This is a genomic window from Salmonella sp. SAL04213 (assembly GCF_046550535.1).
GTDB classification, from domain to species: Bacteria; Pseudomonadota; Gammaproteobacteria; order Enterobacterales; family Enterobacteriaceae; genus Salmonella; species Salmonella enterica.
This window is the reverse complement of the sequence record NZ_JBGDXS010000016.1, coordinates 1-48,763: the sequence shown is the minus strand read 5'-3', so window position 1 is coordinate 48,763 and position 48,763 is coordinate 1. Positions and strand designations below refer to the sequence as shown.

Annotated in this window: 47 protein-coding genes; 30 read left to right on the top strand and 17 right to left on the bottom strand. The window is 51.1% G+C overall.

Translation table 11 applies throughout. From position 1 onward, the window contains the following. Nucleotides 1-363: 363 nt before the first annotated feature. Entirely contained in the window at nucleotides 364-1,200 is an 837-nt protein-coding gene (gene fdhD / locus ACLJPQ_RS21965) for a formate dehydrogenase accessory sulfurtransferase FdhD (RefSeq protein WP_001059743.1), read from the bottom strand. A 194-nt stretch (nucleotides 1,201-1,394) separates the two neighbouring features. On the opposite strand from fdhD, the gene fdnG reads away from it, so the two are divergent. From fdnG to fdhE, 4 genes are read left to right on the top strand one after another with little or no spacing between them, the layout of a single operon-like run. After that, on the top strand, nucleotides 1,395-4,445 hold the full coding sequence (gene fdnG / locus ACLJPQ_RS21960; RefSeq protein WP_077248424.1) for a formate dehydrogenase-N subunit alpha: 3,051 nt from the start codon (nucleotides 1,395-1,397) through the stop codon (nucleotides 4,443-4,445). Nucleotides 4,446-4,457: 12 nt separating this feature from the next. Then, nucleotides 4,458-5,360, top strand: coding sequence for a formate dehydrogenase subunit beta (gene fdxH, locus ACLJPQ_RS21955; RefSeq protein ID WP_000331364.1), 903 nt, complete (start codon nucleotides 4,458-4,460; stop codon nucleotides 5,358-5,360). After that, entirely contained in the window at nucleotides 5,357-5,992 is a 636-nt protein-coding gene (gene fdoI, locus ACLJPQ_RS21950) for a formate dehydrogenase cytochrome b556 subunit (RefSeq protein ID WP_000829025.1), read from the top strand. The genes fdxH and fdoI overlap by 4 nt, the downstream gene beginning before the upstream one ends. Continuing rightward, on the top strand, nucleotides 5,989-6,918 hold the full coding sequence (gene fdhE, locus ACLJPQ_RS21945; protein ID WP_000027730.1) for a formate dehydrogenase accessory protein FdhE: 930 nt from the start codon (nucleotides 5,989-5,991) through the stop codon (nucleotides 6,916-6,918). The genes fdoI and fdhE overlap by 4 nt, the downstream gene beginning before the upstream one ends. Before the next feature lie 46 nt (nucleotides 6,919-6,964). On the opposite strand, the gene ACLJPQ_RS21940 is transcribed toward fdhE, so the two are convergent. Next, complete coding sequence (locus ACLJPQ_RS21940; protein ID WP_000362050.1) at nucleotides 6,965-7,255, bottom strand: helix-turn-helix domain-containing protein; 291 nt, start codon at nucleotides 7,253-7,255, stop codon at nucleotides 6,965-6,967. Continuing rightward, nucleotides 7,256-7,567 carry a hypothetical protein gene (locus tag ACLJPQ_RS21935; RefSeq protein ID WP_058821286.1) on the bottom strand — a complete coding sequence of 104 codons (312 nt, stop codon included), beginning with the start codon at nucleotides 7,565-7,567 and terminating at the stop codon, nucleotides 7,256-7,258. It lies immediately after the preceding gene. Nucleotides 7,568-7,784: 217 nt separating this feature from the next. Between ACLJPQ_RS21935 and ACLJPQ_RS21930 the strand changes: the two genes are divergently transcribed. From ACLJPQ_RS21930 to ACLJPQ_RS21920, 3 genes are all read left to right on the top strand, one after another. Beyond that, entirely contained in the window at nucleotides 7,785-8,714 is a 930-nt protein-coding gene (locus ACLJPQ_RS21930) for an alpha/beta hydrolase (RefSeq protein ID WP_080185075.1), read from the top strand. Between the two features lie 85 nt (nucleotides 8,715-8,799). Further along, on the top strand, nucleotides 8,800-9,111 hold the full coding sequence (locus ACLJPQ_RS21925; protein WP_000558166.1) for a type II toxin-antitoxin system HigB family toxin: 312 nt from the start codon (nucleotides 8,800-8,802) through the stop codon (nucleotides 9,109-9,111). Continuing rightward, nucleotides 9,108-9,554 carry a type II toxin-antitoxin system HigA family antitoxin gene (locus ACLJPQ_RS21920; protein ID WP_001259011.1) on the top strand — a complete coding sequence of 149 codons (447 nt, stop codon included), beginning with the start codon at nucleotides 9,108-9,110 and terminating at the stop codon, nucleotides 9,552-9,554. The genes ACLJPQ_RS21925 and ACLJPQ_RS21920 overlap by 4 nt, the downstream gene beginning before the upstream one ends. Nucleotides 9,555-9,568: 14 nt before the next feature. On the opposite strand, the gene fabY is transcribed toward ACLJPQ_RS21920, so the two are convergent. The 6 genes from fabY to ACLJPQ_RS21890 all read right to left on the bottom strand — a co-directional run bounded on the left by fabY (nucleotide 9,569) and on the right by ACLJPQ_RS21890 (nucleotide 14,375). Continuing rightward, complete coding sequence (fabY, locus tag ACLJPQ_RS21915) at nucleotides 9,569-10,510, bottom strand: fatty acid biosynthesis protein FabY (RefSeq protein ID WP_001518251.1); 942 nt, start codon at nucleotides 10,508-10,510, stop codon at nucleotides 9,569-9,571. A gap of 44 nt (nucleotides 10,511-10,554) precedes the next feature. Continuing rightward, the gene (gene dtd / locus ACLJPQ_RS21910; RefSeq protein WP_000560969.1) at nucleotides 10,555-10,992 is read right to left on the bottom strand and encodes a D-aminoacyl-tRNA deacylase; all 438 of its coding nucleotides are present in this window, start codon (nucleotides 10,990-10,992) and stop codon (nucleotides 10,555-10,557) included. Further along, the gene (locus ACLJPQ_RS21905) at nucleotides 10,989-11,858 is read right to left on the bottom strand and encodes a virulence factor BrkB family protein (RefSeq protein WP_023203606.1); all 870 of its coding nucleotides are present in this window, start codon (nucleotides 11,856-11,858) and stop codon (nucleotides 10,989-10,991) included. Before ACLJPQ_RS21905 ends, dtd begins: the two co-directional genes overlap by 4 nt. Further along, nucleotides 11,852-12,451, bottom strand: a complete 600-nt coding sequence (yihX, locus tag ACLJPQ_RS21900) for a glucose-1-phosphatase (protein WP_000965695.1) — start codon at nucleotides 12,449-12,451, stop codon at nucleotides 11,852-11,854. The genes ACLJPQ_RS21905 and yihX overlap by 7 nt, the downstream gene beginning before the upstream one ends. Nucleotides 12,452-12,641: 190 nt before the next feature. Continuing rightward, nucleotides 12,642-13,445: a DeoR/GlpR family DNA-binding transcription regulator gene (locus ACLJPQ_RS21895; protein WP_000059693.1), complete on the bottom strand. Its 804-nt coding sequence runs from the start codon at nucleotides 13,443-13,445 to the stop codon at nucleotides 12,642-12,644. Nucleotides 13,446-13,478: 33 nt separating this feature from the next. After that, the gene (locus tag ACLJPQ_RS21890; RefSeq protein ID WP_001805206.1) at nucleotides 13,479-14,375 is read right to left on the bottom strand and encodes a sugar kinase; all 897 of its coding nucleotides are present in this window, start codon (nucleotides 14,373-14,375) and stop codon (nucleotides 13,479-13,481) included. Between the two features lie 164 nt (nucleotides 14,376-14,539). On the opposite strand from ACLJPQ_RS21890, the gene yihU reads away from it, so the two are divergent. From yihU to ACLJPQ_RS21815, 15 genes are all read left to right on the top strand, one after another. Next, nucleotides 14,540-15,436: a sulfolactaldehyde 3-reductase gene (yihU, locus tag ACLJPQ_RS21885; protein WP_000268248.1), complete on the top strand. Its 897-nt coding sequence runs from the start codon at nucleotides 14,540-14,542 to the stop codon at nucleotides 15,434-15,436. A gap of 22 nt (nucleotides 15,437-15,458) precedes the next feature. Then, nucleotides 15,459-16,337, top strand: coding sequence for a sulfofructosephosphate aldolase (gene yihT / locus ACLJPQ_RS21880; RefSeq protein WP_001067412.1), 879 nt, complete (start codon nucleotides 15,459-15,461; stop codon nucleotides 16,335-16,337). Between the two features lie 15 nt (nucleotides 16,338-16,352). Beyond that, complete coding sequence (gene yihS / locus ACLJPQ_RS21875; protein WP_000870940.1) at nucleotides 16,353-17,594, top strand: sulfoquinovose isomerase; 1,242 nt, start codon at nucleotides 16,353-16,355, stop codon at nucleotides 17,592-17,594. A gap of 71 nt (nucleotides 17,595-17,665) precedes the next feature. After that, nucleotides 17,666-18,568, top strand: a complete 903-nt coding sequence (locus ACLJPQ_RS21870) for an aldose-1-epimerase (protein WP_024131638.1) — start codon at nucleotides 17,666-17,668, stop codon at nucleotides 18,566-18,568. A gap of 88 nt (nucleotides 18,569-18,656) precedes the next feature. Continuing rightward, a complete protein-coding gene (locus tag ACLJPQ_RS21865) occupies nucleotides 18,657-19,532 on the top strand; it encodes a sulfite exporter TauE/SafE family protein (RefSeq protein ID WP_000345334.1) in 876 nt (291 codons plus the stop codon). A 123-nt stretch (nucleotides 19,533-19,655) separates the two neighbouring features. Further along, a complete protein-coding gene (locus ACLJPQ_RS21860) occupies nucleotides 19,656-21,692 on the top strand; it encodes an alpha-glucosidase (RefSeq protein WP_076933418.1) in 2,037 nt (678 codons plus the stop codon). Between the two features lie 45 nt (nucleotides 21,693-21,737). After that, nucleotides 21,738-23,120 (top strand): MFS transporter, encoded by a 1,383-nt coding sequence (locus ACLJPQ_RS21855; protein WP_000084233.1) that lies wholly within the window; start codon nucleotides 21,738-21,740, stop codon nucleotides 23,118-23,120. A 45-nt stretch (nucleotides 23,121-23,165) separates the two neighbouring features. Continuing rightward, the gene (locus ACLJPQ_RS21850) at nucleotides 23,166-24,584 is read left to right on the top strand and encodes an MFS transporter (RefSeq protein WP_001112785.1); all 1,419 of its coding nucleotides are present in this window, start codon (nucleotides 23,166-23,168) and stop codon (nucleotides 24,582-24,584) included. Between the two features lie 67 nt (nucleotides 24,585-24,651). Next, a complete protein-coding gene (gene ompL, locus ACLJPQ_RS21845) occupies nucleotides 24,652-25,344 on the top strand; it encodes a porin OmpL (RefSeq protein WP_000838828.1) in 693 nt (230 codons plus the stop codon). A gap of 156 nt (nucleotides 25,345-25,500) precedes the next feature. Next, a complete protein-coding gene (locus ACLJPQ_RS21840) occupies nucleotides 25,501-26,349 on the top strand; it encodes an STM4015 family protein (RefSeq protein WP_001042093.1) in 849 nt (282 codons plus the stop codon). Between the two features lie 12 nt (nucleotides 26,350-26,361). Next, nucleotides 26,362-27,387, top strand: coding sequence for an STM4014 family protein (locus tag ACLJPQ_RS21835; RefSeq protein WP_078058961.1), 1,026 nt, complete (start codon nucleotides 26,362-26,364; stop codon nucleotides 27,385-27,387). Continuing rightward, a complete protein-coding gene (locus ACLJPQ_RS21830; protein WP_080178608.1) occupies nucleotides 27,380-28,255 on the top strand; it encodes an STM4013/SEN3800 family hydrolase in 876 nt (291 codons plus the stop codon). Before ACLJPQ_RS21835 ends, ACLJPQ_RS21830 begins: the two co-directional genes overlap by 8 nt. Nucleotide 28,256: 1 nt before the next feature. Beyond that, nucleotides 28,257-29,498 carry an STM4012 family radical SAM protein gene (locus ACLJPQ_RS21825; protein WP_076933415.1) on the top strand — a complete coding sequence of 414 codons (1,242 nt, stop codon included), beginning with the start codon at nucleotides 28,257-28,259 and terminating at the stop codon, nucleotides 29,496-29,498. Next, nucleotides 29,495-30,373 (top strand): STM4011 family radical SAM protein, encoded by an 879-nt coding sequence (locus ACLJPQ_RS21820; protein WP_058331557.1) that lies wholly within the window; start codon nucleotides 29,495-29,497, stop codon nucleotides 30,371-30,373. Before ACLJPQ_RS21825 ends, ACLJPQ_RS21820 begins: the two co-directional genes overlap by 4 nt. Continuing rightward, nucleotides 30,358-31,092, top strand: a complete 735-nt coding sequence (locus tag ACLJPQ_RS21815) for a Cof-type HAD-IIB family hydrolase (RefSeq protein WP_023203613.1) — start codon at nucleotides 30,358-30,360, stop codon at nucleotides 31,090-31,092. Before ACLJPQ_RS21820 ends, ACLJPQ_RS21815 begins: the two co-directional genes overlap by 16 nt. 54 nt (nucleotides 31,093-31,146) lie before the next feature. On the opposite strand, the gene typA is transcribed toward ACLJPQ_RS21815, so the two are convergent. After that, a complete protein-coding gene (typA, locus tag ACLJPQ_RS21810) occupies nucleotides 31,147-32,970 on the bottom strand; it encodes a ribosome-dependent GTPase TypA (protein WP_000572060.1) in 1,824 nt (607 codons plus the stop codon). Between the two features lie 375 nt (nucleotides 32,971-33,345). On the opposite strand from typA, the gene glnA reads away from it, so the two are divergent. The 4 genes from glnA (at nucleotide 33,346) to ACLJPQ_RS21790 (ending at nucleotide 37,720) form a co-directional block, all read left to right on the top strand. Beyond that, entirely contained in the window at nucleotides 33,346-34,755 is a 1,410-nt protein-coding gene (glnA, locus tag ACLJPQ_RS21805; protein ID WP_001271699.1) for a glutamate--ammonia ligase, read from the top strand. Nucleotides 34,756-35,029: 274 nt separating this feature from the next. Beyond that, nucleotides 35,030-36,079, top strand: coding sequence for a nitrogen regulation protein NR(II) (gene glnL / locus ACLJPQ_RS21800; RefSeq protein ID WP_000146194.1), 1,050 nt, complete (start codon nucleotides 35,030-35,032; stop codon nucleotides 36,077-36,079). Nucleotides 36,080-36,087: 8 nt separating this feature from the next. Then, nucleotides 36,088-37,497 carry a nitrogen regulation protein NR(I) gene (glnG, locus tag ACLJPQ_RS21795; RefSeq protein WP_001188783.1) on the top strand — a complete coding sequence of 470 codons (1,410 nt, stop codon included), beginning with the start codon at nucleotides 36,088-36,090 and terminating at the stop codon, nucleotides 37,495-37,497. Nucleotides 37,498-37,609: 112 nt separating this feature from the next. Then, on the top strand, nucleotides 37,610-37,720 hold the full coding sequence (locus ACLJPQ_RS21790; RefSeq protein WP_001578131.1) for a YshB family small membrane protein: 111 nt from the start codon (nucleotides 37,610-37,612) through the stop codon (nucleotides 37,718-37,720). An 89-nt stretch (nucleotides 37,721-37,809) separates the two neighbouring features. On the opposite strand, the gene hemN is transcribed toward ACLJPQ_RS21790, so the two are convergent. From hemN to ACLJPQ_RS21775, 3 genes are all read right to left on the bottom strand, one after another. Continuing rightward, nucleotides 37,810-39,183 carry an oxygen-independent coproporphyrinogen III oxidase gene (gene hemN, locus ACLJPQ_RS21785; RefSeq protein ID WP_000003528.1) on the bottom strand — a complete coding sequence of 458 codons (1,374 nt, stop codon included), beginning with the start codon at nucleotides 39,181-39,183 and terminating at the stop codon, nucleotides 37,810-37,812. Between the two features lie 188 nt (nucleotides 39,184-39,371). Then, nucleotides 39,372-39,887 carry a Der GTPase-activating protein YihI gene (gene yihI, locus ACLJPQ_RS21780; RefSeq protein WP_000743292.1) on the bottom strand — a complete coding sequence of 172 codons (516 nt, stop codon included), beginning with the start codon at nucleotides 39,885-39,887 and terminating at the stop codon, nucleotides 39,372-39,374. A gap of 118 nt (nucleotides 39,888-40,005) precedes the next feature. Beyond that, the gene (locus tag ACLJPQ_RS21775; protein ID WP_001541209.1) at nucleotides 40,006-40,230 is read right to left on the bottom strand and encodes a hypothetical protein; all 225 of its coding nucleotides are present in this window, start codon (nucleotides 40,228-40,230) and stop codon (nucleotides 40,006-40,008) included. A 239-nt stretch (nucleotides 40,231-40,469) separates the two neighbouring features. Here ACLJPQ_RS21775 and yihA point away from each other — a divergent pair, with 239 nt between their 5' ends. After that, on the top strand, nucleotides 40,470-41,102 hold the full coding sequence (gene yihA / locus ACLJPQ_RS21770; protein ID WP_000183331.1) for a ribosome biogenesis GTP-binding protein YihA/YsxC: 633 nt from the start codon (nucleotides 40,470-40,472) through the stop codon (nucleotides 41,100-41,102). 334 nt (nucleotides 41,103-41,436) lie between these two features. On the opposite strand, the gene polA is transcribed toward yihA, so the two are convergent. After that, nucleotides 41,437-44,223, bottom strand: coding sequence for a DNA polymerase I (gene polA, locus ACLJPQ_RS21765; protein WP_080185074.1), 2,787 nt, complete (start codon nucleotides 44,221-44,223; stop codon nucleotides 41,437-41,439). A gap of 387 nt (nucleotides 44,224-44,610) precedes the next feature. Between polA and ACLJPQ_RS21760 the strand changes: the two genes are divergently transcribed. Beyond that, complete coding sequence (locus tag ACLJPQ_RS21760) at nucleotides 44,611-45,519, top strand: acyltransferase (protein WP_000196902.1); 909 nt, start codon at nucleotides 44,611-44,613, stop codon at nucleotides 45,517-45,519. Nucleotides 45,520-45,531: 12 nt separating this feature from the next. Here ACLJPQ_RS21760 and dsbA read toward each other — a convergent pair whose 3' ends face one another. The 3 genes from dsbA to ACLJPQ_RS21745 all read right to left on the bottom strand — a co-directional run bounded on the left by dsbA (nucleotide 45,532) and on the right by ACLJPQ_RS21745 (nucleotide 47,504). Further along, a complete protein-coding gene (dsbA, locus tag ACLJPQ_RS21755) occupies nucleotides 45,532-46,155 on the bottom strand; it encodes a thiol:disulfide interchange protein DsbA (protein WP_000725364.1) in 624 nt (207 codons plus the stop codon). Nucleotides 46,156-46,171: 16 nt separating this feature from the next. Continuing rightward, nucleotides 46,172-47,158, bottom strand: a complete 987-nt coding sequence (locus ACLJPQ_RS21750) for a serine/threonine protein kinase (RefSeq protein WP_058821295.1) — start codon at nucleotides 47,156-47,158, stop codon at nucleotides 46,172-46,174. Nucleotides 47,159-47,234: 76 nt separating this feature from the next. Then, on the bottom strand, nucleotides 47,235-47,504 hold the full coding sequence (locus ACLJPQ_RS21745) for a YihD family protein (RefSeq protein ID WP_000649858.1): 270 nt from the start codon (nucleotides 47,502-47,504) through the stop codon (nucleotides 47,235-47,237). A 69-nt stretch (nucleotides 47,505-47,573) separates the two neighbouring features. On the opposite strand from ACLJPQ_RS21745, the gene mobA reads away from it, so the two are divergent. Together mobA and mobB are read left to right on the top strand one after the other, a co-directional pair. Further along, nucleotides 47,574-48,158 (top strand): molybdenum cofactor guanylyltransferase MobA, encoded by a 585-nt coding sequence (gene mobA / locus ACLJPQ_RS21740; RefSeq protein ID WP_001046883.1) that lies wholly within the window; start codon nucleotides 47,574-47,576, stop codon nucleotides 48,156-48,158. After that, complete coding sequence (gene mobB / locus ACLJPQ_RS21735; protein WP_010989085.1) at nucleotides 48,155-48,670, top strand: molybdopterin-guanine dinucleotide biosynthesis protein MobB; 516 nt, start codon at nucleotides 48,155-48,157, stop codon at nucleotides 48,668-48,670. The genes mobA and mobB overlap by 4 nt, the downstream gene beginning before the upstream one ends. Nucleotides 48,671-48,763 lie beyond the last annotated feature (93 nt).

Sequence of the window (48,763 nt, the reverse complement as noted above, 5' to 3'; positions counted from 1 at the left end):
GCTGATAGAAACAGAAGCCACTGGAGCACCTCAAAAACACCATCATACACTAAATCAGTAAGTTGGCAGCATCACCCGTGAGTTCTAAGCTTTTCACGCTGCAAATCGCGTGCATATGACCGCTGAACTGAGCAAATAAGTCGTTAGCGACTGCCGAAAGAGCGCCCCAGGGGCGCTTTTTTCGTTCGAAGTATTACCGGGTAGCAAGCGCCTCGTGAATGGCTGGAATAAGCTGCGGTCCAGCATAAAAACGATTAAAACCTGTATGGCCTCGCCACTATACGTGTATACGTGATTCCGTTATCAAGAGAGGCTGTAAAATTGAGAAAATATATATTTTACGCAAATGTAGAGGGTACTATTTTAGTCTGCGATTAACCGCTGCGGATGGGTATAAATCGTCGCCCGACCCGGCTTACAGAACCCCACCAGCGTAAGATTACACCGTTCAGCGACGTCAACCGCGAGCGTGGTAGCAGCAGAAACCGCAAACAAAATTTCCACACCGCACATCGCCGACTTCTGCACCATTTCGTAACTCGCACGACTGGAAACCAGCGCCGCGCCTTGCCGCCATTCCTCACCTTCCGTAGCGCGGCGGCCGAGCAGTTTATCCAGCGCAACGTGGCGTCCGACATCTTCATGGCCCCCCGCCAGTTCACCCGACGGCATGACCCACGCCGCAGCGTGCGTACAACCCGTCAGCTTACCCGTCGGTTGAAAATCATTCAGATGTTTTAACGCGCGATCAAGGTTACCGAGATTAAACGTTTGGCTAAACGGCAGCGGTTGCACCGGCTTACCAATGTCATTGAGCTGTTCCACGCCACACACGCCGCAACCGGTGCGTCCGGCCAGCGCGCGACGACGCGCTTTCAGCCCCATAAATCGACGGCTGGAAAGATCAATCTGCACTTCAAGTCCGTTACAGGACGGCACAACGTCCATGCCATAGATTTCACGCGGGCTGTCAATGATCCCTTCCGACAGAGAAAACCCCATTGCGAAATGCGTCAGATCTTTCGGAGAGGCCATCATAACGACATGCGAAATACCGTTATACACCAGTGCCACTGGCACTTCCTCGGCAACATCATCAAGTTGGGGGGACTGCAAATCCTCGCGTTTCCAGAGAGTCAACTGGCGTGAGGTTGTGAAATCAGTCACATTTAGGACTTCTTCAGACAGTATATTGTTCACTTTCTTTTAACCATATAAGAACACGCACACCAACATTATGGTATTCTGTTACAACTCCTCCCGGATGGAGGAAAATTTATCCAATTCTGAACCTTTGCGGGCCCGTCCGCAAAGAAAAATAACAACCACTCCCTGAGCGTTTCGGATAGAGAAATGTGAAAGAGAAGTGACAATGTCGAAACAAGGAGCAAACCATGCAGGTCAGCAGAAGGCAGTTCTTTAAGATCTGCGCTGGCGGTATGGCAGGCACCACGGCGGCGGCACTGGGCTTCGCGCCCGGCGTAGCGCTAGCGGAAACACGGCAATATAAACTGCTGCGCACCCGCGAAACCCGTAACACCTGCACCTACTGTTCCGTTGGCTGCGGGCTGTTGATGTACAGCCTCGGCGACGGTGCGAAAAACGCCAAAGCATCTATTTTCCATATCGAAGGGGACCCGGATCATCCGGTAAGCCGTGGCGCGCTGTGCCCGAAAGGGGCCGGTCTGGTGGACTTTATCCACTCTGAAAGCCGCCTGAAATTCCCGCAATACCGCGCGCCGGGCTCAGATAAGTGGCAACAGATCAGTTGGGAAGAAGCGTTTGACCGCATCGCTAAACTGATGAAGGAAGATCGCGACGCCAACTATCAGGCGCAGAACGCCGAAGGCGTTACCGTTAACCGCTGGCTCACCACTGGGATGCTGTGCGCTTCCGCATCCAGTAACGAGACGGGTTATTTAACGCAAAAATTCTCCCGCGCGCTGGGTATGCTCGCGGTCGACAACCAGGCGCGTGTCTGACACGGACCAACGGTAGCAAGTCTTGCTCCAACATTTGGTCGCGGTGCGATGACCAACCACTGGGTCGACATCAAGAACGCCAACCTCGTCGTGGTGATGGGCGGTAACGCCGCAGAAGCTCACCCGGTCGGGTTCCGCTGGGCGATGGAAGCCAAAATTCACAACGGCGCGAAGCTGATTGTGATCGATCCGCGCTTTACGCGTACCGCGTCGGTGGCCGATTTCTATGCGCCAATACGCTCTGGTACTGACATTGCCTTCTTGTCAGGCGTGATGCTGTATCTGCTGACCAACGAAAAATACAACCGTGAATACACCGAGGCCTATACCAATGCCAGCCTGATCGTGCGTGAAGATTTTGGCTTCGATGATGGTCTGTTCACCGGCTATGACGCAGACAAGCGGCAGTACGATAAAACCAGTTGGCACTATGAGCTGGACGAAAACGGTTTTGCCAAACGCGATACGACACTGCAACACCCGCGCTGTGTCTGGAATCTGTTGAAACAGCATGTCTCACGCTATACGCCGGACGTGGTAGAAAATATCTGCGGTACGCCGAAAGCGGACTTCCTGAAAGTGTGCGAGTACATTGCAGAAACCAGCGCAAAAGATAAAACCGCGTCGTTCCTGTACGCGCTGGGCTGGACGCAGCATTCCATCGGCGCGCAGAACATCCGTACTATGGCAATGATCCAGCTTCTGCTCGGTAACATGGGGATGGCGGGCGGCGGCGTTAACGCCCTGCGCGGTCACTCCAATATTCAGGGACTGACCGACTTAGGACTGCTGTCGCAAAGTCTGCCGGGCTACCTGACGCTGCCGAGCGAAAAACAGACCGACCTGCAAACCTATCTGGCTGCCAATACGCCGAAGCCATTGTTGAAGGATCAGGTCAACTACTGGGGCAACTATCCGAAATTCTTCGTCTCAATGATGAAGGCCTTCTTTGGTGATAAAGCGACAGCGGAAAATAGCTGGGGCTTCGACTGGCTACCGAAGTGGGACAAAGGCTACGACGTGTTGCAGTACTTCGAGATGATGAAACAGGGCAAGGTCAACGGCTATATCTGCCAGGGCTTTAACCCGGTGGCCTCATTCCCGAACAAAAACAAAGTGGTCGCGTCGCTTTCCAAACTGAAGTACCTGGTGACTATCGATCCGCTCAACACCGAAACGTCCACCTTCTGGCAAAACCACGGTGAGTCGAACGACGTTGATCCCGCAAAAATCCAGACCGAAGTGTTCCGTCTGCCTTCCACCTGTTTTGCCGAGGAAAATGGTTCCATCGTTAACTCCGGTCGCTGGTTACAGTGGCACTGGAAGGGCGCGGACGCCCCGGGAATTGCCATGACCGACGGCGAAATCCTCGCCGGTATCTTCTTACGCCTGCGTAAGATGTACTCTGAACAGGGCGGCGCCAACCCGGAACAGGTACTGAATATGACCTGGAACTACACCAAACCATACGAACCCGCCTCTGAAGAAGTGGCGATGGAAAGTAACGGTAAAGCGCTGGCCGATCTTATCGACCCGGCAACCGGCGCGGTGGTGGTGAAGAAAGGCCAACAACTCAGTTCGTTCGCGCAACTGCGCGATGACGGTACGACGTCCAGCGGCTGCTGGATTTTCGCCGGTAGCTGGACGCCGGAAGGCAATATGATGGCGCGTCGTGATAACGCCGACCCGTCTGGTCTCGGCAACACGCTGGGCTGGGCCTGGGCGTGGCCGCTCAACCGCCGCATCCTCTATAACCGCGCCTCCGCCGATCCGCAGGGTAATCCCTGGGACCCGAAACGTCAGCTACTGAAATGGGAAGGCGGAAAATGGGCCGGATGGGATATTCCGGACTACAGCGCCGCCGCGCCCGGCAGCGACGTCGGACCGTTTATCATGCAGCCGGAAGGGATGGGCCGCCTGTTTGCTATCGATAAGATGGCGGAAGGGCCGTTCCCGGAACACTACGAGCCGTTTGAAACGCCGCTGGGCACTAACCCGCTGCACCCGAACGTTATCTCTAACCCTGCCGCCCGTATCTTTAAAGACGATGCCGACGCGCTGGGTAAAGCGGATAAGTTCCCGTATGTCGGAACCACTTACCGTCTGACCGAGCACTTCCACTACTGGACCAAGCACGCGTTGCTTAACGCTATCGCCCAGCCGGAACAGTTTGTGGAAATTGGCGAGAAGCTGGCGAATAAGCTCGGTATCGCGCATGGCGATACCGTGAAGGTCTCCTCGAACCGCGGCTATATCAAAGCCAAAGCAGTGGTGACCAAGCGTATTCGCACGCTGAAAGCGGACGGCAAGGATATCGATACCATCGGTATTCCTATTCACTGGGGCTACGAAGGCGTGGCGAAAAAAGGCTTTATCGCCAATACGTTAACGCCTTTCGTCGGTGATGCGAACACGCAAACGCCGGAGTTTAAATCCTTCCTTGTGAACGTGGAAAAGGTGTAACGGAGACGACCTATGGCTTATCAATCGCAAGACATCATTCGTCGTTCCGCCACTAACGGTTTCACCCCCGCGCCCCAGGCGCGGGACCACCAGGAAGAGGTGGCGAAACTCATCGACGTCACCACCTGTATCGGCTGTAAAGCGTGTCAGGTGGCGTGCTCCGAGTGGAACGACATCCGTGATGAAGTGGGCAATAACGTCGGGGTGTATGACAACCCGGCTGATTTGACCGCGAAATCCTGGACGGTAATGCGCTTCTCGGAAGTGGAACAGAACGACAAACTGGAGTGGCTGATCCGTAAGGATGGCTGTATGCACTGCGCCGATCCCGGCTGCCTGAAGGCCTGTCCGGCGGAAGGGGCAATCATTCAGTACGCTAACGGTATTGTCGACTTCCAGTCCGAGCAGTGTATCGGCTGCGGCTACTGTATCGCTGGCTGCCCGTTCAACGTGCCGCGCCTCAACCCGGAAGACAACCGCGTCTATAAATGTACGCTGTGCGTTGACCGTGTGGTGGTCGGCCAGGAACCGGCCTGCGTGAAGACCTGTCCAACCGGCGCCATTCATTTTGGCTCGAAAGAGGATATGAAAACGCTGGCGGGCGAGCGGGTGGCGGAACTAAAAACCCGTGGTTATGACAACGCGGGTCTGTACGATCCGGCGGGCGTAGGCGGTACGCATGTCATGTACGTGCTGCATCATGCCGACAAGCCGAATCTGTATCACGGTCTGCCGGAAAACCCGGAAATCAGCGAAACCGTTAAGTTCTGGAAAGGCGTCTGGAAACCGCTCGCCGCGTTCGGTTTTGCCGCGACCTTTGCCGCCAGCGTCTTCCACTATGTCGGCGTCGGTCCGAACCGCGCGGAAGAGGAAGATGACAACCTGCATGAAGAGAAAGACGAGGTGCGCAAATGAAACGACGTGACACCATCGTGCGCTATACAGCGCCGGAACGCATCAACCACTGGATCGTCGCCTTCTGCTTCGTGCTGGCGGCGGTGAGCGGGCTGGGCTTTTTATTCCCATCCTTCAACTGGTTGATGCATATCCTGGGCACCCCACAACTGGCGCGAATTCTGCACCCGTTTGTGGGCGTGGTTATGTTTGCCTCGTTCATCATCATGTTTTTCCGTTATTGGCACCACAATCTAATCAATCGGGATGATATCTTTTGGGCGAAGAATATTCGTAAGATCGTCGTCAACGAGGAAGTGGGTGACACCGGGCGTTATAACTTCGGCCAGAAATGCGTATTCTGGGCGGCGATTATCTTCCTGGTGCTGCTGCTGGTGAGCGGGGTAATTATCTGGCGTCCGTACTTTGCGCCTGCTTTCTCAATCCCGGTGATCCGATTCGCGTTAATGTTGCATTCTTTTGCCGCAGTAGCGTTAATTGTGGTTATCATGGTGCATATCTACGCCGCCCTTTGGGTGAAAGGCACCATTACCGCGATGGTGGAAGGCTGGGTAACCCGGTCGTGGGCGAAGAAACATCACCCACGCTGGTACCGAGAAGTCCGCAAGACAACGGAAAAAGAAACTGAATGAGTATTCGCATAATCCCGCAAGATGAGCTGGGGTCGAGCGAGAAACGTACGGCGGATATGATTCCGCCGTTATTGTTCCCCCGACTCAAAAACGTCTACAACCGCCGCGCCGAACGTCTGCGCGAGCTGGCTGAAAATAACCCGCTGGGCGATTACCTGCGCTTTGCCGCGCTTATCGCGCACGCGCAGGAAGTGGTGCTGTACGATCATCCGCTGGAGATGGATCTGACCGCACGTATTAAAGAAGCGAACGACCAGGGCAAGCCGCCGCTGGATATCCACGTGTTGCCGCGTGATAAGCACTGGCAAAAACTGCTGCATTCGTTGATTGCCGAGCTAAAACCCGAGATGAGCGGCCCCGCGCTGGCGGTGATTGAGAACCTGGAGAAAGCCTCCGAGCAGGAGCTGGAGCAGATGGCCAGCGCGCTGTTTGCCTCGGATTTTGCCTCCGTCAGCAGCGATAAAGCCCCGTTTATCTGGGCCGCGCTCTCCCTTTACTGGGCGCAAATGGCCAGCTTGATTCCAGGCAAAGCCCGCGCGGAATACGGTGAAGCGCGCCAGTATTGCCCGGTGTGCGGTTCGATGCCGGTCTCCAGCATGGTGCAGATCGGCACCACGCAGGGGCTGCGTTATCTGCACTGTAACCTGTGCGAAACCGAATGGCATGTCGTGCGCGTAAAATGCAGTAACTGCGAACAGAGCCGCGACTTACACTACTGGTCGCTGGAAAATGAGCAGGCTGCGGTGAAAGCCGAAAGCTGCGGCGATTGCGGGACTTACCTGAAGATTCTCTATCAGGAAAAAGACCCGAAAGTGGAAGCCGTGGCCGACGACCTCGCCTCGCTGGTGCTGGACGCGCGCATGGAACAGGAGGGCTTCGCCCGCAGTTCCATCAACCCGTTCCTGTTCCCGGGGGAAGGGGAATAAGTTCTCTGGTATACCGGCTAGCAATCTACGTTAGCCGGATCATTGCTCAATAACGCAATGCTTGTATAACGTTTCTCGGGTCGTTGGCAATGGCGCGAAGTAACGCTTTGGCTGGCCCTGTCGGTGAACGTCTTCCTTGCTCCCAGTTGCGCAGCGTATCCACGTTGACCGAAATCAGCTCTGCAAACTTAGATTGCGACAACCCAGATGCCTGCCGTATTTCTTTAATCTTCATGGCATCAATATGAAAGGTACGAGAAGGTTCACGGGTCCCTTCAATGATTTCATTCATTTGAGACATACTTTGAGTTAATCGCTCAAATAACACTTTATCCATCTACCACCTCTCATTCAGCATACGAAGCACCGCTTTTTCCTGCGGCGTGAGATCATCTTTAATGCCTTTTTGATAAATCAGAAGCAAGCGAATCTCATACCGTTGACTACGGTGAAAATAGATAATTCGCACGCCACTACGCTTTCCTTTGCCTCGCGATCCCCAGCGCATTTTTCTCAGGCCGCCCGTTTCCTGAATGACATCACCACAATCTGGATGCTGAGCCATAAAAACCGGAAGCTTATGGTATTCATCATCATCGAGCAGTTTTTTAACATCTTCAGTAAAGAGTTCCGTTTCTATAAATTGCATATTCCATACGCCATTGGCTTATAGTAGTGAAAATAATCTATACGTCAATGGCGTATAGCATCATCATTTCACAGTACAAAAATTAAAAACCCAGCGCCAACCGCATTCCATTTTTTGCGAACCTCTATCCAGAATCATCATCCCCTCGTTTCACCACTTTCCATCCCCAACGAACCAGGTTATAAACTGTACATACATACAGTCAAAGGAGCGTTATATGCCACTGGAAAAAGGAATTGCCGAACTGGTCGCTGGGTTTATCGCCGCGGGCCGTCCCTCTTCACGAGAGCAGAATATTGATGACCGGAGAGCGGGCTATATTGCCAGCACAACGCTGGCGGGTGAGAAAGAAATTCGGGTGAGTTCGGAAGATATCGTGCTGGAAGGGATGACATTTCGCGTCGTTTCGCCGCCAAACGCATCCGGTTCTCTACCCTGTATCCTCTACTATCACGGCGGCTGTTTTGTTAGCGGCGGCTTTCTGACTCATGACCCCCAGCTACGGCAGCTGGCCTGGAAAAGCGGCTGTAAGGTGATTGCCATTCAGTATCGCCTTGCGCCAGAGCACACCTTCCCTGCGGCTCATGACGACGCTGAACGCGGGGCCAATATCGTCCATCAATACGCGGAGCAGTTAGGCATCGATCGTGAACGTATCACGCTTGCTGGCGACAGCGCAGGCGGGCATTTGGCATTGGTCAGCGCGCTACGCCTGAAATCCACCGCCCACTGGTCTCCGGCGAAGCTGCTGTTGATCTACCCGATGCTTGACGCTACCGCCAGTTTCCCCAGCTATGCCAGCAACGGGCAAGACTACATCATCACCCGCGACACACTACTATCAGGCTTCGAAATGTATCTCCACGGTACCGACCTCCGTCACCCGGAAGCCAGTCCGATATGGCGTGAAGATTTTGCCGGTTTACCGCCGGTGCATATCCTCACCGCAGAGTTCGACCCACTGCGTGATGAAGGCGAAGCGCTATATCACCGTCTGAACGACCAGGGCGTGGCGTGTACTTGCCAGCGCTATCTCGGTGTCATTCATGGCTTTTTCCAGCTCGGAGGCGTGAGCCAGGCGGCACGAAGCGCCATGCGAGATGTGGCCTGGCGTGTTGTAAGTCCATCAACAGGCAAAATGACCTAAAATTCAATTTTGTTTTCAACTTGAAAACTGGATAACGTTGCGCTAAATTGTTTTCAGGTTGAAAACTTTGTAATGGAACTACATTGTGCATGTTATCAGCCGAAAACCGTTCAATGAAGCGATGCTCATGTATCCAAACCATGAGCTTGCTCTCACTGAGTTGCTGAATGTTCTGGAGAAAAAAACATTCACTCAGCCTGAAGAGATGAAGCGGTATATTCCTTCACTGGATAATTTTAAGTACAGAGATAAATGGTGGGTGATTGATGTTTCTGGTAACAGCCTGAGACTCATTTCCTACATAGATTTCAGGTTACATAAGATATTTGTGAAACATATCGTTTCCCATGCCGAATATGACAAACTGACTGCATATTATCGGGGTAATAAAGAATGAGAACTCATCGTCAGATGGATGCAACCAGCGCAAAAAAGATCGTTGATACCTTCAGCGATGCGGTAAAAACCGTCCCACTGATGGGGGAAGACCGAAATGACAATGAGTATCGCAGGGCACTAGCGCTAGTGGAGTTTCTGGTCGACCACGACGATCTTGAAAACCCACTATTTGAATTGCTCTGTGCCCGAATCAGTGAATACGAAAAACATGCGCCGGAATTCAAAGCACTCAACCAACACCTGGAGAAAACGCCCCCTGGCGTTTCAGTATTGCGAACGCTCATGGATCAATACGGTCTCAAAGCAGCAGATCTTGCCAACGAACTTGGTTCTAAATCGAACGTCAGCAACATCTTAAATGGCCGCAGAGCACTAACGGTTAATCATATTAAAGCGCTTACACAACGCTTTAAACTACCAGCGGATGCCTTCATCGAGTAGTTGGATATGTCCAGCTACTCCTCCTCATTCCCGCCCTCTTCATACGGGCCGAACGGTTTCGCAGGTAGTACGATATAAATGCCTTCGAAAATTGCTCCGGCGGTCTCGCCGCCCAACAGTTCAACCTGCAACTGGACACGCGCTTTTTTACCCCGCGCCAGCCTGTCCAAATCACCGCTTAGCGACCCCAAATCAGCCACGGCGTTTGGCTTTCCGCTAATGGGTTTACTGTAGCGAATATGGGCGTCAGCAAGAATAATCGTCCCGCCAAGATGGCGTTCACGGAGCATCAGCCAGATAAGTCCCCATCCGGTCAGCGTCGCCAGGGAGAACAGGCTGCCGGCAAACACCGTGTGATGCGGATTTTGATTACCGGTTTCCGGCATCGTGGTGATAAATTTCTGCCCGGTGTACTGCTGAATGCGCACCCCCATCTTTTCACTCAATGGAATGTGTTCATACCAGGCCTGCTGAAGCTGCCCGCACCAGTCGCCGCGATGCAGGATATCATCCAGCGATGCTACCGGTTTAATCATTAGAAAATGGCGGATTGGCGTGGTTGTGGGCGTAGTAATCTCCCCCTGATTGACAAATCCGAGTTTGGCAAAGAACTCAACCGCATCTTCGCGCGCGCTGCAGGTGACGCGCTTAACGCCTTCCTGGCGGGCAACAGACTCCAGGGTCATCGCCATTAATGTCCCCAGCCCTTTATCCTGTACCGAGGGATGTACAGCCATAAAACGGATAGACGCCTCGTTATCTGCATTGATATAAAGGCGGCCCACTGCAACTAAATTTCCTTCTTCGTCCACCACCATTTGATGGTGCGCCAACGCATCCCAGCCATCCCGTTCCGACCCTTTCGGCTGGTGCAGCGGTTTACGCAGCATCTCCCAGCGAAACTGGTAGTAACGTTCTAATTCTTCTTCTGTTTGCGGAACTCGAAGGTGATACATAGCCGTACTCTCTCTTGTTATCCGCGGCCACGCCGGAAGCTGACTCATACCTGGAGCCAGAATGTCACGGGACCGTCATTAACCAGCTCAACCTGCATATCGGCAGCGAAGCGTCCGGTTTGCGTGTTTATCGCCTGCTGGCGGCAGCGTTCGACAAAATATTCATAAAGCGCCTGCGCGCGATCCGGCGCAGCCCCGCCGGAAAAGCTTGGTCGCATACCGCGCTCGGTATCTGCCGCCAGCGTAAACTGCGACACCACCAGCACGCTGCCGCCAGCCTGTTGTACATTCAGATTCATCTTGCCGTCAGCATCGCTGAAGATACGGTATCCCAGCACGCGCTCGCACAGACGATTCGCTTTTTGTTCGTCATCTTCTTTTTCGACACCCAATAACACCAAAAGTCCTGGGCCGATTTCACCCGTCACCTCGTCCTCCACGGTGACGCTGGCACGGGTTACGCGTTGAATTAATGCAATCATGGTTGGTCAGCTTCTTGTTCTGCGGCTTGTTTGAGTTTTCGGTATTCCCCGAGAGTGACAGTTATTTCTGCGCCAAGCAAGACTATACACCAGGTCCAGTATACCCAGACAAACAGGATAGGGATCACTGCCAGTACGCCATAAATGAGCTGATATGACGGGAACATGGTGATATAAAGCGCGAAACCTTTCTTTCCGGCCTCGAACAGCAACGCTGCGACAAACGCGCCGACAAGGGCGTCACGGTTCGGTACGCGAGTTGTTGGGACAATACTGTAAAGTAACCAGAATGAGATCCACGAGAGCAGCAGCGGAAGGATGCGCAATACATTGTCGATGACCGTATTCAGATCGCTGGCCCAGCGTAAAGAAAGCAGGTAGGAGCTGATCGCCAGGCTGGCGCCAGCGAGAAGCGGGCCGAGCGTGAGGATCATCCAGTACACCGCAAAAGAGTACACTTTTGGCCGTGTGCGTTTGCTGCGCCAGATAGTGTTTAAGGCGCTATCAATGGCGTACATCAACAGCAATGCCGTCACAATCAGTCCACAGGCGCCCACCGCCGTCATTTTGTTGGAGTTAGCGACAAACTGCTCAATATAGCGCTGAATCACGTCTCCGGTGGCTGGCATAAAGTTAGCAAAAATAAAATGGCGTAACTGAATGCTGACATCAGAAAACATTGGAAAAGCAGCGAAAAGGGCAAAAACGACGGCAATAAGCGGTACTAAGGAGAGTAATGAGACATAAGCGAGATTTCCCGCCAGAGTCGTCATATTATCCTCATCGATACGCTGCCATAATAGCTTGAGCCAGGCCCGAACAGGGCGCGTATGGCGTCCAGCTTTTTGGTGAACGGTTTTTAGCATAACAGCTTCGCGAAATAGTCAGGGATGGTGGCTTTATCCTTCACCAGAATGCTGGTGATCCCCAACTGGTTGGCCCCTTCTATATTATCGGCATTGTCGTCGAAAAAGACCGCATCGGCAGCGGAAAAACCTTCTTTCTGCAGGACGTGCTGATAAATACGCGCTTCCGGCTTACGCATTCCCAAATCCTGCGATAAATAGATATGGTCGGCGGCAGCGCGCACCTCCGGGTATTCCTCCGGCCAGAAGTGGGTATGCAGTCGGTTAGTATTGGATAGCACCACCACGCGATGCCCCTGCTCGCGCAGTTTATGCATGATAGCAATCACTTCGGGCCGTAATCCGACAAATACCGCCTGCCAGCCGTGCGCAAATTGTTCATAACTGAGCGATAACGCCATTTCATGACAGAAAGCTTCAGCAAACGCTTCGTCCGTTATCTCACCGCGTTCATGTTGGTGAAAAGTCTCGCCCATCGTAAATTTTTGCTTCAGCGAAGCCAGCGGTACTCGACTCAGATCGCTCCACACACCTAATACGCGGTTAAAGTCGATGTCGACAATCACATTACCTAAATCAAAGATGTAGAGCATGTCATTCTCCTTGCTAACCGGGGATGAATAACTGTAGCGGGAAAGGAGAAGTTTGACTATGTATCCCTTTATAAATCAATTAACAAAAAGACAATAGAAACGCAGACGATGTTCAATATCGCCTGCATCACAGCGCCGTTTTATTGGCTGGATAAAGCGCTGACGCGACCATCCGGCGCAAGGGCGCTTGTCACGCTGAAACGGCGTCGTCCAGCGAAGGACTCACCTGAACCACTTCGATTTGCTGGGATTGAAGTAAATTCTGTAATGCCGGACCGGGATACTCGTCCGTAAACAGAGCGGTAATCTGTGACACATTGCCGATCTCAACCGCCGCAGAAGCATGGTATTTCGTATGATCGGCGGCCAGCAGAATATGTCGCGAGTGGGCCATCATGGTTTTCACTACGCTGGCTTCGTTGACATCAAACTCCAGTAACGCGCCATCGCTCTCTATCGCGCCTACGCTGGTGACGAGATAGTCCGCCCGGAACCCCGCCACAAACGCCGCCGCGGATGGCCCGATAATGCCGCTATTATGCGGGCGCAGCGTGCCGCCAGGCACCATCACTTCAAAGCGAGGGTTATTATAAAGAATGTGCGCGACGCGCAGGCTATTGGTGATAATGCGCAGATGATTATGGTTGAGCAGCGCGCGCGCCACCTGCTCAACCGTCGTTCCAATCGTGATAAATATCGTGGAGCCATCCGGAATATAGTCAGCCACGGCTTCCGCAATAGCTTTTTTCTCTTGCGTCCAGGAGACCTCTCGCTGCTCAAAGGCGGTATTGACCACACTGGACGCTCTGCCGGCGCCGCCATGATGACGCGTAATCAGCCCCTGCTCGCTTAATTTACGAATATCGCGGCGAACCGTCTGGGTAGAGACCTCCAACAAACTGGCTAACTCATCGATATTCATATAGCCGCGCTCATCAATAAGCATTAACAGCCGATCGTGTCGCGGATTACCGGTCAGTTCGGTAAGACTCATGAGCATTCCTCTAAAAGCTTCCTACTGCTCATATTATACAAAAAGTGACAAGAAAGATCGGGTTTGCTCACAATCAGGGATACCCGCCCGGCCACCCGGGCGCGTACACTTCAGCGCGGCAACGCCGCTGGCGAATCTGACAGCCTCTTCGATGGCGTATCCGCTTGCCAGGCCAAATGCCAGTGCGCCATGAAAAACATCACCCGCGCCGGTAGTATCCACCACCTCCACGGTAAAACCCGGTTGGTGGCGCACCGCCGCTTTTTCCAACCAGTTGCAGCCTTCACTGCCTCGCGTGACATAGACATGTCCATTTGTGAGCATTTGTGCTTTTTTTAGCGCATCAATGGCTTCGCTCATCCCCGTCAGGCGTGCCAGCCCTGGCTCGGAGAAGGCGGCGTGGTCGCTTAACGCCACCAGCTCGCTAATATCCTGCGGCGTAATATCGCCATCAAGAACAGTCATGACGCCAGCCTGACGCGCCAGCGTAAACGCCTGTTTTGCGCCGTCATGCCAGCGCACATCCGCCAACACCACATCCCACTGCGAAAAATCGATCTCGTTAAGCCAGTCGGCGTCAGGTAATAAATCCGGGCTGGGATAATTAACGATAATCCGCTCTCCTTTGGCATCCACCATAATCGCTGACTGCGACGACATGGCCTGCGTGTAGCGGCGGGTATAGCGGGTATTTACCCCCAGGGATTCCAGTTCCGCCAGCAGGCTGTTTCCGGTGTCGTCATCGCCCACACGGCCAATAAAGTCCACCTGCGCGCCCAATTTCGCCGCAGCCACGGCAGCGGTCGCCGCAGGCCCGCCGCCCACTTCCGTATAGCGCTTCGCCACATATTTACCCCCTTCTGTCGGTAATCCTTCCACGTAATAGATGCGATCCATCACGGTAATACCTACACAAGCAATACGAACCATGGTCATTCCTCAAGCATTTTCGATGTGCTCATTTTAATTTCACGAAATGTTTAAAAAGTGACGGCTGTCAATTTTTTGACTATAAATTACAAATACGATCACAAACAGACAGAAAAATGCTCATTAATGACAAAAAATGACACCACCGTGTTCAGGAGAACGATATGGCAGTTATAGCATTTATCGGGTTGGGACAGATGGGCTCCCCTATGGCGAGCAATCTGCTAAAGCAGGGCCATCAACTCAGCGTCTTCGATGTTAATCCCGACGCCGTACAGCGTCTGGTAGACAAAGGCGCGCAACCTGCAAGCAGCCCGGCTCAGGCAACCATCGGCGCTGAATTTGTTATCACCATGCTCCCGAACGGCGATCTGGTTCGTTCCGTTTTGTTTGGCGAGCAAGGCGTTTGTGAAACCCTTTCCCGTGAAGCGCTGGTCATTGATATGTCCACTATTCATCCGTTGCAAACCGATAAGCTGATTGCCGACATGCAGAGCAAAGGGTTCAGCATGATGGATGTGCCGGTAGGCCGGACATCCGACAACGCGATTACCGGCACATTGTTGCTGCTGGCAGGCGGTACGGCGGAGCAAGTAGAGCGTGCTACCCCTGTTCTGATGGCGATGGGTAATGAGCTGGTCAACACCGGCGGCCCGGGAATGGGTATTCGCGTAAAACTGATCAACAACTACATGAGTATTGCGCTAAATGCGCTCTCCGCCGAAGCCGCCGTGCTGTGTGAAGCGCTGGGGCTTTCCTTCGACGTGGCTTTAAAAGTGATGAGCGGCACTGCCGCAGGCAAAGGGCATTTCACCACCACCTGGCCGAATAAAGTGATGAAAGGAGATCTGTCTCCCGCCTTCATGATCGATCTGGCGCACAAAGATCTTGGCATCGCGTTGGATGTCGCCAATCAACTGCACGTACCGATGCCGCTCGGCGCCGCCTCCCGTGAAGTTTATAACCTGGCGCGGGCCGCAGGCCGCGGTCGGGAAGACTGGAGCGCCATCCTGGAACAGGTGCGCATCAGCGCCGGGCTGACCGCCAACGTAAAAAAGTAACGACTGTATAAAGGAAAATTGAATGAACAACTACACCATCAAAGACATTACGCGAGCGTCCGGCGGGTTTGCCATGCTGGCTGTCGATCAGCGCGAGGCGATGCGTTTAATGTTTGCTGCTGCTGGTGCGAAAACACCCGTTGCCGATAGCGTGCTGACGGATTTCAAAGTGAATGCGGCGAAAATTCTTTCCCCGTATGCCTCTGCCGTTCTGCTGGATCAGCAGTTCTGTTATCGCCAGGCCGTAGAACAAAACGCGGTCGCTAAAAGCTGCGCCATGATCGTCGCGGCGGATGATTTCATCCCGGGCAACGGTATTCCCGTTGATAACGTGGTCATTGATAAAAAAATTAATGCGCAGGCGGTAAAACGGGATGGCGCGAAAGCCTTAAAACTGTTGGTGCTGTGGCGCAGCGACGAAGACGCGCAGCAGCGTCTGGATATGGTCAAAGAATTCAATGAATTATGCCACTCCAATGGTTTGCTGAGCATTATCGAACCGGTTGTACGTCCGCCGCGCTGCGGCGACAAGTTCGATCGCGAGCAGGCGATTATCGATGCGGCCAAAGAGCTGGGCGACAGCGGCGCTGATCTTTACAAAGTTGAAATGCCGCTCTACGGCAAAGGCGCGCGTTCCGATCTTCTTACCGCCTCACAACGCCTGAATGGGCATATCAATATGCCGTGGGTCATCCTCTCTTCCGGTGTGGACGAAAAACTGTTCCCTCGCGCAGTCAGGGTCGCCATGGAAGCTGGCGCATCCGGGTTCCTGGCGGGACGCGCGGTCTGGTCATCAGTGATTGGTCTACCGGATACCGAGCTGATGCTACGTGATGTTTCCGCGCCTAAATTGCAACGTTTAGGTGACATTGTCGATGAAATGATGGCTTGTCGCCGCTAATACGAGGATGAAAGAATGAAATGGTTTAACACATTGAGCCACAACCGCTGGCTGGAGCAGGAAACCGACCGCATCTTTAATTTCGGTAAAAACGCCGTGGTGCCGACAGGCTTCGGCTGGCTGGGAAATAAAGGGCAAATTAAAGAAGAGATGGGCACCCATCTTTGGATCACGGCGCGTATGTTGCACGTTTATTCCGTGGCGGCGTCGATGGGCCGACCGGGCGCTTATGATCTGGTTGATCACGGCATCAAAGCCATGAACGGCGCGCTGCGCGATAAAAAATACGGCGGCTGGTATGCCTGCGTTAACGATCAGGGCGTGGTGGATGCCTCTAAACAGGGTTATCAACACTTCTTCGCCTTGCTGGGCGCGGCCAGCGCCGTCACGACCGGGCACCCTGAAGCCAGGAAATTGCTGGATTACACCATAGAAGTGATTGAGAAATACTTCTGGAGTGAAGAAGAGCAGATGTGCCTGGAGTCCTGGGACGAAGCCTTTAGCAAAACCGAAGATTACCGTGGCGGTAACGCCAATATGCACGCCGTCGAAGCGTTCCTGATTGTTTATGACGTTACCCATGACAAAAAATGGCTGGATCGCGCTATCAGAATCGCATCAGTCATTATTCATGATGTAGCCAGAAATAATCATTACCGTGTTAATGAACATTTCGATTCACAGTGGAATCCTATCCGCGACTATAACAAAGAAAATCCAGCACACCGTTTCCGTGCATTTGGCGGTACTCCAGGTCATTGGATCGAATGGGGTCGCTTAATGCTGCATATCCACGCAGCACTGGAAGCCAGATGCGAACAACCCCCTGCATGGCTGCTGGAAGACGCGAAAGGTTTGTTCCACGCTACGGTACGTGATGCCTGGGCTCCAGATGGAGCAGACGGCATTGTGTATACCGTTGATTGGGAAGGGAAACCCGTTGTACGTGAACGTGTACGCTGGCCAATTGTAGAAGCGATGGGGACAGCCTATGCCCTCTATACCGTAACAGGGGATCGTCAATACGAAACCTGGTATCAAACATGGTGGGATTACTGCATTAAATACCTGATGGACTATGAAAATGGTTCCTGGTGGCAAGAATTGGATGCTGACAACAAGGTGACCACTAAAGTCTGGGACGGTAAGCAGGATATATACCATCTTCTGCACTGTCTGGTAATTCCACGCATCCCGCTCGCTCCAGGGCTGGCACCAGCCGTAGCAGCAGGTTTGTTAGATATCAATGCGAAATAAATAAGCCTGGTAACGACGGCATATCAGCAAATGAACATTGCATATGCCGTTGTTTAGTAAGGGTATCTAATATTAAGGTGATATGTATGCATAGTGGTGGGAATACGATATTACTCGCTGCAGGTGATTACCGGGCGCAAATAGTTTCAGTGGGTGCCGGTCTTGCCGAATTAACCTGGCAGGGCAAGCACCTGGTTATACCTCATAAACCAGAAGAGATGCCTCTTGCTCATCTTGGTAAGGTATTAATCCCTTGGCCAAATCGTATTGCCAATGGTATCTATCAGCATGATGGGCATGAGTATCAGTTGCCGATTAATGAACATGGCTCTAACGCCGCTATTCACGGCTTGCTTGCATGGAGAGACTGGCAAGTTGATGAATTAACAGCCACAAAAGCCTCGTTCTCCATATTTTTACCGCCAAGCTATGGCTACCCATTCGCATTGATTTCGCAGGTTATTTACTCACTGGACGCAACAACAGGGCTGTCCGTTGAAATAATTAGCCAAAATATCGGCGATAAACCAGCACCTTATGGCGTCGGTGTTCACCCCTATTTAACCTGTGACTTAGCACCTGTTGATGATTATACGCTGCAACTTCCTGCAAAAGAGGTTTTTGCTTTCGATACACAGTCTAACTCATCAACGTTACTACGCGTCGATGAGCTGAATCTGGACTATTCCATCCAACAAAAAATTGGTGATAAACGGATTGATCATACTTTCAAAACTTACAGCGAGCGATGGGAGGCGAAAATTATTAACCATCAACAGGAACTGGCTGTTAGTTTATGTTCCGATCAACCGTGGCTTCAGGTCTATAGTGGCGAAAAGTTGAATCGCCGGGGATTAGCTATCGAACCGATGAGTTGTCCGCCGAATGCCTTTAATTCTGGGATCGACTTACTATTACTTAAACCAAAACAACAGCATATATTGTTTTTTAATATTTGTGGTGAATGCATATAGTTCATGTATTTATTTGTGCAGGATACCTATTACCCTGACTTAAAACAGTCAAAGTAATATTTTAGAATTTGATAATGAAGGAATTATAATGGATTTCTTTAATTTATTTACACCTGATGGCGTGATGTTGGAACCTGGTGTTATATACACCGTTATCGCCTTAATGTTTCTTTATACATTCGTAGGAATATGTGCTGGCTTTGGTGGTGGATTGACTACCATGCCGCTCATAACCCTAATGCTACCTGTAAAAATGGCAACACCACTTTCTGTTATTGTCGGAACAGCGACCGCCATTTATGCCACATGGTTATCTCGTAAAGAAACGGACTGGCGATCGGCTGCCGTTCTTATCGGCTTCTCTTTTCTTGGCATTCCGGTAGGTTTATATGCACTTTCCTATCTACCTGATCACATAATGAAAATAGGATTGGGTGGTTTTCTTATTCTCTACTCATTCTACAGTATGTTTATTCCCCGTCTACCCATCTATGACAGACGTTGGATTGCTGCACCGTTAGGGGCGATAGCTGGGGCGCTAGGAGCGGCCTTTTCCACAAATGGACCGCCAGTTGTGATGTATGGAATGCTACGTAACCTTGGCCCAGCCGCTTTTCGCGGTACGCTGAATGCATTCTTTACGGCAAACAACATTGCAGTTGTCGGCGGCCTGGCAACCAGTGGAATATTAACAATTTCAACATTTAAACTGGTTATTTTCTGTATCCCTACCATGATACTCGGTTCCTTAGTCGGGCAATATGTTCATAAGCGTATTTCGGTAAAAGTATTCCGCGTTTTAGTATTTTTATTATTAATTGCTTCGGGTGCAATGTTAATAAAAGGTGCATTAGGTGTTTCAGCGGCTACTGCGCTTCTACCACCATTTGTACTGTTGGCAATATTACAAATACTTTTAGGCAAAAAAATTGCTGAGATTCGTAAAGTGGATGCCAGCAAATAATAAGTGCTTGCTTTGTTCAGGCGCTACTTCAAGAGTAGCGCATAACTATTTAAGGCTAATGAATAATAACGAATCATAAACAATCAGTATGCTCGCGTTCCTCAATTTCATGGAGAATATTTTATGAGCACGCAAAGTAAGCATTTATCCTCTGTCCTGATAGAAAAGAACATTGAGGGCTTTACGCTGACGTACCACCAGCGCCTGATTTTACGCCACAGCGCCGAAAAACCCTGTCTGTGGATTGGCGCGGGCGTTGCCGACATTGACATGTTCCGCGGCAACTTCAGCATCAAAGACAAACTTAACGAGAAGATTGCATTAACAGAGGCCACGGTCAGCGAGCTACCTGACGGCTGGCTGGTACAATTCAGCCGTGGCGCAACAATTAGCGCCACCCTTCGCATCTCCGCCGATGAGGCGGGACGCCTGAAGCTGGATCTGCAAAACGACGACCTGCACCATAACCGTATCTGGTTACGCCTCGCAGCTAATCCAGACGACCATATCTACGGCTGCGGCGAACAGTTCTCTTATTTCGATTTGCGCGGCAAGCCGTTCCCGCTGTGGACCAGCGAACAGGGCGTTGGCCGTAATAAAACCAGCTATGTCACCTGGCAGGCAGACTGTAAAGAGAACGCCGGCGGCGACTATTACTGGACCTTCTTCCCGCAACCGACCTTTGTCAGCACGCAGAAGTATTACTGCCACGTCGATAATAGCTGCTATATGAATTTCGACTTCAGCGCGCCGGAGTATCACGAACTGGCGCTGTGGGAAGATAAAACTACGCTGCGTTTTGAGTGTGCCGATACCTACATCGCCCTGCTGGAAAAACTGACTGCGCTGTTAGGCCGCCAGCCGGAGCTGCCGGACTGGGTTTACAACGGCGTCACGCTAGGCATTCAGGGCGGTACGGAAGTTTGCCAGCAAAAACTGGATACCATGCGCAACGCAGGCGTAAAAGTGAACGGTATTTGGGCGCAGGACTGGTCCGGTATCCGCATGACCTCCTTTGGCAAGCGCGTGATGTGGAACTGGAAGTGGAATAGCGACAACTATCCACAGCTGGATAGCCGGATCAAACAGTGGAAAGAAGAAGGCGTACAGTTCCTCTCTTATATCAACCCATACGTCGCCAGTGATAAAGACCTCTGCGCTGAGGCGGCGAAACACGGCTATCTGGCGAAAGACGCCACGGGCGGCGACTATCTGGTCGAGTTTGGCGAATTCTATGGCGGCGTGGTCGATCTGACCAATCCTGAAGCTTACGACTGGTTCAAAGACGTCATCAAAAAGAACATGATCGCGCTCGGCTGCAGCGGCTGGATGGCGGATTTCGGCGAATATCTGCCGACCGACACGTATCTGCACAACGGCGTCAGCGCCGAGATCATGCATAACGCCTGGCCTGCGCTGTGGGCGAAATGTAACTACGAAGCGCTACAGGAGACCGGCAAACTCGGCGAGATCCTGTTCTTTATGCGTGCGGGTTACACCGGCAGTCAGAAATATTCCACCATGATGTGGGCAGGCGACCAGAACGTTGACTGGAGCCTTGATGATGGTCTGGCCTCTGTAGTGCCTGCGGCATTGTCGCTGGCGATGACCGGCCATGGTCTGCATCACAGCGATATCGGCGGCTACACCACCCTGTTTGACATGAAACGCAGCAAAGAGTTGCTGCTGCGCTGGTGCGATTTCAGCGCCTTTACGCCGATGATGCGCACCCATGAAGGCAACCGCCCCGGCGATAACTGGCAGTTCGACGGCGACGCGGAAACTATTGCCCACTTTGCCCGCATGACCACCGTCTTTACCACCCTGAAACCGTATCTCAAGCAGGCGGTGGCGCAAAACGCGGCTACCGGTCTGCCGGTCATGCGTCCGCTATTCCTGCACTACGAGAACGATGCCACAACCTACACCCTGAAATATCAATATCTGCTCGGTCAGGATCTGCTGGTCGCGCCGGTTCACGAGCAGGGGCGTTGCGACTGGACGCTGTACCTGCCGGAAGATCACTGGGTGAATATCTGGACCGGCGAAGTTCACCACGGCGGTGAAATTACCGTGGATGCGCCCATTGGCAAGCCGCCGGTCTTCTATCGCGCGAAGAGCGAGTGGGCTTCACTTTTTGCTTCTTTACGGAATATCTAATACGGCTCGCCCGCAGGGAAACCTGCGGGCAGATGGAGAAAAATAATGAGTCAGACCTCTGCTGATCCGGCAACGCTACGCCTGCCGCTTAAAGAAAAAATAGCTTATGGCATAGGCGATCTGGGTTCCAATATTCTGCTGGATATTGGCACACTCTATTTGTTGAAATTCTACACAGATGTCCTCGGTCTTCCGGGAACCTATGGTGGGATTATTTTCTTAATCGCTAAATTCTTTACCGCATTTGCCGATATGGGCACTGGTATTGTGCTCGACTCGCGGCGAAAAATAGGACCGAAAGGTAAATTTCGCCCGTTCGTTCTGTATGGCTCATTCCCAGTAGCACTGCTGGCTACAGCCAACTTTATAGGAACACCGTTAGAAATTACGGGCAAAACGGTCGTCGCAACGCTGCTGTTTATGCTGTATGGATTATGCTACAGCCTAATGAACTGCTCTTATGGCGCGATGGTGCCAGCTATAACCAAAAATCCAAATGAACGTGCCTCGCTGGCAGCCTGGCGCCAGGGCGGATCCACCTTAGGCCTTCTCATTGGCACCGTTGCTTTTGTACCAGTAATGAATTTGATTGAAGGCAATCAACAATTGCAATATGGCGTAACCGCTGCTCTTTTCTCGTTATGCGGGCTGCTATTTATGTGGCTTTGCTATGCGGGTGTCAAAGAGCGTTATGTCGAGGTCAAACAGGCTGATTCCGCACAAAAAGCAGGAATTTTGCAATCCTTTCGCGCCATCGCCGGTAACCGCCCGTTGTTTATTCTGTGCGTCGCCAACCTTTGCACCCTTGCGGCATTTAATGTCAAACTGGCGATTCAGGTCTACTACACCCAGTACGTGCTGAACGATCCGATTCTGTTGTCCTATATGGGATTCTTCAGTATGGGTTGTATCTTCATCGGCGTATTTTTAATGCCTACCGCTGTACGCCGTTTTGGTAAGAAAAAAGTCTATATCGGCGGACTGCTAATTTGGGCCGTGGGTGATTTGCTTAACTACAGCTTCGGCGACAGTTCGGTGAGCTTCGTGGCCTTCTCCTGTCTGGCATTCTTTGGTTCAGCATTCGTCAACAGCCTGAACTGGGCGCTAGTCTCGGACACAGTGGAATATGGTGAATGGCGTACAGGTGTTCGTTCCGAAGGGACGGTTTATACCGGACTCACCTTCTTTCGCAAAATGTCCCAAGCGTTGGCTGGATTTTTTCCCGGATGGATGCTTACTCAAATTGGCTACATACCCAACGTGGTGCAATCAACCAGCACTGTTGAAGGATTACGTCAGTTGATCTTCATATATCCTTGTGCCCTCGCAGTGTTGGCCATGATTACAATGGGCTGTTTTTACAACCTCAACGAGAAAATGTACATACGTATCGTTGAGGAAATAGAAGCACGTAAACGTACTGCTTAACAATAATGATGACTGATGCCCTTCGGGGCGTTGTAAGGAGTGGTTATGCCTGACCATGATCCGCTAACGCTAAAACTAAGCTTGAGAGAAAAACTCGCTTACGGTGCGGGTGATATTGGCTCTAATCTAATGCTAAGCATTGGCACATTATATTTGCTCAAGTTTTACACAGATGAGCTAGGAATGCCTGCATATTATGGCGGGGTTATTTTCCTCATAGCAAAATTCTTTACTGCATTTACAGATATGCTAACCGGATTTCTTCTCGATTCTCAAAAAAACATTGGAATCAGAGGGAAATTTAGACCTTTCATTCTGTATGCAGCAGTACCATCAGCAATTATTGCGACAGTTCAGTTTATTGCTACAACATTTAGTCTGCCGATAAAGACCGCTATTGCTACCGGTCTATTTATGTTATTCGGACTGTTTTACAGTCTAATGAACTGTTCATATGGCGCTATGATCCCAGCAATAACAAAAAATCCAAATGAACGCGCACAACTGGCAGCTTTCCGGCAGGGAGGGGCAACAATAGGATTATTAATCTGTACGGTTGCTTTTATTCCACTTCAATCTTTATTCTCTACAACTACCATTGGTTATGGTTATGCAGCCTTAACTTTCTCTATCTTTGGTTTCATTTTTATTATGTTATGTTATAAAGGAACCAAAGAACATTACATTGAACCCCCATCGCCGGGACATAAGGCAAGCATCATCAAATCATTTTGTGCAATTTTTCACAACCCACCACTATTAGTTCTATGCATTGCAAATTTGTGTACACTAGCAGCATTTAATATCAAGCTCGCTATTCAGGTTTATTATACCCAATATGTACTAAATGACATTAACCTATTATCCTGGATGGGTTTTTTTAGTATGGGCTGTGTAATTATTGGTGTTTTGTTAGTTCCCTGGACCGTAAAATGCTTTGGCAAGAAACGCGTGTATTTAGCAGGTATGCTTTTATGGGCCGCGGGCGATGTTTTAAATTATTTTTGGGGTTATAACTCCTTTTATTTTGTTATTTTCTCTTGTATCGCCTTCTTCGGTACCGCTTTCGTCAACAGCCTGAACTGGGCGCTGGTTCCGGATACGGTTGACTACGGTGAATGGAAAACGGGTATTCGCGCTGAAGGCTCGGTGTATACGGGTTATACCTTTTCCCGCAAAATTTCCGCTGCGCTTGCTGGCTTTTTGCCAGGTATTATGCTGACGCAAATCGGTTATATCCCCAACATAGCTCAAAGTGACACCACGTTGCTTGGTTTGCGTCAGCTCATTTTTTTATGGCCTTGCGGTCTTGCCATTATCGCAGCACTAACGATGGGCTTTTTTTATAAGCTCAATGAACAACGTTTCGCTTTTATTATCGAGGAAATTGCCCAACGAAAGAAAACAGGTAATCAAATTGTCGCGACTAATAATAAACAAAGTATTTCTACTGTAAATAATTAAACGACGCTTGCCGCTTTATCCATCCCGATGGATGGCGGCTTCCCTATATTTGAAAAATGGATTTATTATGAAATCTCTGAATACTCTAGTGATATTAACTTCTGTAATATCCACCTCTGTTTTTGCTGGCGCTTATGTAGAAAACCGTGAGGCCTATAACCTGGCGTCTGACCAAATGGAGTTTATGCTGCGCGTCGGCTATAACTCCGATATGGGGGCCGGAATTATGTTGACCAATACCTATACGCTACAGCGTGATGATGAATTAAAGCACGGTTATAATGAGATTGAGGGCTGGTATCCATTATTTAAACCTACAGATAAATTAACCATCCAGCCTGGGGGGTTAATAAACGACAAAAGCATTGGTTCCGGCGGCGCCGTCTATCTGGATGTTAACTATAAATTTACCCCGTGGTTTAATCTTACGGTACGTAACCGATATAATCACAATAATTATAGTTCAACCGATTTGAATGGCGAACTGGATAATAATGACAGCTATGAAATCGGTAACTATTGGAATTTTATCATTACCGATAAATTTTCTTATACCTTTGAACCACACTATTTTTATAACGTTAATGATTTTAATAGTAGTAATGGTACGAAGCATCATTGGGAAATCACCAATACCTTCCGTTATCGTATCAATGAACACTGGTTGCCCTATTTTGAATTACGCTGGTTAGATCGTAACGTGGGCCCCTACCATAGAGAGCAAAACCAGATTCGTATCGGGGCGAAGTATTTCTTCTGATATTATCGCCTCTATTTTTCGAATCTGCATCACAGCGGGTAGTTGTTCTGCCCGCTCACTCATCCTGAATCAGACTCCCGATATCCCGCCTCTAAGCGCCATGATAATATTCGCAAAGCGTTTTACCATATTCATGCTTATAGAGAAGGGAAACAAATGAATAAGCGATTTAATATTGATTGGGACAATGAATTAACCCAGGAACAGCTCATTAATTTGATTTTAACCGATGAAGATCTGCCAAAGCTTCGCTCACTGACCATTGGTAACTGGGGTGATTGTTGGGAAGACGAAACCTGCCAGCCTATTATTGATATGATTGTGGAGAACGCCTCCCGCTTTACTCACCTGGAATCACTGTTTATCGGTGATATGGAGAGCGAAGACTGCGAGATCTCCTGGATTAAACAAGGTGACTATTCCAGGCTCTATGCGGCGTTACCCAATCTGAAAGAACTGATTATTAAAGGCGCGTCGGATCTGCGACTGGGCGCTATACATCATGAGAAACTGGAGCACCTGGAAATCATTTCCGGCGGCATCCCTTCTAACGTACTTGCCGAACTACAAAATGCGCAGCTCCCTGCATTAAAAACGCTGAAGCTCTTCCTGGGCGTAGAGGGATACGGTTTTGACGGTTCGCTGGATGACGTGATGGCGCTGGCATCGAAAGATCTTTTCCCTCAGCTCACCCATCTGGGGTTGATGAACAGCGAAGAGCAGGATGATATCGCCCGCCGGGTGCTGGAAAGTAATATCCTGCCGCAGCTTAACGTGCTGGAACTCTCATGCGGTACCTTAACGGACAACGGCGCAGAGGCGCTGCTGGAGCATAAAGACCGAATTGCGCATCTGGAAACACTCGATCTCCACCACCACTATTTGACGCCGGAGATGCAGGAAAAGCTAAAAGCCACACTGCCGATAAACCTGAATCTTTCAGAAGCTCTGGAGCCTGATGATTACGATGGCGATATTTATATGAATGCGATGTACACCGAGTGATTGTGTAGGGGAATGTGCACATTTCCCTACTCAACGATAAAGGGATTTATTGTGATTACGCTCATTGGCCCCCGTCAGAGCAAGCGCACGCATTATTTTATGCAGGCTGCCACCGTACTTGGGGAACCCGTCACGGCGCTGACTCATCCGCAAGCGCTGGACGCTTCGCTGACCTCTGGCATCGTTAAAATCGACCCGCCAGTACACAGTGAAACAGACATCCGCAAAATAAACGCGATCGGTCTGGACTATATCCATTTTTTGCAGAACATGGCGGCGCGTCCTGGCGTCACCTGGCTTAACCATCCGGCGGGCCTCATTCACCTGTTGGATAAAAAACGCTGCAAGCGGCGCTTACTGGAACACGGCATCCCCACGCCGCCGTTGGTAGCGGAAGACGTAAAAAGTTTTGCACAGCTCACCGCCATCATGGAGGAAAAAAGGGTCGCCAGCGTGTTCATTAAGCCCTCGCTGGGTTCTGGCGCGGCGGGCGTTATCGCTTTGCGCCGCCACCCCGATGGCATAAAGCAGGTGCTTTACAGCGCGATTGCCATATCAGGGCAACAGCTATTTAACAGCAAAAAAATCCAACAGTATCGTCAGAAAGAAGATATCCAGCTCATTATTGATGGCGTTCTTCAGCAGGAAAACCTCGTCGAACAGTGGCTGCCCAAAGCCAGCGTAAAGCATAAAACCTATGATTTACGCATCGTCTGCCTGGATGGCGAAATTATCTGGCGAGTGGTCAGAACCTCCTCGCAGCCCATTACTAACTTACATCTGCAAAACCAGGCTTACTGCTTCGAAAGTCTGGAGTTATCTGCCGCAAAAGTGACTGAGATCGATACGCTCTGTCAAAATGCCATGCGACTTTTCCCTGGCATTCGCTTAGCGGGTATTGATGTTTTACTTACCACCAGCCTGACGCCTTATATTATTGAAATTAATGGCCAGGGTGATTTGATTTATCAGGATGCGCAGCAGAATAATCTAATTTATCAGGCGCAAATCCGGGCCATGAGGAAGCAAAATGTATAATTCAATGGATGAAGTCCCCGTCTCGCTACACGCGTCGATTGACACAGGCGATGGCGAATTCGATATGAATACGCTAATTAGTAATAACGCTCATATTCTTTTTATTGTGCTGGACTCGTTACGCTACGATATTGCGCTTCAGGAACAAACCGCCGGAAATACGCCCAACCTTAATCATTATGGACAATGGACGAAATGCGAGGCGGCCGGTAATTTTACCTGGCCTTCGCATCACGCCATGTTTTCAGGTTTTATGCCAAAACCTATTGATGATACCGTTAATCAGACCATGCTGTTTTTCCCAAAAGATATCGGACTTGGTCGTAAAGGACCGAAAAATGCATTTGCCTTTGATGACGTAACATGGATAAAAAGTCTGGAAAATAAAGGCTACCAGACCATCTGTATTGGCGGCGTCTCTTTCTTTAATAACCGCTCCGGCATGGGAAAAGTGTTCCCGTCGATGTTTAAAGAGAGTTACTGGCATCCACGCTTTGCCTGTACGGTTAAAGAGAGTATGGATAACCAGATCCATTATATCCAGAAAATCATGGCCGAACGTGCTGGCAGCCAACCGGTCATGATGTATATCAATATCGACACGATTCATTACCCTAACCATTTTTACGTTGAGGGCGCGGCCCCTGGCGATACCGTTGAGACCCATGCCGCCGCGCTACGCTATATCGACGCCCGCATCGACGGATTACTGAACATTTTCCGCCAAACCGGCGGCGAAACGTTCGTTATTGTCTGTTCCGATCACGGTACCTGCTATGGCGAAGACGGGAAATATTTCCATAGTTTTAACCATCCGATCGTTAATACCGTTCCCTATATGCATTTCTTGCTGAGCTGTAATCATTAATATGAATAACAATGATATTTATCGTCAGTATATGTACAGTTATCCGCATAAGACGGCTTATCGGGAGCTGGAGAACGTCAGCTTTAGCGAAGTAAAACCGCGCATTTACGAGCACGACACACATCTGTATGTTCATATGCCCTTTTGTCAAAGTCGCTGCGGGTTCTGTAATTTATTTACCTGCACAGGCGCAGATAATACGTTCATTGATAGCTATATCGATGCGATTATTACCCAGGGCCGACAAATGGCGCTGGCGCCCGTCCACTGGGCAAGCTTTACCGTAGGCGGCGGCACGCCTCTGCTATTAAACATTGCGCAATTAGAGAAGTTATTTTTTTCCGTCTTTGAGGTGCTCAATGTTGACTGGAATATTTATAAAACAATTGAAACTTCCCCTACGGATACCACGGCAGAAAAAGTAGCGCTATTAAACGCCTTTTCCGTTAATCGCGTCAGTATTGGCGTACAAAGTTTTCATGATAGCGAGTTACATACGCTGCATCGCCGCCACAATGCCGCCAGCGCGCACCAGGCGCTGGAATGGCTAAAGGCGGGTCATTTTCCATCACTCAATATTGATATTATTTACGGCATTCCCGGCCAGACTCACGCAAGCCTGACGGAATCGTTACATCAGGCGCTCGTTTATCAACCGGAAGAGCTGTTCCTTTATCCGCTTTATAATATGCCTCGCCAGGAAAATATGCATAGCTACTACGTTTTAGCCCGCGATCTTTTACGCAACGCGGGCTACACCCAAACGTCCATGCGCCGTTTCGTCCTTAATCCAGCGCCATCCGCCGCGGCGGAAAGCTGCGGATTTGAAAACTCACTGGCGCTCGGCGCGGGCGGCAGAAGTTATCTTGGCAATCTGCATTACTGTTCGCCGTGGTCGTCGAACCTGCAGACATCACGAAAAATCATTCAGGCGTTTATCGACAGCCCGGATAAAACCGTCATTAATCACGGTTATCTGCTCCCCCCTGATGAAATGAAACGCCGCTTTATCATTAAAAATCTATTTTTCTGGCAGGGACTTTCTCTTAGCGATTATCAGCAATATTTTGCCAGCGATGCGCTAAGGGATTTCCCCGACCTGGAACGCTTTATACAGCAAGGCTACTGTTATCAGAATAGCAGTCGCCTCCGGCTAACGGAGACCGGTATGGCATTATCCGATTGCCTTGCTCCTGTGTTCGTTTCGCCTGAGGTGATGCTACGGGAGAATCGGCAGAGATGAGCGCCCCCGCCCTGCGCGATATTCACACGCTGTTTTATCGCGGCTATCTTAAATCGTGTAATTATCATTGCGGCTATTGCCCGTTCCATAAACACGCCCGTAACGATAAAAAACGCGACGAAGCCGCGCTATGGCGCATGGTTGACCATTTGCCTCTTTTAGGTACGCCGTTGAATGTGATGATTACGCCTTATGGCGAGGCGCTACGCTTGCGTTATTACATGGCGGCGCTGGCAGAAATTAGCCGCTATCCTCATGTTCAGGCGGTCGGCATACAAACTAACGCCTCTTTTTCGTTAATGTCATTGCTGGAGGCATTTCGTGCCGGCGGCGGAGATATCTCAAAGCTTCGGTTATGGTGTTCTTTTCATCCCTCACAAATTACCGCTGAGCGCTTTCTCCAGCAGTGTTTAGCGCTCTCTGCCGCCGGAATAACCTGGTGCGCGGGGGCTGTCGCCAGTATGAAAGATATCGACCAGTTTCGTTGGCTACGCCAGCAGTTGCCTGACCAGAATTATTTTTGGTTTAACGCCAACGAGTGTGCCAATACCCGGCATACCGTTGAGGAAACCATCGCCTTCAGCGAACTCGATCCGCTGTATGTGGTTGAAACGCAGCAGTGGCCAGCGCAGCTGGATATCTGTACCGCAGGAAGAAAAAGTATTTTTATGAATGCAGAAGGCGATCTTTTTGCTTGTCATATCAGCAAAATTAAAATGGGTAATTTATATCAGCAACGGCTTAATTCTCCCGCCTGCCAGGCAAAACAATGCCACTGTTTTCTCGCTTATCAGCACCGTCTCGATATTCCATTGCTGAATCACCTGGATGCCTCACGCTGTTTTAGGATCGGACGCTCATGCGATATCGTTTAATCGCTTTTGATCTTGATGGAACGCTGCTAAACCGTAATAAACAAATTCTGCCAGAGTCGCTAACCGCCATCCGTCAGATGCAGGACATGGGCTGCCGAATAATGCTTGTCACCGGCCGCTCTCATCGTGAAGCCTATGCGTATTATCAAACGCTGGCGCTCACCGAACCGATGATCTGTTGTAACGGAAGTTATATTTATCAACCGGCTCAACAGCAGATCCTTCATCCGCTGCCGCTGACGCACTTACAAACGGAAAAAATACTGGCGCGGGTATATCCGCTTAAACCGACAATTCGTGCTGATGATAAAATAATCTTTCAGGCTGATGAGCTAAGCAGTAGGGAGAATATTTGGCAAATCAGCGTCGTTCATCGGCACATAAAACAACTACAAAATATTGCTGAGTTTATACAGCATGAATTACAGCTAAGCTGTACCTGGTCCTGGCATCATCAACTGGATATTCTCCAGAAGGGGTGTAGCAAAGGACAAAGCCTCGCCAGATATGCACAGCAACAGCATATCGCAATGCGCGAAGTGATGGCGTTTGGCGATAATGATAACGATGCGGAAATGCTACGTTTGGCCGGATTGGGCGTCGCGATGGGGAATGCCAGCGCTCGGGCAAAGATGTATGCGGATAGCGTCATTGGTCGGCATAATACGCCAGCGATTGCTGATTTTTTGGCAACCTTATCCCTTTCTCAACGTGAATAAAAAAACCCCGCCGAGTTTTCATTTCGGCAGGGTTTTTATCCGTAAGAGCGTTAATTACTCTTCTTTCTGACCACGGTTCGCACGGCGGCGATCGTTTTCCGTCAGGTGACGTTTACGGATACGGATAGAGGTTGGGGTGACTTCTACCAGTTCGTCGTCATCAATGAACTCCAGCGCTTGCTCAAGGCTCATTTTAATTGGCGGAACCAGAATCACCGCTTCATCCGTACCAGACGCACGCATGTTGGTCAGTTTCTTACCGGTCAGGCAGTTTACCGTCAGGTCGTTGGAGCGACTGTGAATACCAATAATCTGGCCTTCATAAACTTCCGCGCCGTGACCCAGGAACAGCTTACCGCGATCCTGCAAACCGAACAGCGCAAACGCCACCGCTTTACCCTGACCGTTGGAGATCAGTACGCCGTTCTGACGCTGGCCCACTTCACCCGGACGAATATCGTCGTAATGGCTGAAGGTGGAGTACAGCAGACCCGTACCGGAAGTCATGGTCATGAATTCTGAACGGAAACCAATCAGCCCACGGCTTGGGATCACGTAGTCGAGACGTACTCGGCCTTTACCGTCCGGATTCATGTTTTTCAGGTCGCCTTTACGCTCGCCCAGCGCCTGCATGACAGACCCCTGGTGCTGCTCTTCGACGTCCAGCGTCACGTTTTCGTACGGCTCTTGTTTACGACCGTCGATTTCACGGAAGATAACTTTCGGACGGGAAACCGCCAGTTCGAAACCTTCACGACGCATATTTTCAATCAGCACGGACAGGTGCAGTTCGCCACGACCGGATACACGGAACGCATCCGCATCTTCGGTTTCTTCAACGCGCAGCGCCACGTTATGCACCAGCTCTTTGTTCAGACGGTCAAGAATCTGACGAGAAGTCACAAACTTACCTTCTTTACCGCAGAACGGCGAGGTGTTAACGCAGAAGAACATAGACACGGTCGGCTCATCAACGGACAGCGCCGGCAGCGCTTCAACGTTCTGCGGGTCGCAGATGGTGTCGGAAATGTTCAGCTCGCCCAGACCGGTGATCGCAATGATATCGCCCGCTTCGGCGATATCGCTGTCGATACGCTCCAGACCCAGATGCGTCAGCACTTTACCTACTTTCGCGTTACGGGTTTTCCCTTCACTATCGATGATAGTGACCTGCTGGTTCGGCTTCACTTTGCCGCGTTTGATACGGCCGATGCCGATAACGCCAACGTAGTTGTTGTAGTCCAGCTGGGAGATCTGCATCTGCAACGGACCATCGAGGTCAACGTCCGGCGCCGGAACATGATCAATGATCGCCTGATACAGCGGGGTCATGTCTTCCGCCATATCTTCGTGGTCCAGACCCGCGATACCGTTCAGCGCCGAAGCGTAGATGATCGGGAAGTCCAGCTGTTCGTCGGTCGCGTCGAGGTTAACAAACAGGTCGAATACCTGGTCAACAACCCAGTCAGGGCGCGCGCCAGGACGGTCAACCTTGTTGATAACCACAATAGGTTTCAGGCCATGAGCAAAGGCTTTTTTGGTCACGAAGCGCGTTTGCGGCATCGGGCCGTCAAATGCGTCAACCACCAGCAGCACAGAGTCAACCATGGACATGACGCGCTCTACTTCACCACCGAAGTCAGCGTGCCCGGGAGTATCAACGATGTTGATACGGTAATCATTCCATTTAATAGCGGTGTTTTTAGCGAGGATAGTAATACCACGCTCTTTCTCCAAATCGTTGGAGTCCATCACTCGCTCTTGAGTTTCGGCACGCGCGTCGAACGTACCGGATTGCTGGAGCAGCTTATCAACCAGGGTAGTTTTACCATGGTCAACGTGCGCGATGATGGCGATGTTACGCAAATTTTCGATCACAACTTTGCCTCAGGCATTAGAAATAGCGCGTTATTGTACACGGATTAATCGCACTACAAAACAGGATCACAAACATCCTCCGCAAACAAGTATTGCAGAGTCTCTTTGTGATCGCTTTCACGGAGCGTTAAAAGGGTGGCTTGCGTTCTATTGCACCAATGTGGTGCTCAATGTTCACATTAAAGCACTATTTTGGTGCAACATAGTCACCGTGGTGCAGCCCTTTTGCACGATGGTACGCATGATAACGCCTTTTGGGGGCAATGTGAAAGTTGGCACAGATTTCGCTTTATATTTTTACGGCGACACGGCCAGCAGAATTGAAGATCTCGTTACCACGACGACCGACCATGACCAATCCGGGAGAGTACAAGTATGTCCGCTGAACACGTTTTGACGATGCTGAACGAGCACGAAGTGAAGTTTGTTGATCTGCGCTTCACCGATACCAAAGGCAAAGAACAGCACGTCACGATTCCTGCTCATCAGGTAAATGCCGAATTCTTTGAAGAAGGCAAAATGTTTGACGGCTCCTCTATCGGCGGCTGGAAAGGCATTAACGAATCCGACATGGTGCTGATGCCAGACGCATCCACCGCAGTGATTGACCCGTTCTTCGCGGACTCTACCCTGATTATCCGTTGCGACATCCTGGAGCCTGGCACTCTGCAAGGTTATGACCGTGACCCACGTTCCATCGCAAAACGTGCGGAAGACTACCTGCGCGCGACCGGTATCGCCGATACCGTCCTGTTTGGGCCGGAACCTGAATTCTTCCTGTTCGACGACATCCGCTTCGGCGCATCTATCTCCGGCTCACATGTGGCGATTGACGATATTGAAGGCGCCTGGAACTCCTCTACCAAATATGAAGGCGGCAACAAAGGCCATCGTCCGGGCGTGAAAGGCGGTTATTTCCCGGTTCCGCCAGTTGACTCCGCGCAGGATATCCGTTCTGAAATGTGTCTGGTCATGGAGCAGATGGGCCTGGTCGTTGAAGCGCACCACCACGAAGTAGCGACCGCAGGTCAGAACGAAGTGGCGACCCGCTTTAACACCATGACCAAAAAAGCCGACGAAATTCAGATTTACAAATATGTCGTGCATAACGTGGCTCACCGCTTCGGTAAGACCGCGACCTTTATGCCAAAACCGATGTTCGGCGATAACGGTTCCGGTATGCACTGCCACATGTCGCTGGCGAAGAACGGCACCAACCTGTTCTCTGGCGACAAATATGCCGGTCTGTCTGAGCAGGCGCTGTACTACATCGGCGGCGTCATCAAACACGCCAAAGCCATCAACGCCCTGGCGAACCCGACCACCAACTCCTACAAGCGTCTGGTCCCGGGTTACGAAGCGCCGGTGATGCTGGCCTACTCCGCCCGTAACCGTTCCGCCTCCATCCGTATTCCGGTGGTGGCGTCTCCGAAAGCGCGCCGTATCGAAGTACGTTTCCCGGACCCGGCGGCTAACCCGTATCTGTGCTTTGCCGCCCTGCTGATGGCCGGTCTGGACGGGATTAAGAATAAGATTCACCCGGGCGAAGCCATGGACAAAAACCTGTATGACCTGCCGCCGGAAGAAGCGAAAGAGATCCCACAGGTAGCGGGTTCTCTGGAAGAAGCGCTGAACGCGCTGGATCTGGACCGCGAGTTCCTGAAAGCAGGCGGCGTGTTCACGGATGAAGCGATCGATGCGTATATTGCGCTGCGTCGCGAAGAAGATGACCGCGTGCGTATGACCCCGCACCCGGTAGAGTTTGAGCTGTACTACAGCGTTTAATCGTATATTAAAAATCCGACGAATTTCGCGTTGCTGCAAGGCGGCAACTGAGCACATCCCCAGGAGCATAGATAGCGATGTGACCGGGGTAAGCGAAGGCAGCCAACGCAGCAGCAGCGTGAAAGGCGTCAGGAGTTTTTGAGTTGCCGTGGAAACTTTCAGCCCATCCCAGGATGGGCTTTTTTCTCCACCAACAATCTGATCTCACGCGCTTTTTAGTGGTAAAAAGCTATAATGCACTAAAATGGTGCAACCTTTTCCAGGAGACTGCTGAATGGCAAGCGGCATACAGCCCGATGCTGGGCAGATCCTCAATTCGTTAATCAACAGCGTGCTGGTGGTCGACGACGCGCTGGCAATCCATTACGCCAACCCTGCCGCGCAGCAGTTGCTCGCGCAAAGCTCACGCAAACTGTTCGGGACGCCGTTACCTGAACTGTTGAGCTATTTTTCGTTAAACATTGACCTGATGCGCGAAAGTTTAGCGGCAGGGCAAGGCTTTACCGATAACGAAGTGACGCTGGTGATTGATAGTCGCTCGCATATTCTCTCTTTGACCGCCCAACGTCTGCCCGACGATTTTATACTGCTCGAAATGGCGCCGATGGATAACCAGCGTCGTCTGAGTCAGGAGCAGTTGCAGCACGCGCAGCAAATCGCCGCCCGCGATCTGGTGCGCGGTCTGGCACACGAAATCAAAAATCCGCTCGGCGGCCTGCGCGGCGCGGCGCAGCTACTCAGCAAGGCGCTGCCCGACCCGGCGCTAACGGAATATACCAAAGTCATCATTGAACAGGCCGACAGGCTACGCAACCTTGTCGATCGTTTGCTGGGGCCGCAGCACCCGGGAATGCACATTACCGAGAGCATACATAAAGTCGCGGAGCGCGTGGTGGCGCTGGTGTCGATGGAACTGCCGGATAATGTCCGGCTTATCCGCGATTACGACCCCAGTCTGCCAGAGCTGCCGCACGACCCGGAACAAATTGAGCAAGTACTGCTGAATATTGTCCGCAATGCCTTGCAGGCGCTGGGGCCGGAAGGCGGCGAAATTACGCTGCGTACCCGTACCGCCTTCCAGTTAACGCTGCATGGCGAACGCTATCGCCTGGCAGCGCGTATAGACGTTGAAGACAATGGGCCGGGCATTCCTCCCCATTTACAGGATACGCTGTTCTACCCGATGGTCAGCGGTCGCGAAGGCGGCACCGGGCTTGGGTTATCTATCGCCCGCAATCTTATCGATCAACACGCCGGCAAAATTGAATTTACCAGTTGGCCGGGGCATACCGAGTTTTCGGTTTACCTGCCGATTCGGAAATAGAGGTGTTTATGCAACGAGGAATAGTCTGGGTCGTCGATGATGATAGTTCCATCCGTTGGGTGCTTGAACGTGCTCTCGCCGGGGCAGGGTTGACCTGTACCACCTTTGAGAATGGTAATGAAGTACTGGCTGCGCTGGCCAGTAAAACGCCGGACGTCTTGCTGTCGGATATCCGAATGCCGGGAATGGACGGGCTGGCGCTATTAAAGCAGATTAAACAGCGTCACCCGATGCTTCCGGTCATCATTATGACCGCGCATTCCGATTTAGATGCCGCCGTGAGCGCCTATCAGCAGGGGGCGTTTGATTATCTGCCTAAACCGTTTGATATTGATGAAGCCGTCGCTCTGGTCGAGCGCGCGATTAGCCACTATCAGGAGCAGCAGCAGCCGCGTAATATCGAGGTTAACGGCCCGACAACAGACATGATAGGCGAAGCGCCCGCCATGCAGGATGTGTTTCGCATTATTGGTCGGCTGTCGCGTTCTTCGATTAGCGTGCTGATTAACGGCGAATCAGGGACCGGTAAAGAACTGGTCGCCCATGCGCTTCACCGCCATAGCCCACGCGCCAAAGCGCCGTTTATCGCGCTCAATATGGCGGCCATCCCGAAAGATTTGATTGAATCCGAACTGTTTGGCCATGAGAAAGGCGCTTTTACCGGGGCGAATACCATCCGGCAGGGCCGTTTCGAGCAGGCTGACGGCGGCACGCTGTTTCTGGACGAAATTGGCGATATGCCGCTGGATGTCCAGACTCGTCTGTTACGCGTGCTGGCTGACGGACAGTTCTACCGCGTGGGCGGGTACGCGCCGGTAAAAGTGGATGTGCGCATTATCGCCGCCACCCACCAGAACCTCGAACGACGCGTTCAGGAAGGGAAATTCCGCGAAGACCTGTTCCACCGCCTGAACGTGATTCGTATCCATCTTCCGCCGTTGCGCGAGCGCCGTGAGGATATTCCGCGCCTGGCGCGCCATTTTTTGCAGGTCGCCGCCCGTGAATTAGGTGTGGAAGCCAAATTATTACATCCGGAAACCGAAACGGCGTTAACGCGCCTGGCATGGCCTGGTAACGTGCGTCAGTTAGAAAATACCTGCCGCTGGCTCACCGTCATGGCCGCCGGACAGGAGGTATTGATCCAGGATTTACCGGGCGAACTGTTTGAAGCCTCGACGCCGGATAGCCCGTCCCACCTGCCGCCGGATAGCTGGGCTACATTACTGGCACAATGGGCGGACCGCGCCTTGCGATCCGGTCATCAAAACCTGCTTTCTGAAGCGCAGCCAGAACTGGAGAGAACGCTACTGACCACGGCATTACGCCATACGCAGGGTCATAAACAGGAAGCCGCCAGGCTGCTCGGTTGGGGGCGAAACACCCTAACGCGGAAGTTGAAAGAGCTGGGAATGGAGTAAACATTACCCGCGAGTGTAAAGATTAATAATTGAGCGCAAAACGCTGCTATTTTGCGCTTTACTGTTCCGATGAGTTCAGTATGATCATGCCCGGCAAACGGGGGGATTCATTATGTTAGAATCTATTATTAATCTGGTATCGAGTGGAGCGGTCGACAGCCACACGCCACAAACTGCGCTAGCCGCCGTGTTGTGTGCCGCGCTGGTAGGACTGTTCAGCTGACAATGTGCCGGATGGCGCTAATGCTTATCCGGCCTACAGGTTGTCGCAACGTGTAGGCCCGGTAAGCGCAGCGCCACCGGGCAACCCGGCTAAATGACGCGCGAGAACTGCTGCATCCGCGCTTTCTGGCGCAGATACGCGTCAAAGCACATGCAGATATTGCGGATCAGCAAACGACCTTTCGCCGTCACCTGAATTCCCTTCTCGCTAATATCCACCAGCCCATCTTTCGCCAGCGGCGACAGTAACTGCAAATCTTCGGCAAAATACTCAGCGAAATGCAAACCCCACTGCTGTTCGACAGCGTTAAAATCCAGGCGGAAGTTACAAATCAGCGCCTTGATAACATCGCGACGAATGCAATCATCACGGGTCAGCGTAATACCACGCCATAGCGCATTGCCCCGCTCATCCACTTGCTGGTAATAACGCTTCAGCTCTTTCTGGTTCTGCATGTAGCCATCGCCAATCATGCTGATAGCAGAAACCCCCATCCCCAGCAGATCGGTATCGCCCTGGGTCGTATAGCCCTGAAAATTACGGTGCAGCACGCCTTCGCGCTGCGCGACGGCCAGTTCGTCGTCCGGACGGGCAAAATGGTCCATCCCGATAAACTGATAACCGGCCTGAGTAAGCGATACGATCGTCTCCTGCAAAATATCCAGTTTCTGCTGCGCACTGGGTAAATCGGCATCTTTAATTTTACGCTGGGCGGCAAAAAGCGTTGGCAGATGCGCATAGTTAAAGACGCTCAAACGATCGGGGTTCAGCTCCGTCACACGCTTCAGCGTGAAAGCGAAGCTTTCCGGCGTCTGTTTCGGTAGACCGTAGATCAAGTCGATATTGGTCGAGGTAAAGCCGATATCGCGGGCGTGATTAAGCAACGCAAAGATGAATTCTTCATCCTGCTCGCGGTTAACCAGGCGCTGCACCTCTTTATTAAAGTCCTGCACGCCCATACTCAGGCGGTTAAAACCTTCCGCACGTAAATGATCGAGCACATCCAGCTCAATTTCACGGGGATCGACTTCGATCGAGATTTCCGCGTCGGTATTAAAGTGGAAATTTTCACGCAACAGCGTCATTAAGCGGCTGATTTGCGCTTTATTCAGGTAAGTAGGCGTACCGCCGCCCCAGTGAAGCTGGCTGACATGACGGTTTGCAAACAGCGGCGCGCGATGGCGAATTTCCTGCTCAAGCGCGTCAAGATACTGGTCAGCTTTATGCTGTTGGCGGGTGACAATCTTGTTGCAGCCGCAGAAATAACACAACTTGTGACAAAACGGGATATGCACATACAGCGAGAGCGGACGCTCAGGATAACGCGCCACAGCCTGCAAGAATGCGGCGTCCTCGAAGTCTTCAGAAAACTCCAGCGCGGTTGGGTACGAGGTATATCGTGGCCCGGAATAGTTATATTTCTGGATCAGGGCCAGATCCCAGTCTATTTGCTGTTCAGACATGCTCACTCCTTCCGATGGCGTCTCTGGCGGGTACGGCGTACCGGCTTCACGCCATGACGGGCGGCAAGCCGGCTGCGCAGCCATTTCTGTCGCCGCGACAATCGCTGTAGTTTAACGAATAACCACACCAGATAACATATAACCGGAAGGGTTATAAGCAGGACGGGCAAGCCCACGGTGTAAACCCGTTAGTTGCCGCCTCTTAGCAGGCGCATCATATCTTCCTGCTTCTCGTCCTCTTCGTCGTCTTCTTCGTCGTCATCGTAAGACAGACCAAGCTTCTGCATCAGTTCATCAATACGATCCAGTTTGGCATCTACCCAGGCTTGATCTTCCGCACTCAGGGTTTCGCCCGCTTCCAGACGTTCTAACAGCGCATCCAGGCGCTCATCCGTTTCCAGTAAATCCAACTCCGCCTGCGGTGAAAGCATAGGTTTCTCACTTTTCGGTTTATGCTGTTGGGTCACTTTTTCAGTCACGCCCAATGGAACAGGTGTTTTACTGCCAATACGTGGATCTTTTTGTTGATTCTGATTGCCGCCGCCCGAAGCGGAATTGCCGCCCGCCGCGCGACTTCCCGGCGCATGACCGCGATGTTTTTTCAGGCGTTTACGGTCGCGCGCCTCCTGGTTTAACTCTTCACGCGTTTTACGACGCTGTTTGCCAAAGGCTTTACTGCGCGGTGCAGAGGTTGGTTTTTTCATGATGTCAGATCTTTAAGCCGTTTTATTCAGTATAGAATTGAGGCGGAATCTAGCAGAAAGCAAGCAAAGAAAAAAGGCGACAGAGTAATCTGCCGCCTTTTTTCTTGACTCACGACCCTTAACGGGTTCCACCATCCCTGTTGGCTATCAACACGCCCTGTTTTTCCCTTAGCCTGGAACATTCCATGTTGTTTCCATTTCCTTTTACTAACGTCTCCGGACGTTTGTCTTCCTGACAATCCTGTGTCTTCGCCTCCTGGCGCTCCTGACCCTCATCCTGAGTCGTTGATCCTGTTAGCGTCCTCGCTATGTGCATTACTTTACTCTTTTGGGGTAAACTCACAAGATACCGACACGGCAAATCCCTTTTTTTCAGACAATTACCTTTCTATAAATTCATGATTTAACTATATTAACTGGCTTTGAGCCTGACAACGACTCTGTCATGTCGCATAAGTGCAATGGACAATGTCTCACAAAGCGTATGGCTTTTGCTTACAGCACCGACGCGCCGAAAAATCCGTCTTTTGCTGGCGTTCAGGTATAATCGCCACAATGCTTTGACTGACGGAGACGACCGCTTTGACTAACCTGAATTATCAACAGACGCATTTTGTGATGAGTGCGCCTGATATTCGCCATTTACCTTCCGATTGCGGAATTGAAGTGGCTTTTGCTGGCCGTTCCAATGCAGGCAAATCCAGCGCCCTGAACACGTTGACCAACCAAAAAAGCCTGGCGCGCACCTCTAAAACGCCGGGCCGTACCCAATTGATTAACCTGTTTGAAGTCGTAGAGGGCAAACGGCTGGTCGACCTGCCGGGCTATGGCTATGCGGAAGTCCCGGAAGAGATGAAACGCAAGTGGCAACGCGCGCTGGGGGAATATCTGGAGAAACGTCAAAGCCTACAGGGCTTAGTCGTTTTAATGGATATCCGCCATCCGTTGAAAGACCTCGACCAACAGATGATCCAGTGGGCTGTAGAGAGCAATATCCAGGTTCTGGTTCTGCTGACCAAAGCGGACAAACTGGCCAGCGGCGCGCGCAAGGCGCAGTTGAATATGGTACGTGAAGCCGTGCTGGCTTTTAATGGCGATGTGCAGGTAGAAGCGTTTTCCTCGCTGAAAAAGCAGGGAGTGGATAAGTTACGTCAGAAACTGGATAGCTGGTTTAGCGAACTGGCACCGGTCGAAGAGATTCAGGACGGGGAATAATCACCCGCTATGCCGGATGGCGCCGCTGCGCGTCTTATCCGGCCTACGGTGTGAGCGAAACTTTTCTTGCGCACAATAAAAAACGCCCCAGTCATGAACTGACTGGGGCGGCTAAAATATTCAGCCAAATCCGATTACGTGAAGTAAAAGGTCTGAAAGATAGAACATCTTACCTCTGTACCCTACGTGAATAACTTTACTCTTTTTTGAGCAACACAGAAAGACCTTTTCGTAATTTTTTTTCATTCTTTACATAGGGAATTCTAATACCCATCACAAAACCCCCGTGCTTATGTTGCTTAATTACGAAAAAAGCGCGTTATTCCTTAAATGCTTAGTGCGCTTGATCCCAATTTTCTCCGCTACCGACTTCCACCAGCAACGGCACATCAATACGCGTGCAGTTTTCCATCAACTGATGGATACGTTTTGCTACCGCATCTAAGTCGTCTTTATGCACCTCGAACACTAATTCATCGTGTACCTGCATAATCATCCGCACGCGTGGCTGCTCGGCCTGTAGCCAGGCATCGACGGCAATCATGGCGCGCTTGATGATATCGGCAGCCGTTCCTTGCATGGGAGCATTGATCGCCGCGCGTTCCGCCCCCGCGCGCCGCGCCGCGTTGCTGGATTTAATATCCGGCAGGTAAAGACGGCGTCCCTCCAGCGTTTCCACATAGCCTTGTTCTTTTGCCTGAGCGCGGGTGCGCTCCATATATTCCAGCACGCCAGGGTAGCGTTCGAAGTAGAGATCCATATACTTCTGCGCCTCTTTACGCGGAATATTAAGCTGGCGAGAAAGACCGAAGGCGCTCATCCCGTAAATCAGGCCAAAGTTAATGGCTTTCGCACTTCGGCGCTGTTCCCCGGTCACGCTATCCAGCGGCAAGCCAAAGACTTCCGCCGCCGTTGCACGGTGAATATCTTTCCCTTCGGCGAACGCCGTGAGCAGTCCTTTATCACGGGAAAGATGCGCCATAATACGCAGCTCAATCTGTGAATAGTCCGCAGATACGATGAGATAATCCTCAGGCGCAATAAATGCCTGACGAATGCGGCGGCCCTCTTCATTGCGCACCGGAATATTTTGCAGGTTCGGATCGGTGGACGATAAACGTCCCGTCGCCGTTACCGCCTGATGATAGGACGTATGGACGCGCCCGGTTTTCGGGTTAATCATCAGCGGCAGCTTATCGGTATAGGTGGATTTTAGCTTCGCCAGACCACGATACTCCAGAATCACTTTCGGCAGCGGATAGTCCAGCGCCAGCTCCTCCAGCACCTCTTCCGACGTTGACGGCGCGCCGCCAGGCGTTTTCTTCAGCGGCTTAATACCCTGCTTTTCAAACAGGATAGTCTGCAACTGCTTCGTCGAGGACAGGTTGAACGCCTCGCCCGCAATGTCATGCGCTTTCTTTTCCAGTTCCGCCAGACGTAGCGTGATTTCTTCCGAATGTTTGTGCAGGACGGCAGGATCGATTTTTACACCATTGCGCTCAACGCGTGACAGTACCGGCACCAGCGGCATTTCGATGTTTTCGAAAACATTCAGCGGGCCTTTGTGCTGCTGGAGCTCAGGCCACATTTTGAGATGCAACTGTAACGTGACATCCGCATCTTCTGCCGCATAGCGCCCCGCTTCCTCCAGTGCGATCTGGTTAAAGGTGAGCTGGTTTTTACCTTTACCGGCAATGTCTTCAAAGGTGATAGTTTTGTGCTTCAGCCAATGATCGGACAAACTGTCCATATCATGGCGTCCGGCGACGCTGTTCAGAATGTAAGACTCAAGCATGGTATCGAAGGCGATACCGCGCAGCTCAATACCGTAATTTTGCAAGACGCCGCGATCGTACTTGAGGTTTTGCCCCACTTTGCGCACTTTTTCATCTTCCAGCAGCGGCTTCAGCAGTTCCAGAGCACGCTGGCGGGAGATTTGATCCGGAGCGTCCAGATAATCATGCGCGACAGGTACATACGCGGCAACGCCAGGTTCGATAGCAAACGAGAGGCCCACCAGGTTGGCGGCGATATTATCCAGACTGTCGGTCTCCGTGTCGAAAGCAAAAACTGGCGCTTTTTTCAGCTTTTCAATCCAGCTTTCCAGCGTAACGTCGTCCAGAATAGTGACATAATTTTCATAAGAGAGCGCCGCTGCCGGTTCGCTGGGCGATTCATCAATAACGACCGTTTCCTGCGGTTTGGCCGCCGGTTTCGCGCCCTTTGCCTGTAGCCACTTGCCTGACTCAACGTCCGCCGTCCAGCGCTTAAACTCATATTTTTTAAACAGGCCCAGCAGTTCATCCGCAATCGGCTGCTGCACTTCAAGCTGTTCGCAGGTCAGCTCCAGTTCAACATCCGTTTTAATGGTGGCGAGTTTATAAGACAGGTACGCTACGTCTTTATTCTGCGCTAATTTACCGGCCATCGTTTTGGCGCCGCGGAAAGTGAGACCGGCAATTTTTTCCGGCTCGGCGTACAGCGTATCCAGGCCGCCCAATCCCTGAAGCAAAGCTTGCGCCGTCTTCTCACCCACGCCTGGTACGCCTGGAATATTATCCGAGGAGTCCCCCATCAGCGCCAGAAAGTCGATAATCAGCTCAGGCGGCACGCCGTACTTATTAACGACTTCATCCGGGCCGAGGATGGTGTTAGTCATGGTGTTGATCAGCGTAATATTCGGCGTCACCAACTGTGCCATATCTTTATCGCCGGTGCTGATTAATACCGGACGCCCCACCTTCTCCGCTTCTCGCGCCAGTGTACCGATAACGTCATCCGCTTCTACGCCAGAGACCGCCAGCAGAGGTAACCCCATGGCTTTAACCATGGCATGTAACGGCTCTATTTGCGCTCGCAGATCATCCGGCATCGGAGGACGATGCGATTTGTAATGTTCAAAGAGCTCATCACGGAAGGTTTTTCCTTTGGCGTCAAACACCACCGCAGCATGCGTCGGCTGATACTGCATGATCAGGCTGCGCAACATGTTGAGGACACCATACATTGCGCCCGTAGGTTCTCCCGCGCTGTTGGTTAACGGCGGAAACGCATGATAGGCGCGATAGAGATAGGATGAGCCATCTACGAGAATAAGTGGGTTTTCTGGGATCTGAACCATAATGTCCGTGCCTGTTTAACAGATTATGGTTAAAGGATGCCACATACAGGAGGAAAACTTGAGTTTTTCGCCGCATTTGCGGAAAAGTTTTGTCGATCTTCAGGATCGCTCGCAAAACAACCTGTGGATAACTTTGTGTGTAAATTCTTACCATTACTTTAAAATCAGCGCGATAGCCTTCTCGTCTTAATAATTACCCATTATTTTCAATGAGTTGTTAACATCACGTTTTTCTGATTATCTGATTCATGCCGTTATCATAATGTGGATAGTTGTTACGAGTGTTTCTATTTCACTCAGCGCCATCATTAGCATCGTTTTCTGATAGAATCAGCCTCTTGCGCCCTTTTCGCGCACCGTTTATGGCTAACTTTTGAATAATTTATTATGACGAGAATACTCGCGGCTATCACGCTCCCATTGAGTATCGTATTGACCATCCTGGTCACTATTGTTTGCTCAGTACCGATCATCGTTGCCGGTATGGTAAAGCTTCTTTTGCCTGTTCCCGGTATCTGGCGCAAGGTCTCCATTTTCTGCAATTTCATGATGTATTGCTGGTGTGCTGGTCTTGCAGCGCTGTTACGCCTTAATCCGCACTTGCAATGGGATGTAGAAGGGTTAGAAGGGCTGAGCAAGAAAAATTGGTATTTACTGATTTGTAATCATCGCAGCTGGGCCGATATCGTTGTGCTTTGCGTTCTGTTCCGCAAGCATATCCCAATGAATAAGTACTTTCTTAAACAGCAATTGGCCTGGGTGCCGTTCATCGGCCTGGCGTGCTGGGCATTAGATATGCCGTTTATGAAGCGCTACTCCCGTAGCTACCTGCTCCGACACCCCGATCGACGCGGCAAAGATGTTGAAACAACTCGTCGCTCTTGCGAAAAGTTTCGTCGGTATCCCACCACTATCGTTAACTTTGTTGAAGGATCGCGATTTACGCATGAGAAACGTCAGCAAACGCATTCACCTTATCAACATCTGTTGCCGCCAAAAGCTGCCGGTATTGCAATGGCGATTAATGTTTTAGGCTCACAGTTCGATAAGCTGCTTAATATTACGTTGTGTTACCCAAACAACGATCGTCACCCCTTCTACGATATGCTAAGCGGTAGGCTGACGCGTATTGTTGTTCGGGTGCAACTGGAACCCATAAATGAAGAACTGCACGGCGATTACGTGAACGACAAAACATTCAAACGCCGTTTTCAACGTTGGCTTAATACGCTGTGGGATAAGAAAGATATACAGATAGAAGAGATTAAAACATCTTATAAAAACGCCGGTCAGTGACCGGCGTTCTTTTTATTTTTTATCAACCAAATATTTCACAGTATCAGCATACTGCTGAACAAAAACATCCATGCTGCTGGTATCCATGCCTTGTGGGTTAATCTGGTATTTGCCATTGACGAACATCGCCGGAACGCCCTGCAGTTGCAGGTCAGCCGCGGCTTTCTCCTGTTGCGCAACCAGTGATTTCACCACGAAGCTGTTCCATGCCGCATCGTAATCTTCGCCCTTGACGCCCGCATCAACGAACACTTTACGGATATCCGCGGCAGATTGTACTGTCTGGGTTTTCTGTACGGCTTCAAACAGCGGGACCGTGACTTTATCTTCTACACCCAACGCCATCGCCACCGCCCATGCCTGGGTGAGCTCCTTGCCCAACGGCCCCAGGAACTCAACGTGGTACTTGGTCATTTTGGTGCCTTCCGGCAGCTTTTTCTTCACATTGTCAGACACATGAAGCACTTCTTCAAACTGATAACAATGTGGGCAGTAGAAGGAGAAAAACTCCAGTACCTGGGGTTCGCCAGCGACCGGTTTATCCAGCGTGATATACTGTTTACCGTCGCTGATCTGTGCTGCCGAGGCGCTAAAAGCTAAAACCATACCAGCCAGCGCCAGCCAAATCTTTTTCATGATCAACTCTCTCCGATTAATACATTGGCGTTAATTGTAAAGGGGGTTCGTGCAAAATTTTAGTCTGCTCAATAAAAGTCGTTGTCTGTCGCTGCCAGTAATCTTCCCCTGTTAACCAGGGAAAGTTTTTCGGAAACGCAGGATCGCCCCAACGACGAATCAACCAGGCAAGATAATAAACTAAACGCATGGCGCGTAAAGGTTCAATGAGACCAATTTCAGCCGTATCGAACTCACTAACTTCTTCATAAGCTTCAATAATGGTTTCAAGCTGCATTCGCTGTTCGGCTTTGTCGCCGTTCAGCAGCATCCATAAATCCTGTATCGCCGGGCCGTTACGGGCATCATCTAAATCGACAAACAGCGGTCCATCACGCCATAGAATGTTGCCGGCATGACAATCGCCGTGCAATCGCAGCGTGGCGAAATCGGTGCGCCAGCATTCGGTAACTGCAGACAGTAGAGTATCAGTGGCTTTCAGGAAAGCCGCTTTTTGCCCGGAGGGAATCAGTGCGGCATCTTCGAATACCTGGCGAGGTTCAAAAAGATACTCTGCAAGCCCAATGTCAGGCCGGAAAGTGAAAGGACGTTTTCGCCCCGTCTGATGCAATCGACCAAGATAACGCCCTACCGCCTCTATCTGATCGATATTATCTGCTTCAAACTGACGACCGCCTACGCTGGGGAAAATGGCATAATGATAGCCCTGATGCGCTAACAGCGTCTGGCCATTAAACGCGAGCGGAGCAGCAACCGGAACCTCATCCTTCACCAGTTCAAGCGCGAATTGGTGTTCTTCCCGAATTTGATCAACAGACCAGCGTTCAGGACGATAAAACTTAACGACAAAACGTCGACGGTCTTCATCCTGAAACTGATAGACGCGGTTTTCATAACTGTTTAGTGGAGTCAGCCCGGAATCCACCCTGATCCCCTGTTCAAACAGCGCATCCATGATGGTTTCCGGGTGTAGCGTCTGGAAAGTAAAAGCGTTGTCGTTCATCCCATCATCCGGAAAATACTACGAATGATTCAGGATATCATTTCGTGACGATTTCGGTGGCGCCGCTTACAAGGTTTTACTCTTTAATAACGCCGCGGGCGCGTAAAAGCGCCGTTTTAAAGTCCTCTTCATAGTCTTTTTGAATCCCTGGAATGGCGGCGTCTTTGGCGGAATCGCGCATTTTCAGATGGTAGATCAGGATATCATCAGTTAAATCTTCCAGTTTGCCGTCAAAACCTGACTCTTTCGCCAGTTTCTGCAAAAATTGCGTCAGATTAAGATCAGGCTCTTTCTGCCAGGCTGGCTGGAGGAGTTCAATGACTTCATTCAGGCGTTTACATTTCATAGCTGTGCTCCTTATTCTTGATACAGACACGGTAGCAGGGTCAATCCCACAATAAAAGAGGCGATATCGGTGAATCTGGATGAAGTAATAACCGGCGTGGTGCTGGCAGGCGGTAAAGCCCGGCGGATGGGAGGTGCGGATAAAGGTCTGCTTGAACTGGACGGGAAACCGCTCTGGCGGCACGTTGCCGATGCGCTCGCGCCGCAACTGGCTACGGTCGTCATTAGTGCTAATCGCCATCTGGATATCTACCAGGCCAGCGGCCTGAAAGTCATTCCGGATTCAATCGCTGACTTTCCCGGTCCGCTGGCGGGTATGCTTTCCGTTTTTCAGCAGGTAGCAGGTGACTGGTTTCTGTTTTGCCCCTGTGATAATCCCTGTATCCCCCACACCCTGGTCGATCGTTTAGCAGCGCAGCGTCATGGTGCACCCGTGGTTTGGGTTCATGATGGAGAGCGCGATCATCCAACGATCGCGTTGATTAATCGTGCCGTTGAGCCCCAGTTGACAGCTTATTTGCAAGCAGGCGAGCGGCGGGTAATGATTTTTATGCGCCAGGTAGGCGGACACGCCGTTGATTTCAGCGATTGTAAAGAGGCATTTGTGAACGTCAACACGCCGGAGGAACTCGCGCAATGGCAAAAGAGACCATGATACCGCTACTCGCCATTGCCGCGTGGAGCGGCACGGGAAAAACAACACTGCTGAAAAAACTGATCCCAGCACTTTGTGCGCACGGTATTCGGCCAGGGCTGATTAAGCATACCCATCATGATATGGATGTTGATAAACCGGGTAAAGATAGCTACGAATTACGTAAGGCCGGGGCGGCACAAACGCTGGTTGCCAGTCAGCAGCGCTGGGCGTTAATGACTGAAACGCCGGGGCAAGAAGAGTTGGATCTGGCATGGCTGGTGAGCCGGATGGATGCATCAAAGCTGGATATGGTGCTGGTAGAAGGGTTTAAACACGAGGCAGTTGCGAAGATCTTACTTTTTCGTCAGGGATGTGGGCACAGCGAGGAAGAATTAATTCTTGATGAGCATGTTATTGCGGTTGCCAGTGATATTCCACTTGCCGTAGCGGTACCCGTTTTGGATCTTAATGATGTATCGCAGATTTCTGCCTTCATTTTGCGGTGGTTAGAGAAAGCACGTTCCTTGTAGGCCGGATAAGGCGAAGCTGCCATCCGGCGGTGCCGGTTGCCTGATGGCGCTGCGCTTATCAGGCCTACATTTTTACAGTTACCACACACGCAA

Excerpts from the sequence above, each read along its gene's own strand:
- fdxH (WP_000331364.1), top strand. The coding sequence starts at position 4,458 with ATGGCTTATCAATCGCAAGACATCATTCGTCGTTCCGCCACTAACGGT.
- fdoI (WP_000829025.1), top strand. The coding sequence starts at position 5,357 with ATGAAACGACGTGACACCATCGTGCGCTATACAGCGCCGGAACGCATC.
- fdhE (WP_000027730.1), top strand. The coding sequence starts at position 5,989 with ATGAGTATTCGCATAATCCCGCAAGATGAGCTGGGGTCGAGCGAGAAA.
- ACLJPQ_RS21940 (WP_000362050.1), bottom strand. The coding sequence starts at position 7,255 with ATGGATAAAGTGTTATTTGAGCGATTAACTCAAAGTATGTCTCAAATG.
- ACLJPQ_RS21935 (WP_058821286.1), bottom strand. The coding sequence starts at position 7,567 with ATGCAATTTATAGAAACGGAACTCTTTACTGAAGATGTTAAAAAACTG.
- ACLJPQ_RS21930 (WP_080185075.1), top strand. The coding sequence starts at position 7,785 with ATGCCACTGGAAAAAGGAATTGCCGAACTGGTCGCTGGGTTTATCGCC.
- ACLJPQ_RS21920 (WP_001259011.1), top strand. The coding sequence starts at position 9,108 with ATGAGAACTCATCGTCAGATGGATGCAACCAGCGCAAAAAAGATCGTT.
- fabY (WP_001518251.1), bottom strand. The coding sequence starts at position 10,510 with ATGTATCACCTTCGAGTTCCGCAAACAGAAGAAGAATTAGAACGTTAC.
- dtd (WP_000560969.1), bottom strand. The coding sequence starts at position 10,992 with ATGATTGCATTAATTCAACGCGTAACCCGTGCCAGCGTCACCGTGGAG.
- ACLJPQ_RS21905 (WP_023203606.1), bottom strand. The coding sequence starts at position 11,858 with ATGCTAAAAACCGTTCACCAAAAAGCTGGACGCCATACGCGCCCTGTT.
- yihX (WP_000965695.1), bottom strand. The coding sequence starts at position 12,451 with ATGCTCTACATCTTTGATTTAGGTAATGTGATTGTCGACATCGACTTT.
- ACLJPQ_RS21895 (WP_000059693.1), bottom strand. The coding sequence starts at position 13,445 with ATGAGTCTTACCGAACTGACCGGTAATCCGCGACACGATCGGCTGTTA.
- ACLJPQ_RS21890 (WP_001805206.1), bottom strand. The coding sequence starts at position 14,375 with ATGGTTCGTATTGCTTGTGTAGGTATTACCGTGATGGATCGCATCTAT.
- yihU (WP_000268248.1), top strand. The coding sequence starts at position 14,540 with ATGGCAGTTATAGCATTTATCGGGTTGGGACAGATGGGCTCCCCTATG.
- yihT (WP_001067412.1), top strand. The coding sequence starts at position 15,459 with ATGAACAACTACACCATCAAAGACATTACGCGAGCGTCCGGCGGGTTT.
- yihS (WP_000870940.1), top strand. The coding sequence starts at position 16,353 with ATGAAATGGTTTAACACATTGAGCCACAACCGCTGGCTGGAGCAGGAA.
- ACLJPQ_RS21865 (WP_000345334.1), top strand. The coding sequence starts at position 18,657 with ATGGATTTCTTTAATTTATTTACACCTGATGGCGTGATGTTGGAACCT.
- ACLJPQ_RS21860 (WP_076933418.1), top strand. The coding sequence starts at position 19,656 with ATGAGCACGCAAAGTAAGCATTTATCCTCTGTCCTGATAGAAAAGAAC.
- ACLJPQ_RS21855 (WP_000084233.1), top strand. The coding sequence starts at position 21,738 with ATGAGTCAGACCTCTGCTGATCCGGCAACGCTACGCCTGCCGCTTAAA.
- ACLJPQ_RS21850 (WP_001112785.1), top strand. The coding sequence starts at position 23,166 with ATGCCTGACCATGATCCGCTAACGCTAAAACTAAGCTTGAGAGAAAAA.
- ompL (WP_000838828.1), top strand. The coding sequence starts at position 24,652 with ATGAAATCTCTGAATACTCTAGTGATATTAACTTCTGTAATATCCACC.
- ACLJPQ_RS21840 (WP_001042093.1), top strand. The coding sequence starts at position 25,501 with ATGAATAAGCGATTTAATATTGATTGGGACAATGAATTAACCCAGGAA.
- ACLJPQ_RS21835 (WP_078058961.1), top strand. The coding sequence starts at position 26,362 with ATGTGCACATTTCCCTACTCAACGATAAAGGGATTTATTGTGATTACG.
- ACLJPQ_RS21830 (WP_080178608.1), top strand. The coding sequence starts at position 27,380 with ATGTATAATTCAATGGATGAAGTCCCCGTCTCGCTACACGCGTCGATT.
- ACLJPQ_RS21825 (WP_076933415.1), top strand. The coding sequence starts at position 28,257 with ATGAATAACAATGATATTTATCGTCAGTATATGTACAGTTATCCGCAT.
- ACLJPQ_RS21820 (WP_058331557.1), top strand. The coding sequence starts at position 29,495 with ATGAGCGCCCCCGCCCTGCGCGATATTCACACGCTGTTTTATCGCGGC.
- ACLJPQ_RS21815 (WP_023203613.1), top strand. The coding sequence starts at position 30,358 with ATGCGATATCGTTTAATCGCTTTTGATCTTGATGGAACGCTGCTAAAC.
- glnA (WP_001271699.1), top strand. The coding sequence starts at position 33,346 with ATGTCCGCTGAACACGTTTTGACGATGCTGAACGAGCACGAAGTGAAG.
- glnL (WP_000146194.1), top strand. The coding sequence starts at position 35,030 with ATGGCAAGCGGCATACAGCCCGATGCTGGGCAGATCCTCAATTCGTTA.
- glnG (WP_001188783.1), top strand. The coding sequence starts at position 36,088 with ATGCAACGAGGAATAGTCTGGGTCGTCGATGATGATAGTTCCATCCGT.
- ACLJPQ_RS21790 (WP_001578131.1), top strand. The coding sequence starts at position 37,610 with ATGTTAGAATCTATTATTAATCTGGTATCGAGTGGAGCGGTCGACAGC.
- hemN (WP_000003528.1), bottom strand. The coding sequence starts at position 39,183 with ATGTCTGAACAGCAAATAGACTGGGATCTGGCCCTGATCCAGAAATAT.
- yihI (WP_000743292.1), bottom strand. The coding sequence starts at position 39,887 with ATGAAAAAACCAACCTCTGCACCGCGCAGTAAAGCCTTTGGCAAACAG.
- polA (WP_080185074.1), bottom strand. The coding sequence starts at position 44,223 with ATGGTTCAGATCCCAGAAAACCCACTTATTCTCGTAGATGGCTCATCC.
- ACLJPQ_RS21760 (WP_000196902.1), top strand. The coding sequence starts at position 44,611 with ATGACGAGAATACTCGCGGCTATCACGCTCCCATTGAGTATCGTATTG.
- dsbA (WP_000725364.1), bottom strand. The coding sequence starts at position 46,155 with ATGAAAAAGATTTGGCTGGCGCTGGCTGGTATGGTTTTAGCTTTTAGC.
- ACLJPQ_RS21750 (WP_058821295.1), bottom strand. The coding sequence starts at position 47,158 with ATGAACGACAACGCTTTTACTTTCCAGACGCTACACCCGGAAACCATC.
- ACLJPQ_RS21745 (WP_000649858.1), bottom strand. The coding sequence starts at position 47,504 with ATGAAATGTAAACGCCTGAATGAAGTCATTGAACTCCTCCAGCCAGCC.
- mobB (WP_010989085.1), top strand. The coding sequence starts at position 48,155 with ATGATACCGCTACTCGCCATTGCCGCGTGGAGCGGCACGGGAAAAACA.